General features: G+C 65.0%; 52 protein-coding genes and 3 pseudogenes (1 of these 55 running past the window's edge). 26 read left to right on the forward strand and 29 right to left on the reverse strand.

The window, feature by feature from the left end; translation table 11 throughout:
* Positions 1-647: pseudogene (locus tag M2319_RS13030) on the forward strand (integrase core domain-containing protein); the annotation flags it as partial.
* A gap of 188 nt (positions 648-835) precedes the next feature.
* Here the strand turns inward: M2319_RS13030 and M2319_RS13035 are convergent.
* Positions 836-6,562, reverse strand: a complete 5,727-nt coding sequence (locus M2319_RS13035; RefSeq protein WP_264601902.1) for an apolipoprotein A-IV repeat region-like domain-containing protein — start codon at positions 6,560-6,562, stop codon at positions 836-838.
* Positions 6,563-6,842: 280 nt separating this feature from the next.
* Here M2319_RS13035 and M2319_RS13040 point away from each other — a divergent pair, with 280 nt between their 5' ends.
* From M2319_RS13040 to M2319_RS13050, 3 genes are all read left to right on the forward strand, one after another.
* Positions 6,843-7,133 (forward strand): hypothetical protein, encoded by a 291-nt coding sequence (locus tag M2319_RS13040; protein ID WP_264601903.1) that lies wholly within the window; start codon positions 6,843-6,845, stop codon positions 7,131-7,133.
* Positions 7,134-7,402: 269 nt separating this feature from the next.
* Positions 7,403-7,765 (forward strand): Hpt domain-containing protein, encoded by a 363-nt coding sequence (locus M2319_RS13045; RefSeq protein WP_264601904.1) that lies wholly within the window; start codon positions 7,403-7,405, stop codon positions 7,763-7,765.
* 291 nt (positions 7,766-8,056) lie between these two features.
* Positions 8,057-8,377 (forward strand): (2Fe-2S)-binding protein, encoded by a 321-nt coding sequence (locus tag M2319_RS13050; protein WP_264601905.1) that lies wholly within the window; start codon positions 8,057-8,059, stop codon positions 8,375-8,377.
* Positions 8,378-8,457: 80 nt separating this feature from the next.
* On the opposite strand, the gene M2319_RS13055 is transcribed toward M2319_RS13050, so the two are convergent.
* The gene (locus M2319_RS13055) at positions 8,458-8,928 is read right to left on the reverse strand and encodes a MarR family winged helix-turn-helix transcriptional regulator (RefSeq protein ID WP_264601906.1); all 471 of its coding nucleotides are present in this window, start codon (positions 8,926-8,928) and stop codon (positions 8,458-8,460) included.
* Between the two features lie 155 nt (positions 8,929-9,083).
* Between M2319_RS13055 and M2319_RS13060 the strand changes: the two genes are divergently transcribed.
* The 5 genes from M2319_RS13060 to M2319_RS13080 all read left to right on the forward strand — a co-directional run bounded on the left by M2319_RS13060 (position 9,084) and on the right by M2319_RS13080 (position 12,271).
* Positions 9,084-9,536 carry a hypothetical protein gene (locus M2319_RS13060; protein ID WP_264601907.1) on the forward strand — a complete coding sequence of 151 codons (453 nt, stop codon included), beginning with the start codon at positions 9,084-9,086 and terminating at the stop codon, positions 9,534-9,536.
* Between the two features lie 227 nt (positions 9,537-9,763).
* Positions 9,764-10,789: an NAD(P)/FAD-dependent oxidoreductase gene (locus M2319_RS13065; RefSeq protein WP_264601908.1), complete on the forward strand. Its 1,026-nt coding sequence runs from the start codon at positions 9,764-9,766 to the stop codon at positions 10,787-10,789.
* A gap of 75 nt (positions 10,790-10,864) precedes the next feature.
* The gene (locus tag M2319_RS13070) at positions 10,865-11,068 is read left to right on the forward strand and encodes a hypothetical protein (protein WP_264601909.1); all 204 of its coding nucleotides are present in this window, start codon (positions 10,865-10,867) and stop codon (positions 11,066-11,068) included.
* 111 nt (positions 11,069-11,179) lie between these two features.
* Positions 11,180-11,338, forward strand: coding sequence for a hypothetical protein (locus M2319_RS13075; protein ID WP_264601910.1), 159 nt, complete (start codon positions 11,180-11,182; stop codon positions 11,336-11,338).
* 309 nt (positions 11,339-11,647) lie between these two features.
* Positions 11,648-12,271, forward strand: coding sequence for a class I SAM-dependent methyltransferase (locus M2319_RS13080; protein WP_264601911.1), 624 nt, complete (start codon positions 11,648-11,650; stop codon positions 12,269-12,271).
* A 60-nt stretch (positions 12,272-12,331) separates the two neighbouring features.
* Here the strand turns inward: M2319_RS13080 and M2319_RS13085 are convergent, their stop codons facing one another.
* Entirely contained in the window at positions 12,332-13,561 is a 1,230-nt protein-coding gene (locus tag M2319_RS13085; protein WP_264601912.1) for an MFS transporter, read from the reverse strand.
* A 110-nt stretch (positions 13,562-13,671) separates the two neighbouring features.
* On the opposite strand from M2319_RS13085, the gene M2319_RS13090 reads away from it, so the two are divergent.
* A complete protein-coding gene (locus M2319_RS13090; RefSeq protein WP_264601913.1) occupies positions 13,672-14,451 on the forward strand; it encodes an AraC family transcriptional regulator in 780 nt (259 codons plus the stop codon).
* Between the two features lie 37 nt (positions 14,452-14,488).
* Here M2319_RS13090 and M2319_RS13095 read toward each other — a convergent pair whose 3' ends face one another.
* The 5 genes from M2319_RS13095 to M2319_RS13115 all read right to left on the reverse strand — a co-directional run bounded on the left by M2319_RS13095 (position 14,489) and on the right by M2319_RS13115 (position 19,259).
* On the reverse strand, positions 14,489-15,583 hold the full coding sequence (locus tag M2319_RS13095) for an acyltransferase family protein (RefSeq protein ID WP_264601914.1): 1,095 nt from the start codon (positions 15,581-15,583) through the stop codon (positions 14,489-14,491).
* A 253-nt stretch (positions 15,584-15,836) separates the two neighbouring features.
* Entirely contained in the window at positions 15,837-17,156 is a 1,320-nt protein-coding gene (locus M2319_RS13100; protein WP_264601915.1) for a GNAT family N-acetyltransferase, read from the reverse strand.
* A gap of 219 nt (positions 17,157-17,375) precedes the next feature.
* The gene (locus tag M2319_RS13105; RefSeq protein WP_264601916.1) at positions 17,376-17,546 is read right to left on the reverse strand and encodes a hypothetical protein; all 171 of its coding nucleotides are present in this window, start codon (positions 17,544-17,546) and stop codon (positions 17,376-17,378) included.
* 13 nt (positions 17,547-17,559) lie between these two features.
* Positions 17,560-18,735: a vWA domain-containing protein gene (locus M2319_RS13110; protein ID WP_264601917.1), complete on the reverse strand. Its 1,176-nt coding sequence runs from the start codon at positions 18,733-18,735 to the stop codon at positions 17,560-17,562.
* 32 nt (positions 18,736-18,767) lie between these two features.
* Positions 18,768-19,259: a GNAT family N-acetyltransferase gene (locus M2319_RS13115; RefSeq protein ID WP_264601918.1), complete on the reverse strand. Its 492-nt coding sequence runs from the start codon at positions 19,257-19,259 to the stop codon at positions 18,768-18,770.
* A gap of 240 nt (positions 19,260-19,499) precedes the next feature.
* Here M2319_RS13115 and M2319_RS13120 point away from each other — a divergent pair, with 240 nt between their 5' ends.
* Both M2319_RS13120 and M2319_RS13125 read left to right on the forward strand, forming a co-directional pair.
* Positions 19,500-19,913 (forward strand): hypothetical protein, encoded by a 414-nt coding sequence (locus M2319_RS13120; RefSeq protein ID WP_264601919.1) that lies wholly within the window; start codon positions 19,500-19,502, stop codon positions 19,911-19,913.
* Positions 19,914-19,981: 68 nt separating this feature from the next.
* On the forward strand, positions 19,982-20,488 hold the full coding sequence (locus M2319_RS13125) for a hypothetical protein (protein WP_264601920.1): 507 nt from the start codon (positions 19,982-19,984) through the stop codon (positions 20,486-20,488).
* A gap of 96 nt (positions 20,489-20,584) precedes the next feature.
* Here the strand turns inward: M2319_RS13125 and M2319_RS13130 are convergent, their stop codons facing one another.
* The 4 genes from M2319_RS13130 to M2319_RS13145 form a co-directional block, all read right to left on the reverse strand.
* Entirely contained in the window at positions 20,585-21,637 is a 1,053-nt protein-coding gene (locus M2319_RS13130) for a YcjF family protein (protein ID WP_264601921.1), read from the reverse strand.
* On the reverse strand, positions 21,634-23,199 hold the full coding sequence (locus tag M2319_RS13135; protein ID WP_264601922.1) for a YcjX family GTP-binding protein: 1,566 nt from the start codon (positions 23,197-23,199) through the stop codon (positions 21,634-21,636). The genes M2319_RS13130 and M2319_RS13135 overlap by 4 nt, the downstream gene beginning before the upstream one ends.
* Positions 23,200-23,295: 96 nt before the next feature.
* Entirely contained in the window at positions 23,296-23,832 is a 537-nt protein-coding gene (locus tag M2319_RS13140; protein WP_264601923.1) for a SixA phosphatase family protein, read from the reverse strand.
* Between the two features lie 168 nt (positions 23,833-24,000).
* Positions 24,001-24,324, reverse strand: a complete 324-nt coding sequence (locus M2319_RS13145; RefSeq protein WP_264601924.1) for a heavy metal-binding domain-containing protein — start codon at positions 24,322-24,324, stop codon at positions 24,001-24,003.
* 327 nt (positions 24,325-24,651) lie between these two features.
* Between M2319_RS13145 and M2319_RS13150 the strand changes: the two genes are divergently transcribed.
* Complete coding sequence (locus M2319_RS13150; protein ID WP_264601925.1) at positions 24,652-25,947, forward strand: NAD(P)/FAD-dependent oxidoreductase; 1,296 nt, start codon at positions 24,652-24,654, stop codon at positions 25,945-25,947.
* A 96-nt stretch (positions 25,948-26,043) separates the two neighbouring features.
* Positions 26,044-26,925, forward strand: coding sequence for a hypothetical protein (locus M2319_RS13155; protein ID WP_264601926.1), 882 nt, complete (start codon positions 26,044-26,046; stop codon positions 26,923-26,925).
* On the opposite strand, the gene metA is transcribed toward M2319_RS13155, so the two are convergent.
* Entirely contained in the window at positions 26,916-27,836 is a 921-nt protein-coding gene (metA, locus tag M2319_RS13160) for a homoserine O-acetyltransferase MetA (RefSeq protein WP_264601927.1), read from the reverse strand. The genes M2319_RS13155 and metA overlap by 10 nt on opposite strands.
* Before the next feature lie 124 nt (positions 27,837-27,960).
* A complete protein-coding gene (locus tag M2319_RS13165) occupies positions 27,961-28,827 on the reverse strand; it encodes an ATPase (RefSeq protein ID WP_264601928.1) in 867 nt (288 codons plus the stop codon).
* Between the two features lie 193 nt (positions 28,828-29,020).
* Here M2319_RS13165 and M2319_RS13170 point away from each other — a divergent pair, with 193 nt between their 5' ends.
* Complete coding sequence (locus M2319_RS13170) at positions 29,021-30,262, forward strand: glycosyltransferase family 61 protein (RefSeq protein ID WP_264601929.1); 1,242 nt, start codon at positions 29,021-29,023, stop codon at positions 30,260-30,262.
* Here the strand turns inward: M2319_RS13170 and M2319_RS13175 are convergent.
* A complete protein-coding gene (locus tag M2319_RS13175) occupies positions 30,259-31,104 on the reverse strand; it encodes an AAA family ATPase (protein ID WP_264601930.1) in 846 nt (281 codons plus the stop codon). The two genes, M2319_RS13170 and M2319_RS13175, sit on opposite strands and share 4 nt — an antisense overlap.
* Before the next feature lie 286 nt (positions 31,105-31,390).
* On the opposite strand from M2319_RS13175, the gene M2319_RS13180 reads away from it, so the two are divergent.
* From M2319_RS13180 to M2319_RS13190, 3 genes are all read left to right on the forward strand, one after another.
* On the forward strand, positions 31,391-32,746 hold the full coding sequence (locus M2319_RS13180; protein ID WP_264601931.1) for a flagellar hook protein FlgE: 1,356 nt from the start codon (positions 31,391-31,393) through the stop codon (positions 32,744-32,746).
* A gap of 67 nt (positions 32,747-32,813) precedes the next feature.
* Positions 32,814-34,691 carry a flagellar hook-associated protein FlgK gene (gene flgK, locus M2319_RS13185; RefSeq protein WP_264601932.1) on the forward strand — a complete coding sequence of 626 codons (1,878 nt, stop codon included), beginning with the start codon at positions 32,814-32,816 and terminating at the stop codon, positions 34,689-34,691.
* A 31-nt stretch (positions 34,692-34,722) separates the two neighbouring features.
* Positions 34,723-36,210 carry a hypothetical protein gene (locus tag M2319_RS13190; protein ID WP_264601933.1) on the forward strand — a complete coding sequence of 496 codons (1,488 nt, stop codon included), beginning with the start codon at positions 34,723-34,725 and terminating at the stop codon, positions 36,208-36,210.
* A gap of 144 nt (positions 36,211-36,354) precedes the next feature.
* Here M2319_RS13190 and flaF read toward each other — a convergent pair whose 3' ends face one another.
* The 3 genes from flaF to M2319_RS13205 all read right to left on the reverse strand — a co-directional run bounded on the left by flaF (position 36,355) and on the right by M2319_RS13205 (position 38,910).
* Positions 36,355-36,723, reverse strand: coding sequence for a flagellar biosynthesis regulator FlaF (gene flaF / locus M2319_RS13195; RefSeq protein WP_264601934.1), 369 nt, complete (start codon positions 36,721-36,723; stop codon positions 36,355-36,357).
* Positions 36,611-37,099: a flagellar biosynthesis repressor FlbT gene (locus M2319_RS13200; RefSeq protein WP_264601935.1), complete on the reverse strand. Its 489-nt coding sequence runs from the start codon at positions 37,097-37,099 to the stop codon at positions 36,611-36,613. The genes flaF and M2319_RS13200 overlap by 113 nt, the downstream gene beginning before the upstream one ends.
* Positions 37,100-37,359: 260 nt before the next feature.
* The gene (locus tag M2319_RS13205; protein WP_264601936.1) at positions 37,360-38,910 is read right to left on the reverse strand and encodes a flagellin N-terminal helical domain-containing protein; all 1,551 of its coding nucleotides are present in this window, start codon (positions 38,908-38,910) and stop codon (positions 37,360-37,362) included.
* A gap of 394 nt (positions 38,911-39,304) precedes the next feature.
* Between M2319_RS13205 and M2319_RS23200 the strand changes: the two are divergent.
* Positions 39,305-40,049: pseudogene (locus M2319_RS23200) on the forward strand (IS5 family transposase); the annotation flags it as partial.
* Positions 40,050-40,065: 16 nt separating this feature from the next.
* Here M2319_RS23200 and M2319_RS13210 read toward each other — a convergent pair.
* Positions 40,066-42,006 carry a flagellin N-terminal helical domain-containing protein gene (locus M2319_RS13210; RefSeq protein WP_264601937.1) on the reverse strand — a complete coding sequence of 647 codons (1,941 nt, stop codon included), beginning with the start codon at positions 42,004-42,006 and terminating at the stop codon, positions 40,066-40,068.
* A gap of 281 nt (positions 42,007-42,287) precedes the next feature.
* Between M2319_RS13210 and M2319_RS13215 the strand changes: the two are divergent.
* Positions 42,288-42,383 (forward strand): annotated as a pseudogene (locus M2319_RS13215) (IS5/IS1182 family transposase); the annotation flags it as partial.
* A 79-nt stretch (positions 42,384-42,462) separates the two neighbouring features.
* On the opposite strand, the gene M2319_RS13220 reads toward M2319_RS13215, so the two are convergent.
* Complete coding sequence (locus tag M2319_RS13220; protein ID WP_264601938.1) at positions 42,463-44,379, reverse strand: flagellin N-terminal helical domain-containing protein; 1,917 nt, start codon at positions 44,377-44,379, stop codon at positions 42,463-42,465.
* A gap of 322 nt (positions 44,380-44,701) precedes the next feature.
* Between M2319_RS13220 and M2319_RS13225 the strand changes: the two genes are divergently transcribed.
* Positions 44,702-46,372, forward strand: a complete 1,671-nt coding sequence (locus tag M2319_RS13225; protein WP_264601939.1) for a tetratricopeptide repeat-containing sulfotransferase family protein — start codon at positions 44,702-44,704, stop codon at positions 46,370-46,372.
* Between the two features lie 66 nt (positions 46,373-46,438).
* On the opposite strand, the gene M2319_RS13230 is transcribed toward M2319_RS13225, so the two are convergent.
* The 4 genes from M2319_RS13230 to M2319_RS13245 form a co-directional block, all read right to left on the reverse strand.
* Complete coding sequence (locus tag M2319_RS13230; protein ID WP_264601940.1) at positions 46,439-46,876, reverse strand: hypothetical protein; 438 nt, start codon at positions 46,874-46,876, stop codon at positions 46,439-46,441.
* A gap of 308 nt (positions 46,877-47,184) precedes the next feature.
* On the reverse strand, positions 47,185-47,682 hold the full coding sequence (locus tag M2319_RS13235) for a flagellar protein FlgN (protein WP_264601941.1): 498 nt from the start codon (positions 47,680-47,682) through the stop codon (positions 47,185-47,187).
* A complete protein-coding gene (locus M2319_RS13240; protein WP_264601942.1) occupies positions 47,679-48,014 on the reverse strand; it encodes a rod-binding protein in 336 nt (111 codons plus the stop codon). Before M2319_RS13240 ends, M2319_RS13235 begins: the two co-directional genes overlap by 4 nt.
* On the reverse strand, positions 48,014-49,120 hold the full coding sequence (locus tag M2319_RS13245; protein ID WP_264602143.1) for a flagellar basal body P-ring protein FlgI: 1,107 nt from the start codon (positions 49,118-49,120) through the stop codon (positions 48,014-48,016). The genes M2319_RS13240 and M2319_RS13245 overlap by 1 nt, the downstream gene beginning before the upstream one ends.
* A 249-nt stretch (positions 49,121-49,369) precedes the next feature.
* On the opposite strand from M2319_RS13245, the gene M2319_RS13250 reads away from it, so the two are divergent.
* The 3 genes from M2319_RS13250 (at position 49,370) to M2319_RS13260 (ending at position 51,564) form a co-directional block, all read left to right on the forward strand.
* Positions 49,370-49,795: a flagellar assembly protein FliX gene (locus tag M2319_RS13250; RefSeq protein WP_264601943.1), complete on the forward strand. Its 426-nt coding sequence runs from the start codon at positions 49,370-49,372 to the stop codon at positions 49,793-49,795.
* A gap of 192 nt (positions 49,796-49,987) precedes the next feature.
* Positions 49,988-50,404, forward strand: coding sequence for an RNA polymerase-binding protein DksA (dksA, locus tag M2319_RS13255; RefSeq protein WP_111436539.1), 417 nt, complete (start codon positions 49,988-49,990; stop codon positions 50,402-50,404).
* On the forward strand, positions 50,401-51,564 hold the full coding sequence (locus M2319_RS13260; RefSeq protein WP_264601944.1) for a cytochrome-c peroxidase: 1,164 nt from the start codon (positions 50,401-50,403) through the stop codon (positions 51,562-51,564). Before dksA ends, M2319_RS13260 begins: the two co-directional genes overlap by 4 nt.
* 294 nt (positions 51,565-51,858) lie before the next feature.
* Here M2319_RS13260 and flgH read toward each other — a convergent pair whose 3' ends face one another.
* Genes flgH through flgF form a run of 5 tightly spaced genes read right to left on the reverse strand, consistent with a single transcriptional unit; the run spans position 51,859 to position 55,278 of the window.
* Positions 51,859-52,602 carry a flagellar basal body L-ring protein FlgH gene (gene flgH, locus M2319_RS13265; protein WP_264601945.1) on the reverse strand — a complete coding sequence of 248 codons (744 nt, stop codon included), beginning with the start codon at positions 52,600-52,602 and terminating at the stop codon, positions 51,859-51,861.
* On the reverse strand, positions 52,599-53,603 hold the full coding sequence (flgA, locus tag M2319_RS13270; protein WP_264601946.1) for a flagellar basal body P-ring formation chaperone FlgA: 1,005 nt from the start codon (positions 53,601-53,603) through the stop codon (positions 52,599-52,601). The genes flgH and flgA overlap by 4 nt, the downstream gene beginning before the upstream one ends.
* A gap of 17 nt (positions 53,604-53,620) precedes the next feature.
* On the reverse strand, positions 53,621-54,406 hold the full coding sequence (gene flgG / locus M2319_RS13275; protein ID WP_111436535.1) for a flagellar basal-body rod protein FlgG: 786 nt from the start codon (positions 54,404-54,406) through the stop codon (positions 53,621-53,623).
* Positions 54,403-54,537, reverse strand: coding sequence for a hypothetical protein (locus M2319_RS13280; protein ID WP_264601947.1), 135 nt, complete (start codon positions 54,535-54,537; stop codon positions 54,403-54,405). Before M2319_RS13280 ends, flgG begins: the two co-directional genes overlap by 4 nt.
* A 3-nt stretch (positions 54,538-54,540) precedes the next feature.
* Positions 54,541-55,278 (reverse strand): flagellar basal-body rod protein FlgF, encoded by a 738-nt coding sequence (gene flgF, locus M2319_RS13285; RefSeq protein ID WP_264601948.1) that lies wholly within the window; start codon positions 55,276-55,278, stop codon positions 54,541-54,543.
* 298 nt (positions 55,279-55,576) lie between these two features.
* Between flgF and M2319_RS13290 the strand changes: the two genes are divergently transcribed.
* Positions 55,577-56,074, forward strand: coding sequence for a flagellar basal body-associated FliL family protein (locus tag M2319_RS13290; RefSeq protein ID WP_264601949.1), 498 nt, complete (start codon positions 55,577-55,579; stop codon positions 56,072-56,074).
* Positions 56,075-56,081: 7 nt separating this feature from the next.
* A protein-coding gene (gene fliM / locus M2319_RS13295) for a flagellar motor switch protein FliM (RefSeq protein ID WP_264601950.1) crosses the window boundary here: on the forward strand, positions 56,082-56,222 show its start. Its footprint extends 1,077 nt past the window's final position; only the first 141 of its 1,218 coding nucleotides appear in the window; the start codon lies at positions 56,082-56,084; the stop codon falls past the right edge of the window.

Here is a 56,222-nt window from a genome sequence, read left to right on the forward strand (position 1 = left end):
CTGGAGCGCACGTTCCGTCTCTTCGGCCTGCCTGCGGGGCTCTACGTCGACAACGGCTCGCCCTGGGGTGGCGGCACGCCGGGCCATTGGACGCCACTCGGCGTGTGGCTTTTGAAGCTCGGCGTGCGGGTGATCCACGCCCGCCCCTATCATCCGCAGGGACGCGGCAAGAACGAACGCTTCCACCGCACATTGAAAGCCGAGGTTCTGGCGCTCACAGCGCTGCGCGACTGCGCCCAGGCGCAAGCCGCCTTCGACAGCTGGCGCCCGCTCTACAATGCCGTCCGCCCGCACCAGGCGCTGGGGCTGGCAACCCCGGCCAGCCGCTACCGCCCCTCGCCGCGCCGCTTCCCCGACCGCCTCCAGGAGCCGCATTACGAGCCCGGCGAGATCGTACGGCGGGTCTCCACATCAGGATGTTGCGTCAGCTTCAACGGCCGCCTGTGGAAGCTGCCCAAGGCCTTCCGCGGCGAACCTGTCGCCCTCAGGCCGACAGATCGCGATGGTCGCTATCGCGTCTGCTTCGGCGCAACGCATATCGCAACCATTGACCTCAACCATACCCGAAACAATCATCAATGACTGTCAGCCATCTCCCCGAACACCTGTCAATCATCTCTCCGGGACATACACTTGACCCGGGGTGACGGGGAGTGTTCGGTGCGGATCATTTCGTCGCCTTGCCGGCGTCTGCGATCGGCTCCGGTGTTGCCGTTGGAGAGGGGCGCTCATGGCTATGGACGGCGTGATGGCGAACGGGACAGTGTGACCGTCCCCCCAACGAAAAAAGGGCGCCCGGGGGCGCCCTTTAGTCGGGTTCCGATGACCCGCGCCGTCAGCCGAGGCGGCCGCTGGCGTGGGCGAGCATGGTGTAGACCTTGCCCGTATCGGAGGTCAGATAGGTCTGGCTCAGCATGTTGTCGCGGTCGTTGCGCGACACTTCGGCGAGGAGCTGTTCGAAATCCTCCAGGTACCGGTCGACGGCGGAGCGGAACTCCGGGTCGCGCTGGTACTTGCGGCGGATCTCGTCGAAGGTCTGCTGACCCTGCAGGGTGTAGAGCCGGCGGGTGAAGGCGTTCCGCTCGCCGCGCTGGTAGCGCTGCCAGAGGTCGAGGAAGGCCTCGTGGTCGATCGCCCGGGCGATGTCCACCGACAGCGAGTTCAGCGATTCCACCATGTGCAGCGGCGAGCGCTGCTCGGTGGCCGGGGCAGGGGCCTGGCGGCTGTCGCGGGTTCCCTGGCCACGGGTGTCGTGATCGCGGTCGTCATGCTCGTCCGGGTGCTCGTCGCGCGAGGCCCGGCGCAACAGGTCGGTGACCCAGCCGCGGTCGTCGGCGCCGCCATTGCCGCCCTGGCCACGGCCATGGGTGCCGCGGGCAACGTCGAGCGGGCTGAACTGGGGCCGTGACGGCTCAGGACGCGCCGGCTCGGAGCGGGCCGATTCGGCCGGGCGCTGCGGGGCAGGGGCCGGACGGTAGGATTCCGCCGGACGCTGTGCCGGCGCCGGGGCCGAATAGCCGCCACCGCCACCGGAGGCGGCGCGCTGGGCGCGCGCCTCGCGGCGGTCTCCCTGGACCTCGCGATTGGCCTCGCGGCGCGGCTGCGAGATGTCGAGGGTGTTGGCCTGGCGCGAGACGATTTCCGAGAGCTCGTTGAGCGCGCGGATCTGCTCGGAAACGACCTTGCGCATCGCCGCCGTGCTTTCCTCGGTCTCCTTCGGCAACTCGAAGATGCCCTGCTTCATCTCCGCGCGGGTCGCCTGCAGCTCGCCCTGCATCTCGCGAGCGATGTCGCGCATGCGGGCGGTCGCCTCGGTGAAGCGCTCGGAGGCCTCGGTGACCGAGCGGCCCATCTCGTCGAGCATCTCGGTCTGGATCGAGCGCACCGCCTCCTGGGCCCGCTGGCCTTCCAGGCCCGCGGAGAGCCGCAGCGACTCGAACTGCTCGATGACGCTCTTGGAGGCGTTCTCGGCTGCCTGTGCGAGCAGGCCGGCGACGCTCTGGGATTTCTCCTCGGCATCGGCAAGGGTCGTCGAGATGATGCCGGTGAACGACTTCAGCACCTCGCCGACCGATTCCGACTTGGTGATGAGTTCGTTGGCGATCGCCTCGATGGCCTGGCGGCGCTCGTCGACGGTGAGGTCGACGGTGCGGTTGGCGTCTTCCAGCATGTGGGCGGCCGACGCCAGCGTCTTGCCGTGGTTCTCGAAGCGGTCGGCGATGCGGGCGACGTCGCCCAGCACGTTCTCCGACACCTCGCGCAGCACGCCGACATTTTCCGCGATCAGGTTCGACGACGCCGTGGTGTCTTCCAGCGCGCGGTCGATGGCGGTGCGGAACTCGCCGGCGCGGCGGGCGAGGTTGGTCTCCACCTCGCTGAGGTTGTTGCCGGCAGACGTCAGCACTTCCTGCAGCGTGGCGTTGGAGCCGTTCAGCCGTTCCAGGATCTCCGAGACCTCGTTGCGCAGGCGCTCGTTGGTCTGGCCGAGGACACCGACGGTCTCCTGGCTCTTGGCGTCGATCATGCGCACCAGTTCCTCGCCGCTCTCGGCGATGGCGCGGGTGGCATCGACGCCCTGGCGGGCAATCGCGTCGGCGATGTCGCCGCCCTTGATCGACAGGGCGTTGACGATGGCGTCGCGGACCTCGTTGACCTTGCCGGAGAGATCGCGGCTGCGGTTCTCCAGGGCTTCGACGAGGTCGGTGCCCTGGTGCTCGATGAGGCTCGCCAGTTCGGAGGTGCGGGCACCGAGCAGGTTGTTGAGTTCGCGGGTGCGCGCGTCGAGGTTCTTCGACATCTCGCCGCCGCGGCCGGAGATGACCTCCTCAAGCTCGGCAGCGGACCGGGACATGGCGTCGGTGGCGCCGCCGACGGACTGGATGAGCGAGGCGCTGGCGCGCTCGCCCTCGTCGCGCAGGCGGTTGGCGACCTGGGCGACGGTGGCTTCCAGACGCTGGCGGGCGTCGTCGGCCTCGCCGGTCATGGCCGTCTTCAACTCGTCGAGAGCCCCCATCAGGACCTCGCGGGCCTTCTCGCTCTCCATGGTCAGGCCACCGGAAAGCTGGGCGATGGTGCCGGTGAGGACGTCGCGGACGCGCTCGCTCTCGGTCGACAGCGCCTGGCTGGCGTCGGCCAGCGAGCCGACGACCGCCTGGCGGGCCCGCTCGCTCTCGCTGACCACCTTGGAGGCGGCTTCCGAGAGCGACTGGGACAGCTCGTCGCGGGCGCGGCCGGTCTCGCCGGTGAGCGTTGCCGTGATGTCGCGCATGCGCTCGCCGATGACCTTTTCCAGTTCGGCGCCGCGGCCGTCCAGGGTCTCTGCGACCTCGAACACCTTGGAGCCGAGCGAGACGTTGATCTCGGCAATGCGGTCCGAAAGGATGTCGGTCAGCTCGTTGGCCTGCTTGGTCAGCACCGCGCCGACGACGTTGAGGCGGTCGTCGAGGGCGGTCGCCATCTCGCCGTGGCCGTCGGACATCGCCTTGGCGATATCGCGGGTCCGGTCGATGAGCGTTTCGCTGATCTGGCGGGCACGGGCGTCGAGCGCCTCGTCGATCCGCGCGATGCGGGTGTCCATCGTGCTGACGAGGTAGTCGGACTTGGTCTCCACCGTGTTGGCGACGCGGTCGACCCGCTCGCCGATGGCGTTATCGAAGGTTTCGAGCCGCTCGCTGATGGTCCGCTCGATGCGGTCGGTGCGGTCGGCAAGGGCCTCGCCGATCGCGGTCGCCTTAGTCTCGAAGGTTTTGCCGAGGGCGGCGGAGCGCTCGTCGAACACGGTGCCCAGGGACTCGGTGTGGCCGGTGAGCATGGCGTTGATCGAGGAGAAGCGGTTCTCCAGGAGTTCGGCGATCTCCGTGGTGCGGTTGCCGAGCGAGCCGATGAGATCGGTGCCGCGGATGTTGATGACCTGGTCGAGTTCTTCCAGGCGCTTGTCGAGTTCGCCGGAGAGCGTGCCGGTGTGGGCGTTGATCGCCTCGGAGAAACGGTCGCCCGCCTCGACGATCTTGCCGGTGACCTTGTTGCTCTGGTCGCCGATGAGTTCGGCGATCCTGACGCCGGCGGCGCCGAAGCGCTCGGCCAGCTCGTTGGTGCGCGAGCCGAGGGCCTGGTCGATCTCGTTGGAGGTGAGGGCGAGAACGTCCTTGAAGTTCTGCAGCCGGCCGTCGAGCAGGCCGGCAAGGTTCTCGCCGGCATCGATCAGCTTGCCGTCGAGGGCCTCGCCCTTGACGACGACGGCATCGTGGATGCGATCGCCGGTCGCCTCGATGCGGTTGGCGAGGTCGCCGCCGCGGTCGGTGATGGTCGAGGCGATGCGGGTCGCCGTGTCGTCCATCTTCTCGGTGAGTTCGTTGCCGCGCAGCGACAGGTCGACGAGCAGGGATTCGCCGGTGCCGTGCAGGACGCTGGCGACCTCCTCGGTGCGCTTGGAGATCGCGGTGATGATCTCCTCGCCGCGCTGGCCGAGCATGTCGGCGGCCTCCCGCGTGCGGGCGGCAAACGCTTCGTCGAGGCTGTGGCCAGTCGCCGAGAAGGTCTCGTTGATCTCGCCGCCGCGGTCGACGATGGCGTTGACGATGTATTCGCCGGTCTCCGACAGGCGGGCGTCGAGCTCGCTGGTGCGGGTGATGAGCTGCTCGTTGACGGCGTCGGCGCGTTCCGACAGCGTCTCGATGAGCCGGTTGCTGGTGCCGTCGAGGATTTCCGCGATCGCGGCGGTGCGCTGGTCGAGCGCCTCGTTGATCTCGCCGGCGCGGCCGGTGAGCATGTCGGCGATTTCCAGGCTGGTGGTCGACAGGCCGTCGGAAATCTCGCGGCTGCGGTGCAGCAGGGTCTCGGCGATTTCGTCCTGGCGGGCGCCGAGGTTCTCGTCGAACTGGCGGGCGTAGGACGCAAGGGTCGAGCCGATCTCGTCGGAGCGCGCCGCCAGCGTGCCGGCGATCTCGTCGTGGCGCAGGCCGAGATTCTCATCGAACCGCGAGGCGAAGGAGGCCAGCGTTCCGCCGATCTCGTCGGACCGGGCGTTGAGGGTGTTGGCGATCTCCTCGCTGCGCAGCGCCAGGGTGTTGGCGATTTCGTCGTGGCGCATGCCGAGGCTCTCGTCGACCCGCTGGGTGTAGGTGTAGAGGGTCGAGTTGATCTCGTCAGTGCGGCTGCCGAGCCGCTCGTCGAACTGCCTGGCGTAGGACGCGAGCGTGGAGCTGATGTCCTCGCTGCGGCTGGCAAGGCCTTCGTCGAACTGCTTGGAGTAGGTGGCCAACGTGGTGTTGATCTCGTCGCTGCGGGCGCCGAGGGTGCCGGCGATTTCCTCGCTGCGCGAGGCGAGCAGCTCGGAAAGCTGGCTGGTCGAGATGTCGAGGGTGTCGGCGAGACCGGCCTTCTGGGCGTCGATGGTCTCGGCGATCGCCGAATTGGCGCTGGCGATGGCGTCGGTGACGTTGGCGGAGCGCTGGGCGAGGTCCTCCATGAAGGAGCGGCCACGCTCGTTGAAGCTCTCGATCAACTGGTCGCCGGCATTGCCGAAGGCAGTGGAGAACTGGTGCGACTGGGCGGTGATGGCGTCGGAGAAGCGTTCCGTCGCCGAGCGCACGTCGTTGGACAGCCGGTCGCCGGTGACCTGCAGGTCCTCGGTCAGCATGGCGTGGGCGCCGGTGATGGCCGAGCGCACCTTTTCGGCATTGCTGACGACGGACTCGCGCTGCAGCGCCAGTTCCTCGATCAGGCCGCGGATACGCAGCTCGCTGTCATTGTAGGATCGCTCGAGGGTGGCCACCTCGTTGTGGACCATGACCTCCAGCTCGCTGGCGCGGGCCAGCGCCCGCTCCACGCCGTCGCCCATGGCGGCGACCTCGCGGCGGATGGCCTGGCCGACGCTGACGACGGATTCCTTGGCGATGTCTTCCGGCTCGGCGAGGCGCAGGGCGACCTCGGTCATGGAGCGCGAGACGAGGCGCAGCTCGTGGGAGCGCCAGACCATCAGCGCCATCACCCAGAAGAACATGATCGGGACGACGATGGCGACGGCGGTGCCGATCAGCGGGGCGTTGCGGGCAAGGTCCTGAACGGTCGAGATGGACAGGATTTCCTGGCCGAACGAGACCCAGGCGACGCCGAGACCGACGGCGCCCCAGACGAGCGACATCAGGAGCGCGATCCAGAACGGCGCGGAAGAGGGACGGCGCTGCAGGGCATAGACCAGCGCGCCGATATTGTGGCGGTCGTCATTGGCGGCCATGCGGCCGCGGCGGCGTCCGCGACGCGGCGAGGCGACGTCGCTGGGCGGCGCGTCATCCGTCTCGTCGGCCGGCCGCGATGCCGGCGATGCGGCAAAGGCAGGCCCGGGCGTCACATCCGGTGCGCCGGACGTGTCGGCGTTGGATGCCTTCTTTGCCGCCGGGTCGTCGACCTTGACCTCGACCTTGTCGGACGCGTCCGACGATGCGGTCTCGGATTCGGGTTTCTTTTCCGTGTCGGATGCGCCGAAATCGAGTTTCAGCGCCTCTTCGACGGCACTCAGAGCAACTTCCGCCGGATCGGTCGGTTTCGGTGAATTGCCTGCCATTTTTGTCAATCGCCTCGCGTCCGCACTCATTACTATCCGGCCGCACGTCCGTTGCTCATACGGAGCTCCGGAAACTGGGGACAATACTGTTGGGGAAATCGGAACATCAGCCGTTTGGTTAACGACGGCTGGCGCAACAGTATCGTAGCCTCCCCCGCATCTTGCCGCATCCCATATCGTAATGGCACATTTGTTCAAAAGGAACCGCAAAAACCGCCTGTTGCGATTATTTTAACTAATGGTTAACGGTTTTTCCGGAAGCGGTGGAGGGGCGTTGGAAATGAGCGGACGAGGCGATATCCCGAACGACCCGAAGAGCGGCGCGCGCGCCGCAAAACCGACGGACGTGCAGCGCCGCTACCTGGAGAGCGGGCTCGATCAGCCGGGCGGCAAGCTGCCGCTGTTCGACGCCAACGGGCGCCGCTACTCGGCCAAGACCGTCGAGGCCTGCATCGCCAATGGCTGGGCCGAGCACTGGTTCGCCAATCCGCTGAAGCCCGACTGGCTGGTCTGCAAGCTGACGCCGGCCGGCTACGCCATCGTCGGGGGCAAGGCGCCCGGCGCCAGGTAATTCGGCCGGATGGTACCAGCGTATACGTAAAATGATTCCTAAGGCGCAATGTTACCGCCTGCGGGCGGCGTTAAAGCTTCGTTCAACACATCTCTCAAAAGATTTCTTAAAGTTGAAGCATTCGGAGTGACTTAACCGCCTTTTTGCCTTTTTTTGCGACGCTTCAATCGAGCTGCAAGGCCGGTCCGGCGGGGCCGGCGCGGCAAGACGGAGCGGTCCGTTGCGGACCGTTCGGCAAAAGGATCGGGAAAATGGCATTGGCAGGTGCAATGGAATTCCAAGCGATGGATGCGGCTTTAAAGCCGGACCGTCCGGTCGACCTCGTCCATCTGGCGCGGCACACCCTCGGCAACCGCGACCTGGAGCGGGAAGTGCTGCAGCTTTTCGTCCGCCAGTCGGCGGTCTATCTGGGCCGGCTGCGCAATGCCCGGACCGCGGGCGAGATGCGCGTTGCCGCCCACACCATCAAGGGCTCGGCCCGCGGCATCGGGGCCTGGCGGATCGCTGAGCTTGCCAATCTCTTCGAAGAGGCGGCCGCGGACGGCGCCACCATGGACGATGCGGCGCTCGCCAGCCTTGCCGAGGCGATCGAAGCCGCCAACGACTACATCCGCACCGTCCTCAGCGACTGAGCGGCACACGATTTCGCGCGGCCCGACGGCGGCCGCGACCGGGCCAGTCCGCCCGCATGCATCGCGGCGTCGCCCTTGTCGGGCGGCGCCGCATTTTCGTTTTCATGGCCTCAACCGCGAGCCCGCCCGATCCGCATCGTCCGCGGGTTGGCGGCGCTCCTTTGGCATCCATTCAAAATTGTCAGCGGACGCGGCAATGTGGCAGACTTGTCGCCGCATGGGGGTTGACGTTCCCGCCGCAGCGGTTATGTCCAGAGCCGGTTTTCACCTGTTTCTCATCCGGCGGTCCCCATGCCCAAAATCACCTATTACGATCCCGACGGCACCAAATACGAGGCTGACGCAGCGGTCGGCTCGACCGTGATGGAAAATGCGCTGAAGGCGATGGTTCCGGGCATCGAGGCGGAATGCGGCGGCGCCTGCGCCTGCGCCACCTGCCACGTCTATGTGGACGACGACTGGACCGAGAGGACGGGCGAGCCGTCGGCGATGGAAGAGGACATGCTCGACTTCGCATACGATGTGCGGCCGAACTCGCGGCTGTCCTGCCAGATCCGCGTCACCGACGAACTCGACGGGCTGGTCGTCAGGGTGCCCGAGCGTCAGGCATAAGGGCACCATGCCTAGCCGGCGCCAGTCCTGGCCAACGCCACACGCAGCCTGCCGGCAGCGGCGTCGCGGTTCCCTTTTCGTCAGGGACCCTTCTTGCGCGCGTCGGTCGCCTTGAGGGCGTCGATGGCCCGTGCCATCAGGGCGTTGAACTGATCCCGCTCGGCTTGTGAGAAATCCTTCAAGGCGCTGTCGTTGACGCGCGTTGCGGCGGCCGTCGCCGGCGCTTCCAGCGCGCGCGCCTTTTCCGTCACGTGGATCGACTGGGCACGGCCGTCGTCCGGGTGGGGCCGGCGGCTGACGAGGCCGTCGCGCTCCATGCGGGCGATGGTGTTGGCCATCGTCGCCTGCTCCACATTGAGGCGCTCGACCAGTTGCTTCTGGGTCAGCCCGTCCGTCCGCCACAGCTCCAGCAGGGTCATGAACTGGGCCGGCGCCAGGCCGAGCGGCCGGATCTCCTCGGCAAGGGCGATCGCGAACAGGCGAGCCATGTGGTTGGCGAGGTAGCCCGCCGAGCGGGTCTTGTCGAAGCCGGATGTCTTTGACGGGCGCATGGTCCTTTCTCGCACTTGAATAGCGTGCTATTCAATGATAAATAGCATGCTATGTTAATCAGGCCTGTGCGATCGAGGCCGGCAAGGCGGGGCTTCCGGGCCGGGTTTGGGCGGCCGGGCACCGGCGGGCGGATCGCGTTCAAAGGAGAGTGATAATGGGCGGAAAACTTCACGCTGCTGCCGGCGGTCTGGTGCTGGCGATCATCGCGTCTTTCCTGGTGGCAACCGTGGCGGTCGAGCTTTTCGGCAATGCGGCCGCGGTGGCGCGGGTCAAATGGGCGATCCTGTGGGCGCTCGCCGTGCTGATCCCGTGCCTGGTCGCCGCCGGCGCGAGCGGGACCCGGCTCGGCCGCGGCTGGCGGGGCGGCCTCGTTGCGCTCAAGAGGCGGCGGATGGCGATCATCGCGCCGGTCGGCCTGTTCGTCCTGGTGCCGGCCGCGGCGTTCCTTGCGGTGAGAGCGGGGGACGGGCGGCTGGACACCGGGTTCTATGCCGTGCAGGTCGTCGAACTCGTCGCCGGGGCGGTGAATTTCACGCTGCTGGCCATGAACATGCGCGACGGCCTGGCGATCGTCCGCCGCCGCGCCGTCGGGGCCGCCGCCGGCTGATCGCGCCCCTCGCGGTCCGTGTTGATGCGGGGGAAGGCCGCAAACGGCTCCCCCGCATCGGCGTTCCTGTAAAAATCTATTCCGCGACGGCCGGCAAGACGGCCCGTCCGTTTCTCGCCGTCCCCTTTTGAGTGCAGCAATATGCAGCGCTTCCCCTTGCCGTCGGGGCGCGCTATGCAGGACGCGCACATCTCGGGCGGAAACTCCACAAGCTGCGGACAAGAACAATGACTGACGCGATAGAAACGGATGTTGTCATCATCGGCGCCGGCCCGGTCGGGCTGTTTGCCGTCTTCGAGCTCGGTCTGCTCGATCTCAAATGCCACCTGATCGATATCCTCGACCGGCCGGGCGGGCAGTGCACCGAGCTTTATCCGGAAAAGCCGATCTACGACATTCCGGGCGTGCCGATGGTCACCGGCCAGCAGCTCACCGACCAGCTCATGGAGCAGATCGCGCCGTTCCATCCGGAATTCCATTTCAACGAGATGGTCGAGACCTTGGAGAAGCTGGACGACGGCAGCTTCCGCGTCGTCACCGGCCTCGGCACGACGTTCCATGCCAAGGTGGTGGTGATCGCCGCCGGCGGCGGCTCGTTCCAGGCCAAGCGCCCGCCGATCCAGGGCATCGAGGGCTATGAGGGCAATTCGGTCTTCTATTCGGTCCGCAAGATGGACGACTTCAAGGACCTGGAGCTGATCATCGTCGGCGGCGGCGACTCCGCCCTCGACTGGACGCTCAACCTGCAGCCGCTGGCAAAGCGGGTGACGCTGATCCACCGCCGGCCGGGGTTCCGCGCCTCGCCGGACTCCGTCAACAAGATGAAGGCGCTGGCCGCCGTCGGCGCGCTCGACTTCATCGTCGGCCAGATCACCGAGCTGCACGGCGACAATGGCGTCCTTTCCGGCGCGACTGTGAAGACGGAGGAGGGCACGCAGGAGATTACTGCTACCCGCATCCTGCCGTTCTTCGGCCTGACCATGAAGCTCGGCCCGGTCTCCGAATGGGGCATCGAGCTGCAGGACAACCTGATCCCGGTCGACACTGAGAAATTCGAGACCTCGGTGCCCGGCGTCTTCGCCATCGGCGACATCAACTGGTATCCGGGCAAGCTGAAGCTGATCCTCTCCGGTTTCCACGAGGGTGCGCTGATGGCCCAGGCCGCCAAGAGGATCGTCAGCCCGGACGAGCGGATCATCTTCCAGTACACGACGTCCTCGACGAACCTGCAGAAGAAGCTCGGGGTGAATTGAAGATAGGCTGTTGGTTTGACAGCGGTTGCCGGCAGGCTCACACTCGCTCTTGGTGATGCCTGCCGGAGCTTTATCGTGGAGCCCGATACGGAAAACCTTGTCCTTGAGCATTTGCGCGCGATCCGCGCCACGCAGGATCGTCACAGCGATGACCTGCGCGAGATCAAGGGCAGGCTAGGGCTCCTCGAGGAACAATATGCCGGCCTCAGCCGGCGTATCGACCGGCTCGACGAGCGTGTTGCGCGCATCGAAAAACGCCTAGACCTTCAGGACGCCTAATTACGCGAAAAGACGCTGAACCAACGTCTTTGTGACCGGCGTCACATACCGGCGCCGCGCCTCCGGCTATCCCTTGGCCATCGATTTCGGCCAACAAGGGAGGCCACCGTCATGTCCGCTCTCAAGCACTTGCCGTTCTGGCGCACGTCCAGCATGGGGCTGCGCGCCGTCATCGTCGCGCTGATCCTTCTCGGCGCGGTCAGGGCGGGGTTGCAGGAAGACAATCCGTTGTCTCCCCATCCGCCCGCGCCCGTCGAGCTGTCGAAATGACGGCACATGTCATGTCACTCCCGCTGCCCCGCCCTCTCCCCGTCATCCCGGCCGAAGCGCAGCGGAGAGCCGGGATCCAATGCCCGTCCCGACAGTGTCGCCCGCGTCGGGCCTCGATGTGGTCGATCCCCGGGCGAACGCTTCCTCCTGGCAACCACCGGCATACGGCATGGAGAGGGGCAATAGGCCCCGGCTCGGGGCCCGGGGTGACGATGGGAGCGGCCGGAGCGGGCAACTGGTGATGCCGGGACGGCAAACCTATCTGTTGCGTTAACGGTTCTTCGCAAGAACGGTGGATACTCAAAAGACATGCTGAATTTCTATCGCCAGAAAATTTCGCCGATGATGGTGCACGCCGTTTGCGGCGCGCCGCCGCTAATGCGCGAGCGCGAGCAGATGGTGCCGAAGGCCGAGGGCGTGGTCGTGGAAATCGGCATCGGCACCGGCCGGAACCTGCCCTTTTACGACGAACGCCAGGTGCGCCGGCTGATCGGCGTCAATCCTCCGGACGGGCTCACCGACCTCGTCGACTTCGAGCGCCTGGCGCCGGGGATCGAGGCGGAGATCGTGCCGGAATCGGCGGAGAACATGTCGCTCGACAGCAACCTCGCCGACACCGTCGTCGTCACCTATACGCTGTGCTCGATCCCGGACGTTGAAAAGGCCATCGGCGAGATCCGCCGGGTCCTGAAGCCGGGCGGCCGGCTGCTCTTCGTCGAACACGGCCGCGCCGACTGCGAAAAGACCGCGCGCTGGCAGGACCGGCTGAACCCCTATTGGGGCCTGATCTCCCAAGGCTGCCACATCAACCGCAACCCGACGGAGCTTTTGACGGCAGGTGGCTTCTCGTTCCAGGAGCAAGACCGCTATCCGCTCCGGCGCGTGCCGTCGGTCGTTGGGTTTCACCATGTGGGGGTGGCGGTCGGGAGGTAACCGGAACGGTTTGTTGGTAAGAAAAAAGCGCCGGTTTGCCCCGGCGCTTTTTCTTTTTCGCTACTCCGCCGCCACGGGCGCCGCTTCCGGATTCGGATGCCACACCAGCTCGCGGCCGGGTTCCGGGTGCTCCGGGACCATGCGGGCGAGCAGGAGCGAGGTTGCGGCCATTGCCGCGCCGATGAGGAAGACGGCGGCGGGGGAGACGAGCCAGATGAGGCCGAAGGCGGCAGGGATGACGACGGCGGCGATGTGGTTGATGGTGAAGGCGACGCCCGCCGTCGGCGCGATGTCGCCGGGGTCCGCGATCTTCTGGAAATAGGTCTTCATGGCGATCGCCATGGCGAAGAAGGCGTGGTCGATCACATAGAGCCCGGCGGCGATGTAGGGATTGGCGACGAAGGCGTAGGCGACGAAGACCAGGATCAGGCCGATATATTCCAGCGTCAACGCGCGGCGCTCGCCGACCCGGCCGATGAAGGCGCCGATGCGGTGGGCAAAGAAGATGCTGATGATGCAGTTGATGAGGAAGAGGGCCGAGATGTCGTGGACGTCGTAGCCGAATTTCTCCACCATCATGAAGCCGGCAAAGACCATAAAGATCTGGCGCCGGGCGCCGCCCATGAAGGTCAGCGCGTAATAGAGCCAGTAGCGCTTTCTTAGGACGAGGGTCTTCCTCTGCGGCGTTCCTTCGCGGAACTGCGGGTAGGCGAGCCACAGGAAGATGACGACGGCGATGGTGGTCAGCCCGGCGATCAGGAAGACGATCTCGAAGGACAGCTCATAGGTGCGCCAGCCGAAGAAGATGAGGCCGTAGGCGGCGAGCTGGGCGACGGCGGCGACCGACAGGATCTGGCCCATGCGCTGCGGCGCTTCGGCCTTGTCGAGCCATTGCAGCGACAGGGATTGGGCCATGGTCTCGTAATAGTGAAAGCCGATGGACATCACCATCGTCGTGAAGATCAGGCCCCAGAAGCTTGGCATATAGCCGGTCAGCGCCACGCCGATGCCGAGCATCAGCAGCGAGACCAGCGCCAGGGTCTGCTCGCGCATGGCCAGCAGCAGGAAGACGGCGGCGAAGGACAGGAACCCCGGGATCTCGCGGATCGACTGCTGAATGCCGATTTCCTTGCCGGTGAAGCCGACGACGTCGACGGCGAAGTTGTTGAGCAGCGTCCACCAGGCGGCAAAGGAAAGCTGCATCGCGGCGGCCATCACCATCAGCATGGCCGCGGGCGAGCGCCAGTCGAGGCGGGAATCCGGGAGGCGGAGCGAAAACAGTCGGGCCATCCATGTCTCCGAACGGGAAATCGAAATCGAGCCTTTTGATAATCGTTTTCATGTACGGCGTGTTAGCGCTAAAATGACAAAGAGTATCGATAAGGCGACAAAGGCGTAGGATGTCCCAGATTCATCCGGAAATGTATCAATCGGCGCCGCACCACCTGCCGCAGCGGGTGGTGGCCTATGCCGCCGATCGGATGGGGGATATCATCAACCCGCGCCACACCCATCCGCGCGGCCAGCTCCTCCATATCGTTTCGGGGACGCTCGCGGTGGAGACCGACGGCGGCACCTTCGTGGTGCCGGCCGAGCGGGCCGTCTGGATGCCGCCGGGCGTGCCGCACGGCACCAGGACGCGGGCGCCGACGGCGCTGCGCACCATCTATATCGTTCCGGAAGCGGCCCCGGACCTGCCGGCGGAGCCGACCGTCGTCCGGGTGACGCCGCTGCTGCGCGAGCTGATCCTGACGCTGATGTCCTGGCCGCGGAACTATGACGAGGCGGGGCCGGAGGGACGGCTCGTCTCCGTCCTTATCGACCAGATCGCCGTCTCGCCGGTGGCCCCGTTGCACCTGCCGATGCCGCAGAGCGAACGGCTGCGGGCGCTGGCGCGGGAGCTGCGGGAGCATCCGGCCGACCCGCGCGGGCTCGACGCGCTCGCAGGCGCCGCGGCCGTTTCCGGGCGGACGCTTGAGCGGCGGTTCCGCGACGAGACCGGGCTGACGCTTCGGGCCTGGCGGCGGCAAGCAAAGCTCTTGAAGGCGCTGGAACTGCTCGCCGACCGGCAACCGGTCGGCCTCATCGCTGAACGGCTCGGCTACGAGACCACCAGCGCCTTCATCGCCATGTTCCGCTCCGCCTTCGGCCAGAGCCCGGGGAGATATTTTGAGGGGTGAGGGGCGACCGGGCGGCCGCCCCCAATGTCCGTTTGCCTCACGCGGGCCTGAGGCCGGAGCGGGCATGGATCAGGCCCGGCGCCTTGCCGGCGTAGCCGATGACGTAGCGGCTCTTCTTGCCGAGCAGGATATTGACGCCGATGGCGATCAGGATCGAGGCGGCGAGGATCCCCGTCGTTGCCAGCAGCAGCACCGGCCAGGAGGCATCGAAGCGGATGCCGTTTGCGTCGCGGACGGTATGGATGAGCTTCAACAGCCCCGGATGAATGAAGAAGATGGCAAAGCTCGTGGAGGCGACGAGCGAGAGCGTCTTCGACGAACGGCCCTCGAAGCGGTGGAGAAGCTGCAAGAGGAGCAGGCACATGAAGAGCTTCTGGAACAGCATCAGGTCGAGGCCGCCCCAGGCGAACGGCGCCTTGTGGTAGTTGCTGAAATGGCCGGTGGCGATCTCCGCCACGTCGAAGAAGGCGACGCAAAGGGCCAGGTGCCATTCCTTGCCGGCGAGGCGCGCCCAGACCACTTCCTTGTTCATGGCCACCGTGATGCCGAACAGATAGGCCGGCGTGAAGGCGATGAGGTGCTGCACGGGGTTGAGGTTGCCGTGCGAGCGCTGCACCAGCGCGGCGACGAGAACCAGCGCGGCCGTGATGGCGATCTGGCGGGCGGTGGACAGGCGGATGAAGGCGATGTGCGCCGGCGCCATCAGGAACACCAGCATGATGAAGGGGATGTACCAGTAGGCGGTCGCAAAGCCGCCGGTGAGGACGTACTTCACGTAAGGCACGATCCAGGTATCGACGACGCCCGGGCCGGCCGGATTGAAGAAGGCCTTCTGGGGCTCGCCGCTGGTCATCGACCAGATGATCGGCAGCACGGACAAAATAAGATAGGGCGCGGCAACGTTCTTTAACTTGCCTGTCAGGAAGGTCTTATAGTCATAACGCGCATAAAAGACATGGTAGAACAGAAAACCGGAAATGAAGACGAAGAGCGTCGTGGCGCCGGAAATCAGGTTGCCGACGAATTTCTCCGGCCATGTCTGAAAGGTCATTCCGGCAAACGAGAAACTGTGGCCCATGACAATCAGGATGATTGCGATGGCGCGGAAATTATTGATGGAAGTCAGGTACATGGCGTATCGCACCGTGAAAATGGCGGTGCGGTGACGGCCCTCGGGAGCGACGTGTTACAGGCCGTTCGGCAGACTTTCCGGCAGAACCACTGACACCTTCGGCCCGATGCCGCACGGGGCCGGGCACGCGGAACTCCCGCGCCCTTTCCCTTTCGTCCCAAATCACGTTTTATTTATGGCGACGTAGTATTCGCCGGTGCTTTTTTCTTGGAAGGGTTCCAGGGCGGCGGTGCGGCGCCGGCCGCGTTTCGGCCTATCCGGCGGCGTTTTCGGCCGCGGTTCGGCCGACGAAGCGGGCGAGCAGGTGGCGCAGGGGCGAGGGCAGGCGGTGGAACGTCGCCTTCATCCGCGGCTCGGCAACGCCGAGCCAGAGCCGGGCATAGAGCCAGCCGCGGGGGGAGCGCGACAGGGCGTAATTGGCGACCCGTTCGGTCTCTTCCGCCCAGCCGAGCTTGTAGCGCTGCACCGGCGGCAGGAAGTCGTAGCGCTCGATGCCGTTTTCAAGGCACCAGGAGAGCGTCTCCTCGGTCTGCAGCTCGCCGGGGCTGACGTCGCCATGGGCGGTGTTGATGGTGCCCATGAAGGCATAGTAGCGGCGTCCGGTGACGAAGCCGGCCTCGATAGCGGCGATGTCGCCGCCGACATTGAGGACCGAGATGCGGGCGATCGGGGCGTTCGCGGCCGCTTCGATGAGGCCCTTGCGCACCCATTTCTGGGAAAGGGCGCGGCTAACGAGACCGTTTGCCTCCAGCCAGTCGAGCTTGAAGGCGAGCGCCTGGTGCATCAGGGCGGCGGCACGGGCGCCGGGGCCGACCACCTCGAAGCGGATGTCGCCGCGCTCGGCGAGCCGGCGGCGCTTGCGGCGGCGGTCCTTGCGCTTGCGCCCGCGCTGGCGGGCGACGACGGCGTCAAGATCGGCGCCTTGCGTCAGGTCGACGAAGGGCGCTTCGGAGGTCACCCCGGTGGCGTGGCCGGTACGGGCAAGGAACGGGGCGATCGCCGCGTCCTTGCGGATGTTGCGGAAGTCGAAGACGTCGGCGCGGCCGCCGATGCCGGCGCTGTCGATGGCGGCCTTCAAGGCATCGTCGCCGGGCACGCCGGCGGCGATCACATCGCCATACTGCACGGCGGGACCGGAGAGCCAGCGCGCGACGCGGACGCCGGCATGGGTCTCGATCTCCATCGGCAGGATGAGGAGCGGTTCATCGTCGGCGGCGCGGCGCACGCAGATGACGTGGAGGCGGTAGTCCGGATGGGCCTTGAGCATGGTCTCGGCCATCGCCCGGCAGAATCCGAAGGACTGGAACGGCGTCAGCGGGGCTGCGGCCTCACGTTCCAGCGTCTCCCAGGTCTCCTTCAGCGCATCGAGTCCGTCCAGGCTGTCGGCGACGCAGACCCGGAAAAGACCGTTGCGCGACGGGGCGCAGGTCTCGCCGTCGCGCCCGCACGAAGCGGCATTTGCCGGGGCGAGCGGCCGCGGCGCCACCGGTTCGGCGGACCGGAACTGCGGCATCTGCCCGGCGCGGGCGGGGACTGCGGCATAGGCAAGGTCGCAGGGACGGGACACGGACACCTCGTCGTTTTCCCGGATCCGATCCGGATCCGCGGCGTCAGTCGAAGACGATTACTCAGCAGATAAAATACAGCTTCCGGTCGGGAATTTGAACGCCGACACCCGATTCATCTTCCGTTAGGGTTAATCGGCCGGCGCTTCTGAAGTTAAACTCCGCAATGACGAAGTCTTCGCTCGGGTGTCGGAAATCATTTCGGTTCGTCAGACCAGAAAAAAGCCTTACGAGGCCTGCAGCGCCGCCGTCCCGAGCACGAAGATGCCGACGATAACGAGGGCGAGGAGCGCCAGTTTCCAGGCATCGCGCCGGTGTTCCAGCCCCGGCCAGCCGAGCGGCCGGATCAACTGGATCGCGGCGACGGCGGCAAAGAACACCATGATGAGCTTGGTCACGGGCGGGGCTCCATTAGCGAACGAGTTCGCGCATGGCGCCGTCGAGGCCTTCCAGCGTCAGCGGGAACATGCGGTCCTCGACGATCTCGCGGATCATCTGGATGGAATGGGTGTAGCCCCAGTGCTTTTCCGGCACCGGGTTCAGCCAGACGGTGCGCGGATAGACCGCGAGCAGGCGTTGCAGCCAGACCGTGCCCGGCTCCTCGTTCCAGTGTTCCACCGAGCCGCCCGGATAGGCGATCTCATAGGGGCTCATGGAAGCGTCGCCGACGAAGATGACCTTGTAGTCGGACGGGAACTTGTGCAGCACGTCGAAGGTCGGGACGGTCTCGGCGTGGCGGCGGCGATTGTTCTGCCAGACCCGCTCGTAGAGGCAGTTGTGGAAATAAAAATACTCCATGGTCTTGAATTCCATCCGCGCGGCGGAGAACAGCTCCTCGCAGAGCCGGATGAAGGGGTCCATGGAGCCGCCGACGTCGAAGAACAGGAGCACCTTGACGGCGTTGCGCCGCTCCGGGCGCATCTGGATGTCGAGATAGCCGTGGTGGGCGGTCGACCTGATCGTTCCGTCGAGATCCAGTTCGTCGTGGGCGCCGGTGCGCGCGAAGCGGCGCAGGCGCTTCAGGGCGACCTTGATGTTGCGGGTGCCCAGCTCGACGCTGTCGTCGAGGTCCTTGAATTCGCGCTTGTCCCAGACCTTGACGGCACGGCGGTGGCGGCTCTCGTCCTGGCCGATGCGGATGCCTTCCGGATTGTAACCATAGGCGCCGAAAGGGGAGGTGCCGGCGGTGCCGATCCATTTCGAGCCGCCCTGGTGGCGGCCCTTCTGGTCCTTCAGCCGCTCCTTCAGGGTCTCCATCAGCTTGTCCCAGCCGCCGAGGGCCTCGATCTGGGCCTTTTCCTCTTCGGTCAGGTATTTTTCCGCGAGCTTCCTCAGCCACTCTTCCGGGATCTCCGCCTTAACGGCGTCGGACATCAGGTCGAGGCCCTTGAAGACGGCGCCGAAGACGCGGTCGAACTTGTCGAGGTTCTTTTCGTCCTTCACCAGGGTAGCGCGGGAGAGATAGTAGAAATCCTCCACCCGCTTTTCGGCGAGGTCGACGGACAGGGCCTCCATCAGCGTCAGGTATTCGCGCAGGGAGACCGGCAGGCCGGCGGATTTCAGTTCCTGGAAGAAATTGACGAACATCGGCGCGCGTTTCCCTCGGTCGCGCCTTTGTCTTAACGCGGCGGCCGTTCCATGACCAGAGCGGCAAGGCCGGTCTCCGCCGCAAGGGCTGCCTGGCGGTCGGTCGGCGCAAAGCCGCAATGGGTGAGGAACGACCGGGCGGCGCCGTTGTCAGCCATCACCTCGGCAACGAGGGGCGTGCCGGCGGTGCGCTCGATCAGCGCGTCCATCATCTTGGCGCCGATGCCGAGGCCCTGGCGGTGCAGCGTCACGTGCAGCCGGTCGATGAAAAACCCGCCTTCCACCTTCCGCAAAAATGCCTGGGCGACGATCTCGTCATGGCAGTCACCGACGAGAAAGAGGGTGTCCGGCTCGGCGAGTTGTCGGGTCAGCGTCTCGTCGGAATGGCGGCGGGAGACGATGGCGTCGAGCTTTTCCGCGGCGACCTTGTCGCCAATCGAGCGGCGCCAGTTCTCGTCCGCCATTTCCCGGCAGGCGGCAAGGTCCGAGGCGCGTGCGGGGCGAACGACCACATCCTGAACCATGACTCACTCCGTTGCGGCGGGACCGGCGCGGGATCCGGCCGGCGCCCTCGATCCATCGATCCGCCGCTGTTCAGATTCGAAAACGGACCCTGGGGATTCCGTGGGAAGAATCGACATGACACATATTCGGGCCGGCCGGCAATTACCATTCGCAATGGTGCCAAGGATTACCGTTACCGGTATCCTGGTTGTGGTTTTCTTACTGTGCTATCCGACATTTGCACCCGGGCCGATGGGGCCGTGCCGTCCGTTGTCGCGCCCTATCTCGACGCCGGCGACGTGGCGGTCTCGGAAAACCTTGCCGTCAGCCTTGCGCGCATGGGCCGGGCGCTGGAGGCCCAGGATCTCGGCGGCTTGCTCAAGTTCGTCACCTATCGCTATTTCCGCGAGCAGATGGGCCTTCTGCAGTTGGGCGAGGACCGGCCGAACGGCTATGACGCCGTCGGTCAGTTCACGTGCGGGTTCCTGTCGAGCTGCTCGGTCTCAAAGAGCTACGGCCTTGCCAATATCCGCAAGGCGCGGATCGTGGGGCTTGCTACGGCAGGCCGTGACGTGGATGTGACCCTGGCGATGACGACGGCTAACGGGCTGGCGCTGGAATCGTGCTTCTTTTACGATTCGGCGCTTTTCGGCTTTTACGCCGCCTTCGGCTGACGTCACGCTTGTCGACGGAGGGGGACCTCCAGGACACTGTTTTTGGTTGAGTTGATTGGAGTTGAGAAGTGAATAGCTACGAACGGACGTACCGGGCAGGCAGAGCTGTTTGCGCGTGGGTGGAATTGGTCGCCTGGGTCGGCGTTTTCTTCGGCGCCATTGCGGCCATCAGCGGCTTCATGTCGGACGGGCTGGCGAGCCTTTTTTCCAGCTCGCTGGTCCAGCAGGAAACACCGTTTCTGCTGAGAATAATGTTCGCAGTTCCTGGACTTCTCGTTGTTTGGGGCGGGCTGAGAACGATCATGGATGTGCAGCAGACAAAGGCGTCGATCGATACTGCCGAGATGACGCGGGAAATGCTCACGCTGGCCCGGGCTTTCTCGAAAAATGTCGAACGTCCGCGCGCATCTGTTCCTCCATCGGCGCATCCTCTGCAAATACGGCCTGGAGATCGAATTAAGATCTACAAGGGAAAAGAAATCAAAAAAGAAGCGAACGGTGTCTCTGTAGATGGGGTTGTCTTTCCGAATATTTTGGAAGCGGAAAGATATATTTCAGACCTTCGGTCAAAGTAAGGTCGGGCGCGCGTTTTTGGCTCCGATGTTGCTGAATTTTCGGAATGCCTGCTGCTCTGCGCGTCCCGACCTGTGCGAAAGGGATCGCCCCGGAGTTCAATGCTCTTTCGAATTCTGAGTGCGATCGGCCGGGGCAACCGCCTTCTTCTGGGCCTTCACCAGCTCGTTGAAGACGTTGCCGATCTTCGGGCGGGTTTCGCCGATGAACGGGATCGGCCGGCAGACGTCGACCGCGGCAATGCCGATGCGGGCGGTGAGAAGCCCGTTGACGACGCCCTCGCCGAGGCGGGCGGAGATGCGCGCGGCAAGGCCCTGGCCGACCAGTTCGTGGATCATGGAATCGCCGATGGCGATGGTGCCGGTGACCGCCAGGTGGCCGATGACGTGGCGGGTGAGGCGGAAGAAGCCGATGCCGCCGGGCCGGCCGCCATAGAGCGTGGAGACGCGGCGGATGAGCCGGAGGCTTTCGGCGAACACGAACAGGACATCGATGAGGGCGCGCGGGCTGATCGCGGTGACGACCGAGACCCGCTTTGCCGAATTGGTGATCATCCGCGTCGCCTCAATGTCGAGCGGGCGCATCAGATCGCGTTCGGCAAGGACGATGAGGTCGCGCCCGTCGATGATCTCGCCGTCATGGGCGGCAATGGCGGCGCGGCCGCGGGCGGTGTCGGCGCGGCTCTTGTAGAGCGCGACGACGTCCTTCAGCACGGCCTCGGCGCCGGCCCGGTCGTCGGCTTTCGCCGCGGCCTCCGCTTCGGTTCTGAGGCGATCGATGCGGGCGAGCCGCCACAGGCCGAATAGCTCGCGCAGGGCCATGGCAAGGGCGGCGACGACGACAAGGGAGGCGAGCGCGACGGCGAGCCAGCCGAGCCAGTCGGCCCGGGCGAAGAGGTCGGCGATCAGCCGGTCGATGGCGACGCCGACGGCGAGCGAGATGAGGCCGCCGAGGGCGGAGATGAGGATCGCGCTCCAGCGCCAGCGGCGCTTCGGCAGCTTCGGCCGATAGGGGCTGTCGCGCTCGGCTTCTTCCGCGACGACGACGGCGAGATCGGCATGCTCCGGAGCGCTCTCGGCCGGCGCCTCGTTGAGGACGACGTCGGCTTCGTCGAGCCGGAACGCCTTCGGCCTGCGGCTGGGATCGGTCATGCCAGCTTGTCTCCGATGAGGAACTGCAGCGCCCGGTCGAGGCGGATATGGGGCAGCGTCAGGCTGAGGCCGTCCGGCGAGCGCTCCAGTTTCGGCGGCCGGAAGCGGACGTAGCGCACATCGGTGCCGGCGCGGGAAAGTTCAAGTTTCGATTCAGGTTGAAGAGGTTGATGCTTCGATTCCGATTCAACTTTTGCGACGGCTTCTTCAAGTTCCGATTCAGATTCAAGGTGTGCGAAAAGTGATTCAGGGTCTTTCGGCAAGTCCCCGGGAAACATGGCGATTTCCGTCTTCCCGTCGAACCGCTCGCCGTCGACGATCTCGCCCGTCATCGGCGTTCCGATGATCGTCGGCAGGGCGTTGCCGCCGCGCCTGACCGTGCCTTCACGCGTTGCGCGAACCGCGGCAAGAGCGAGAATATCGATGTCGGCGCCGGCGAATTCGGCCTTCTTGATGGCCCGCTTGACGAGCCGCTTCAGCACCCGCTGCAGCCGGTCGTGGTCGGTGTGGTGGAGGTGGTCGGCCTTGGTCGCGGCAAAGAGGATGCGGTCGATGCGCCGGGTCAGGATCGAGGCGAGCCAGCTCGTGCGGCCGGGCCGGAAGCAGGAGAGGATGTCGGCGAGCGCATTCTCCAGGTCGCGCATGGCATGGGGTCCGGCATTGAGCGCAGAGAGCGCGTCGACGAGGACGATCTGGCGGTCGAGCCGGGCGAAGTGGTCGCGGAAGAAGGGGCGCACGACATGGGTCTTGTAGGCCTCGAAGCGGCGCTCCATCATCGCCCTCATCGAGGTCCGCGGCACCACCCGGTCGTCCTCCAGGACCAGCGGCGAGAAGGTGAGGGCGGGCGAGCCGTCGAGGTCGCCCGGCATCAGGAAGCGGCCCGGCGGCAGCATGGAGAGCGCGTGCTCGTCGGCGCGGCAGGCGGCGAGATAGCCGGTGAAGGCATCGGCAAGGCCGCGGGCCGTCGCCTCGTCTTCTTCGGCGGCCGGGTCGGCGGCCTCAAGACGCCGGTGCCAGTCGCCGGCAAGCCGGGCCCGGTTCGGCAGCCGCGACAGGGCGACCGCCTCGCGCGACCACGTCGCGTAGTCCTTGGTCAGCAGCGGCAGGTCGAGCAGCCATTCGCCCGGATAGTCGACGATGTCGATATGGAGCTTGCCGCTGCCGAGGGTGCGCGAGAAATAGGAGGCGGATTCGTAGGCGACCGTCAGCCGCAATTCGCTGATCCGGCGGGTGGAGCTCGGCCAGACCCGCTCGTCGACCATGTCGGCGACATGGGCTTCGTAGTCGAAGCGCGGCACGGCGTCGTCCGGCTGCGGCTGCAGGGAGGCACGGGCGAGCCGGCCGGTCGCCATCGGCTCGAACAGGGGCATCCGCCCGCCCTTGATCAGATTGTGGACGAGGGCGGTGATGAAGACGGTCTTGCCGGCGCGCGACAGTCCGGTGACGCCGAGGCGCACGGACGGGGTGACCAGTCCGGTGGCGAAGTCGGCGACGTTGTTGAGCGCAAGCCAGGCGTCGTCGGTGAGTGTCGTCAGGTTCAAGGCATTTTCTCCGCGTCCCATGTAGGCCTTCGGGCCGCGCGGTAAAAGGGTGCGCACTGCAACGACAGGAGGAAACGGGACGGGGAACGGGTCGTGCGCGGGCAATCGGGCGGCCGTTCAGAGCCCCGGATCGTCCTCCATCTGCAGGTCGCGCGGCCGCATGAAGGCCTTGATGCGGCCGCTCATCGGCAGGATGTCGGCCCAGCCCGGCACGTCGAAATCGATCACCGCCAGCGACGCCGTCGGGTATTTCTCGTCGATGCGGGCGCGCAGGTCCCTGGAGCCGGCGGCGATCAGCGAGCGGGCGGTCTCGCGGGTCGCCGGATTGTGGCCGACGACGAGGAGGCTGTCGGCGTTGCCGCCATGCTCGCGGATGATCTCCAGATAGGTGTCCTCGGAGCTGTCATAGAGGTCGTCGCGGAAGGCGACCGTCTCCTCGCCCTTGAAATGCGGCATGACGCAGGCGAGCGTCTCGCGGGTGCGGCGCGAGGAGGAGCACAGCACATGGTCCGGCCTGAAGCCTTCCCGGGCCATGTACATGCCCATCACCGGTGCGGCGGCGCGGCCGCGATCGTTCAGCGGGCGATCGAAATCGTCGAGGGACGGGTTCAGCCAGGAGGACTTGGCGTGGCGCAGCAGCAGCAGGCGGGGCATCGGCACACTCCGGGGGCTTTGCCGGGGGACGTGTTCCCGGGGGAGGGTTCTCCGGGGGACTCTTCCGGAACCGACTATAGCCGCAGCCCGACGGCTGTCAGTACCGAATTTCCCGTTTCAGGCCCAAGGGGTTAAAGGCTGTGGACAAGCCATGGGAAGAGCCCGTGGTCAGCGGGTGAGGCGGACCGCGGTGCCGTTGACGGAGACCATCAGCATCGAGCCGTTCTGGCCGACCGCCTCGTAGTCGATGTCGACCCCGACGATGGCGTCCGCGCCGAGCGCCCTGGCTTCCTCGGTCATGTCCTGCAGGGCCATGTGGCGGCCGTCCCTCAGCACGTTCTGGTAGCCGCCGGCGCGCCCGCCGATGAAGTCGCGGATGCCGGCGAAGATGTCGCGAAAGACGTTGGCGCCGAGGACGGCCTCGCCGGCGACGACGCCGAGGATCTCGGCTGTCTCGCGGTGCGGGACGGTGTGGGTGGTGGTGACGATCATACGGGATCCTTCCGGGCGCTTCGGCGTTGGTGCCGCCGCCCCGCGCGGAAGTGGCGGTGCGGTTCTTCCCATGTAGGCAGTGCGCCGGGTTTGTCATCGTGCGGCCCGTTCGATTTGTCGCAGGGGGCGTTTTTTGTGCACTGCGGCAAGATTGCTTGCGCAGCGCTTTTCCTTGGGTCTAATAGGAACCGGCATCGACCTGGGACGCGCGGAGCCGCCGGGAAGATTTCATCTTCCTTATCCTTGCCGCGATCTTGGCCGAAGGTCATCGATGCCCCTTGGACGCAAGAAGCGAACAGAAGACACCTTTCGGAGACCCGGACGTCGATGGCACTCAACGGACATGTGGACAGCTACTATGCGCGGCGGAACGCCCATGAGGTGATGTTCCGGCGCCTTGCAGGCACGGAAAAGGCGGCGGTCTGCGTCATCGGCGGCGGGCTCGCCGGCCTGACGACGGCGCGCGAACTGGCCAGCGCCGGCACCGACGTGGTGCTGCTGGAGGCCGAACGCGTCGGCTGGGGTGCCTCGGGCCGCAATGGCGGCTTCGTCTCGGCCGGCTATGCGGCCGGGCTCGCCGACCTGGAAGCCCGGCTCGGGGTGGAGCGCACCAAGGCGCTCTACGAGCTGTCGCGCATGGGCGTCGCCTACGTTCGCGAGACCATCGAGACGGCCGGGGCCGGCGACATCATCGGCGGCCATGGCTGGCTGAAGGTGATCCGCCACGACGATGCGGAGGCGATGAAGCGCCGGCGCGACCTGATGGCCGGCACCTACGGTGCCAGCGTTGAGTTCTGGGAGACCGAGCGGGTCCGCGCGACCCTGAAGACCGAGACCTATTTCCAGGCGCTGCACGACGCCAGTCCGTTCCACATCGACCCGCTCGCCTATGCAAGACTGCTGGCCGCGCGGGCGCGCGATGCCGGCGCGCGCATCTTCGAGGAGAGCGCAGCCACCGGGCTTGCCCGCCACGGCGCTGGCTGGCGGGTGGAGACGGCCTGCGGTGCCATCGAGGCGGAGATGGTGGTGCTTGCCGGCAGCGCCTACCAGGCGCTTTCGGGTCTGTGGCCGTCGCTCGACCGGGCGATCGTGCCGGTTGCCACCTATGTGGTGACCAGCAATGCGCTCGGCTCGGCGGTGACGGATTCCATCCGCTTTTCCGGCTGCATCGCCGATACGCGGCGGGCCGGCGACTATTACCGGGTCATCGAAGGCGACCGGCTGCTCTGGGGTGGGCGGATCACCACGCGGCGGTCCGAGCCGGCCGACCTCGCCGGGCTCCTCAAGGCCGACATCGCGGCCATCTATCCGCAGCTCTCGCATTTGGAAGTGGAGACGGCCTGGTCCGGCCTGATGGCCTATGCGGTCCACAAGATGCCGATCATCCGGCCGCTGGAGGAGGGTCTTTGGTCGGTCACCGCGTTCGGCGGCCACGGCGTTGCCCAGACCGCGACGGGCGGCGTCCTCGTCGCCTCGGCGATCACCTCGGGCGACGACCGCTGGCGGCAGTTCGAGGCGTTTGGCCCACGCTTTGCCGGCGGCCCGGTCGGGCGCATGGGCACGCAGCTCCTCTACTGGGGCATGCAGTTCCGCGACCGGCGCGAGGAACGGGCGGCGCGATAGGGGGCTGCCCGACGCGCCGGGACCGGTAACGGACGGATTGAGGGCGGCGGCGTTTTCGTCTAACCCTGCCGGGCCAACCGACAGGGACTGATCCCCGTGCCCCAGAACCGCGACACCATGCAAGAAGAGACGCCGACGCCGAAGGCCGAGCGCCCCGGCCCGATGACGCGCTTTCTCGTCCGCCACGCCCCGCAATTCGTCGGCAAGGCGCGGCTGCTCGACTTCAGGCCCAAGCCGCTGATCGATCCGGAGCACCGCATCCTGGTGGTCTGGTCGCCGAAGTCGGCCTGCACGGCGGCGACCATCTGGTTCTTCAAGATCATCGGCAAATATGAGGAAGCGCGGGCCTACAACGCCTGGCCGCACCATTACCGGCGCAAGGTCTATTATCCCTCGGACCTGCATCACAGGGGCATGACCGACGATTTTTCCGGCTACCGCGTCATAAGGGTGATCCGCGATCCGGGTCACCGGGCGGTCAGCTCCTACCGCCATGCGCTGCGCACCGGCTATTTCAACAAGCGGGCCGCACATGTCCTGAAGCGGCCGGTCGACGAGACGGCGGGCTATTCGTTCCGGGAGTACCTTGACAGCATCGGCCTCAAGGACCTGTCGCCGATCATGAGCAATCCCCATCACGGGGTGCAGAGCCATCCGATCGAGCAGCTGGTGCCGCCAACCGACGTCATCAACGTGACGCGGGACGACCTCTTTGCCCGGCTCAACGGCATCGAGGCCGACCTCGGCCTGGAGCGCACGGACTTCTCCAGCCTCGCCTGGTTCCATTCCAGCGAGAGCGGGCCGCGCAAGCGCAAGGTCGGGGTCTATGAGGACGACGTCACCGACGAGCGCTTCGACCGGCGCGTCGCCGCGCAGGGACCGTGGCCCGAGGTCGAGAAGTTCCTGACCCCGGAGATGAAGGACAGGGTCCGCCGGCTCTATGCCATCGACTACGACCGCTACGGGTCCTATTTCTGACGGATCTTTTCGATGTCGAAGGGCGTCGTCTGGTAGACCTCGTTGATCCAGTTGCCGAACAACAGATGGGCATGACTGCGCCAGCGGTTTTCCGGCGTCAGGTGCGGATTGTCCTTCGGGAAATAGTTGTGCGGCACGTGGATCTCCACGTTCGCTTCCACGTCGCGCCAGTATTCCTCGGCAAGGGACGAGGAATCGTACTCGATGTGGTTGAACATGTAGAGATTGCCGTGGCGGGGATCGTGGATCAGGCAGGGGCCGGTCTCGTCGGACTCCATCAGCATCTCAAGGCCGCTGTCCTCCGGGATGTCGCTGGCGCGGACCTCCGTCCAGCGTGAGACCGGAATGGAGAAGTCGTCGGAAAAGCCGCGCAGGAACGGCGAGGCCGGATTGAGATTGCGGTGGCGGAAGACGCCGAAGGCCTTTTTCGGCAGGGCGTATTTCGGCACGCCGTGGAAATGGTTCAGCATCGCCTGGGCACCCCAGCAGATGGCGAAGGTCGAGTGCACGTTGGTCTCGGTCCACTCGAAGATCGCGCCGAGTTCCTCCCAGTAGGTGACGTCCGGGAAGTCGAGCAGCTCGATCGGCGCGCCGGTGACGATGAGGCCGTCGAACTTGCGGTCCCGGATCGCCTCCCAGTCCTCGTAGAAGGCGAGCATGTGGGCGGCCGCCGTGTTCTTCGGCGTATGCGAGGCGACCTTGACCAGCGACAGCTCGACCTGCAGCGGCGTTGCGCCGACGAGGCGGGCGATCTGCGTCTCGGTGCGGATCTTGTTCGGCATCAGGTTGAGGAGCGCGATCTGCAACGGCCTTATGTCCTGGCGCGCCGCATCGTCCGCCGTCATCACCATCACGCCTTCCTGCTCCAGCGTGGTGCGGGCGGGCAGGTCGGTGGGGATCTTGATCGGCATTGCGGCAGCTTTCCGGGGTTTTCGGTCGTTATGGTGCGCCTCGGCGCGCCCGGTACGGGGCGTCAAGTCAGGGTGACTTAAGGCCTCGCCATCGGTATCGCAAGTGTGGAGGGTCTTTTGCCGCTCAGGCCGGCGTGCGCTCGATGGCGCGGCCGATGAGGTCGACGAAATCGTCGGCGGACTTGACCTCTTCGATCTCCGCGGCGGTCACCGTGTAGCCGTGGCGGTCGGCGATCGCCTTGTAGATCGGCAGGCGGTGGGCGATCAGGCGTTCAAAGCCCCAGACGGCAAAGGCGTCCGGGTCGACGGCGTCGTCGGAGGCAACGCCGGTCTCGGCCTTGTAGGCGGCCCAGTTCTTCTCCAGGAACTCTTCCTGGTAGTAGATCGGCTTGGGGTCGGCGCGGAAGCGCTTGATCAGCTCCGCGGCGTGGTCCGGCGGGCCCTCGATATAGAGCAGCACCGTCTTGTCGCCGAGGACGGAGAGCACCGGATCGTTGTCGTCGTCAGGGTCGACGATCTCGCAGATGCTGCCGCCGGAATCGCAGATGAAATGGTCGTAGCCGTAGATCTCCCGCGACTTGTCGATGAAGTCGGCGACGTCGCGCAGCGCGCAGATTTCCGCGTCGTGGTGCTGGGCCTGACGGTGGCGGTATTCCTGGAAGGAGATGCCGCCCTTGTCCGGGTTGCCCGGCTTGCCGAGATAGGTGGAGAGCGGCGACAGGTTGTCGAACGAGATGTTGGACGAGATGTAGATCGAGTCCGTCATCAAGAGCTTGCGCAGGAACGGGATCTTCATCGCCTCGCGCTTGACGTTGTCGACGATGTGCTCGCCCATGTAGCGGGTGCCGATGCGGTAGTCGACGGAGTAGTGGAACCAGCCGTCGCGCCGGACCCGCATGGCGACCGTGGTCTTGCCGACGCCGGACATGCCGAGGACGGTGACGGCCTTGCGGGGCAGGGCGCGGAATTCGTCGGCGGAGGAAAAGCGCATGCGGGTGGGCTCCGGCAAGGGCGGTCTGCGTGACCCTAGATCACGAATCGCGCATTTGAAACCGCAAGGGCGACGCGCCGCGTTGCCGCAAGGGGCCCCGGCATTGAAAGCGGGCCGGGCGCCTGATACTGGAACCGCCGGTGCCGCGCAAGCGCTTCGCAGCGCGGCCGCTTTCGGAGCAGTTGAGAGGGATATGGGCGAGGTCGTCATCGTCAGCGGCAGCGGCCGCGAGGTCGTCGGACCGGACCACCTGCCGCTCGACCGTCCGCTCGCCGTGGAGCGGATTGCCGGCGGCATTATCCCGCCGGCGACCGGCGGCCGCGGCGGACCCGGCAACAGGGACGCGGTGCTCGGCGGCGTCTACCGGCCGGACGGGACCCAGGTCGATCTCTCGGTCCTGAAGAAGGCCACCAAGCACGTCACCACCTATCCCTATGACGCCGCGGCGGTGCGTGACGCGGATATCGCCACGGACGACCGGGAGGTCGTCTATTGCGGCTACATCCAGCGCCATTTCGGCCATGTGCTGGTGGAGGTGACGTCGCGGCTGTGGTGGGCGCTCCAGGAAGGTTTTGGCGGGCCGCTGATGTTCCAGTCGATCAGCCCCGGAATCCTCGATGTCTCCTATATCCGCGCGCTGTTCGACCTCATCGGCATCGCCGACCGGGTGATGATCGCCGACGCCTGGACGCGCTATGCCGGCGTCGTCGTGCCGGAGGCATCGCACCGCTTCAACGCTCATATCGCGCCGGAATTCCTGCTGCCGTTCGAGCGCGCGCGTGAGGCCGCCTTGAAGGCCGCGCCCGGGCCGAGCCCGGAAAAGCTGTACCTCTCGCGCAGCCGGCTCGATGCCGGGCGGATCATCGGCGAGGAGGTGGTGGAGGAGATGTTCGCCGCCGAAGGCTACGACATCGTCCACCCGCAGGAACTCGGCCTTGCCGAGCAGGTCGCGCTTTTTGCGAGGGCGAAGAAGGTTGCGGGCTTCAACGGCTCGGCCATGCACGGGCTGGTGTTCTCGCCGGGCGGGGTGGAGGCGACCCACATCGCCCGGGACGAGCATATCGGCAAGAGCTTCTTCCTGATCGACCAACTGCTGGGCAATGACGCGCGCTATATCGTCGGCACGTTCGCGTCGCGGCTCGGCACCCTCGGGCGGCACGAGCCGTTCCTCGTTGATATCGACGGTGTCGGCGACATGTTGAGGGCCGAAGGGGTGATTTCGCCCTCCAACCGGCCGAGCGTGCGTCAGGCGGCGCTCAAGGCCGACTTCAACGCGGAATGCGCACTGCAACTGGCATCGAGCCGGCGCAGCCCGCTGAAGGGCCTGAGGCGGCTGTCACCGCTCTTTGGCGCGCTCCTCAAAAGGCCGACCGACGGCCGTCTCTGGGCCGCGCTGCCGGGCGTTGCTGCCCGGGCCGTTCGCGAACTCTTCTAGCGTCCCTCGCGCCTTGCCATGAAGGCGAGGCGTTCGAACAGCATCACGTCCTGCTCGTTTTTCAACAGCGCGCCGTGCAGTGGCGGGATGCTCTTGGTCGGGTCGCGCTGGCGCAGGGTCGCCGCGTCGATGTCCTCGTTGACGAGGAGCTTGATCCAGTCGAGCAGTTCCGAGGTCGACGGCTTCTTCTTCAGGCCCGGCACGTCGCGCACGTCGTAGAAGATGGAGAGCGCCTCGGAGAGGAGCTGCTTCTTCAGGCCGGGGAAATGCACCTCGACGATTTCCGTCATCGTTTCGGCGTCCGGAAACTTGATGTAGTGGAAGAAGCAGCGGCGCAGGAACGCGTCCGGCAGCTCCTTTTCGTTGTTCGACGTGATGATAACAACAGGGCGCCGGAGCGCCGTCACGGTCTCACCGGTCTCGTAGACGAAGAACTCCATGCGGTCGAGTTCCTGCAACAGATCGTTGGGGAACTCGATGTCGGCCTTGTCGATCTCGTCGATCAGGAGCACCGGGCGCACGTCCGCCTGAAAGGCTTCCCAGAGCTTGCCGCGCTTGATGTAGTTGGCGATGTCCTTGACCCGGCCGTCACCGAGCTGGCTGTCGCGCAGGCGCGTCACCGCGTCGTATTCGTAGAGGCCCTGCATCGCCTTGGTCGTCGACTTGATGTGCCATTCGATGAGCGGGGCTTCGATCGAGCGCGCGATCTCGGCGGCAAGCACCGTCTTGCCGGTGCCGGGCTCGCCCTTGACCAGCAGCGGGCGTTCCAGGGTGATGGCCGCATTGACGGCGATCCGCAAGTCTTCCGTGGCAACATAGTCGGCGGTGCCGGTAAAGCGCATGCGCGTCCTCCGAGGATGGAAAATCGAGCCCGAAGGCTAGGCGCTGGCACACCCGAGATCAACACGCCTTTCGGCGGCAGGATGGCACGTCGGCGGCGGGCGCCGCGCGGCAAAACTTGCCGCATTGCCGGTGCGAAACTGCCGGGGCGGCGCCGTCCGGCCCGCGCCATTCCGCCAAGGCCATTGAAAAACAAAGGATATTTCCCGGATGTCATTTGGCCCGGCGCTTGCAGAAAACGGGGTGCCGACGTGTTGTCACGTTCAAGGATCGGAGGAGTTCGGCAGAATGGGTATCTACAGTGCGATCGCCACATCGGTCAGCGGCCTCAGGGCGCAATCGACCGCGCTTGAGCACATTTCCGGCAACATCGCGAACTCGCAGACGACCGGTTACAAACGGACCGAGACGAACTTCGCCGACCTCGTCGCCGACGGTCCGCCGGACACCCAGTCCGCGACCGGCGTGCTGGCGTCGAGCCGCTCCACCAACAGCGTGCAGGGCGATATCCTCGGCTCCGACATCGAGACCTACATCGCCATCGACGGCGAGGGCTTCTTCATCGTCTCCGAGAAGCTCGGCGAGGTCGACAACAACCTGACCTTCTCCGACACGGACCTCTATACCCGTCGCGGCGACTTCACCACCGACAAGTACGGCTATCTGGTGAACGGCGCCGGCTACTATCTGCAGGGTCTGGCAGTCGATGCGAACACCGGCAACATCTCCGGCAGCGTGCCGGAGCCGATCCGGATCTCCGGCGACTTCCTGGAAGCCGAGGCGACGACGGAAATCGTCTACCGGGCGAACCTGGCGAAATATCCGCTGACCGCCAATGCCGACGAAGACGTGCCGGGCAGCGAATTCCTCGACCCCGCCGATTTCACCAATGACCCGACCGCGAGCGGCGACGGCTTCGTGCAGGGCCAGGACGAAACGGCGTTCATCAACAGCACGATCTCCGGCGGCGCCATCACCGCCTACGATTCCTCGGGCTCCACGGTCAACGTCCAGATCCGCTGGGCCATGCTCGACGACGACACCTACAACATGTTCTATCTTGAGGATTCGGGCGCCACGGGCACCGATCCCATGTGGCGCAATGTCGGCGTCGACTACGACTTCAACGCCAGCCGCCAGCTCGACCCCGACTTCGGGTCGGTGACGATTTCCGGCATGACCGTCGACGGCGTCTCGCTCGGCGACATCACCATCCAGCACGGCTCGGCCGGCATCACCAGCTTCTCCGACGCCAACGGCACGGCGAAGGTCACCGAACTCAGCCAGAACGGCTACCCGGCCGGCGAACTGGAATCGGTCGCGATTTCCGACTCCGGCCGCGTCACGGCGTTCTACACCAATGGCGAGCAGCTCGAGATCGCGGAAGTGGGCATTGCCACCTTCAATGCGCCGGACGAGCTGCGCAAGGTCGACGGCGGCGCGTTCCTGGCGACCACCGAGTCCGGCACGCCGATCATCGGCGGCTCCGGCAACATCATCGGTTCGGCGCTGGAAGCCTCCAACACCGACATCGCCGACGAGTTCTCCAAGCTGATCATCACCCAGCAGGCCTATACGGCGAACTCGCGCATCATCACCACCTCGGACGAGATGCTGCAGGAGGCCCTGAATATCGTCCGCTAGTCTTTTGTGTGCGTCGGCCGGCGGGCACCCTGGGTGCCGCGCCGGCATTTGAAACGGATCGACCGTCATGGGTATCACCGCAGCCGTCAACATATCGCTTAGCGGCCTGGCAATCACGCAGCGCGAACTCGACATCGTCGCGTCGAACATCGCCAATGCGGACACCCCCGGCTATACCCGCAAGAGCCTGATCACCAAGAACCTTGCGGATCGCGACGGTTCGTCACTCGGTGTGCGCGAGGTTACGATCCAGCGCAACTACGACAGCTACGTGTCGGCCCAGTACCGCAACAGCGTCATCGACGGCAGCTATCTCGACGTCATGGCGAGCTTCCAGTCCCGGCTCGACGCCATGTACGGCACGCCGGGCGACGTCAACGCCCTCGATACGATCTACAACGACTTTACGTCCGCCATCGAGGCGCTGGCGACCTCGCCGAGCGACTACACGGCTCAGCGCCAGGTCGTCACCAACGCGCAAACGCTGACCTCGCAGCTCAACAACCTGTCGGACGAGATCCAGTCGATGCGCGCGGAATCGGAGCGCGTCATCTCCGACTATGTGTCGCGGGCAAACCAGCTCCTCGGCGACCTTGAGGACATCAACCGCCAGGTGGTCTCGTTCTCGTCCACCGGCGCGATGCCCGTCGACCTGCTCGACAACCGGGATTCCATCATTCTGGAACTGTCCCAGATGATGGACATCAAGGTGTCGGAAGCGGACAACAATTCGGTCCGGCTGTTCACCTCGAACGGCACGCTCCTGTTCGACGACAGGGCCGCGACGCTGTCGTTCGATCCTGCGGCCTCGGTCGATGCCAATGCCACGTGGAGTGCGGATCCGGCCGAGAGTGGCCTCGGCTCCATCTACCTGACCTCGGACAACGGCTACAAGGTCGACCTGATCGCCGACAAGGCGATCCAGTCCGGCGAGATCGCGGCCTATATCGACCTGCGCGACGACGTGCTGGTCGAGGCCCAGGCGCAGCTCGACGAGTTCGCCTCGAACCTGTCGCTGGCGCTGTCGAACCGGACCGAGGAGGGGACTGCGGTCACCGTCGGCACGTCGGACGGTTTCGACATCGACCTCAACGATCTGCAACAGGGCAATCAGATCACCTTCGAATATGTCGACGTCGGCAGCGGCAATACGGAGACCTTCACCTTCGTTCGGGTCGACGACCCCACCATGCTGCCGCTCGGCGACGATGCGACGGCCCGGGCCGACGACACGGTCGTGGGTATCGACTTCTCCGGCGGTCTTACCGCTGCGGCCGCCGATATCAGCGCCGCACTCGGCGTGGGCTTCACCGTCAGCGACGAGGGCGGCGGCGTGCTCAGGATCCTCGACGACGGCGGTACCACGACCACGGTGTCGTCGCTCTCGGCCTCGGTCACCAATACGGCCCTGACCGACGAGGGCGTGGAGTTTCCGCTTTTCGTCGACGGCGGCTCCGGCGCCAGTCCCTATACCGGCGATTTCGAGGGAACCTCCCAAAAGGTCGGCTTCGCCGGCCGGATCGGCATCAACAAGCAGCTCGTCAACGACCCGTCGCTGCTGGTGACCTACGAGACGACGCCGGCGGAGACGTCGGCCGGCGATCCGACCCGGCCGCTGGCGATGATCGATGCCCTCAGCGAGGCCACCTACACGTTCTCCGCCGATACCGGCCTCGGCTCGGAGCGGGTGCCCTATGCGGGAACCGTGTCGGGCTTCCTCGCCTCCGTCGTGAACTACCGCGGCTCGGAGATGTCGTCGGCAACCCAGGCGGCCGATTCCCGGCAAATGGTCACCCAATCGCTGAACGAGCGCCTCAGCGAGATCAGTGCCGTCGATGTCGACCAGGAACTGAGTGCCCTGATCGAGCTGCAGTCGGCCTACACCGCGAACGCCCGCGTCATGCAGGCGGCACGCGAGATGATCGACACGTTGATGGGCATCTAGCCCGCACTTACGCGTATCCAGGAGAGGACTGATGGTTTCCTCGCTTTACGATCTCCAGACCCCGATGGTCGCCCGGCTGACCTCGCTACGAGCGCAGTATGACGGACTGGCCAGGCAGCTTGCGACCGAAAAGGTGTCCGACACCTATGGCGGGCTGGGAAATTCGCGCGGGCTGGATATCGCGCTGCGCGCCAGATCCTCTGAAATCGAAGCCTGGCAGACCACCGTCACCAATGTCGATCTGCGCCTGAAGCTGATGGACACGTCGCTGTCGCGCATCGCCGAAATCGGCGACGATGTGAAGACTGCCGCCGATCCGAACGTCTACACCCTGAACACCAAGGGTCAGACCAACGCCCAGTCGATCGCCAGGACCTCGTTTGCCGAAATGGTCGGCCTGCTCAACACCGATGCTGCGGGCCGTTACCTGTTCTCCGGCAAGGACGTCGACGTCAAGCCGGTGGAAAGCGTGGACAAGATCCTCGACGGCACCGGCACGCTTGCCGGGTTCAAGCAGGTCGCCTCCGAACGGCTGCAGGCCGACCTCGGCGACGACGACCTCGGCCGGCTCGACCTGTCGTCCGCCGGCACCACGGTGACGCTCGCCGAAGACGGCGACCACCCCTTCGGCTTCAAGCTGACGGGCATCGTTTCGAACCTGTCCAACGCGACGATCACCCAGCCCACCGGTACGCCGGCGACGAGTTCGGTGGAGTTCACCGACGTGCCCGCGAATGGCGAGACGATCACCATCCACGCCGAACTGCCCGACGGGACGACAACCTCGATCGAACTGGTCGTCAGCGACGACCCGGATCAGAAAAACGGTTTTGCGGCCGGTGCGACGGCCGCCGACACCACCGCCAATTTTGAGGCGGCGCTGCAGGACGCGATCGAAGAAGAGGCGGCGACGACGCTGAGCGCGGCCTCGTCGATGCAGGCGGCGGCGGATTTCTTCGACACCTCCAATGGCGGCACGCCGCAGCGGGTCGACGGCCCGCCATTCGATACGGCGACGGCGTTGCGTGACGGCAGCACGGATACCGTGACCTGGTATGTGGGCGACAACGGCACCGACGACGCCCGCTCCACGGCATCGGCCCGGATCGACGACACGCTAACGGTCGAATACGGGTCGCGGGCCAACGAGGAAGGCTTCCAGCAGGTCATCCAGAGCCTGGCGGTGATGACGATCTCGACCTTTGACTCGGCGGTCGACACTGATCGCGACCGCTATGCCGCCATGGCCTCGCGGGCCAACACCAAGCTCAACGAACAGCCGGGCGTGAACCGCGTCGAAACCATCCAGGTCGAACTCTCCACGACGCACTATTCGGTGAAAAAAGCGAGCGAGCGCCACACCGCCACATCCGGCACCCTGACGACGCTTGTGGAAGGGATCGAGGCGGTGGACCTCGACGAGGTCGCGGTCAAGATGCTGACGCTGAAGACGCGGCTGGAGGCCTCCTACCAGGCCTCGGCGCTGCTCAGCCAGATGTCGCTCGGCGACTATATCTAGCAATCCGGCGGGTTTCCCGAACCGGCTCGCGGCGAGGTCGCGGGCCGGTTTTTTCGTGCGCGCTCCAGCCGCAAGAATGCAAACGGCGCCGCGGTCCATCGGACCCGGGCGCCGTTTGAAGCGTGCGGTTCGGCGAAGGGCGCGTCAGGCGGTGCCGCGCAGACCCTCGGCCATGACCTTGTTGATCTGGATCAGCGAGTTGAGGCGGGTCGGCTCGGACCGGCGGCTGATGCTCAGCGTATGGCGGAAGATGAAGACGGCGAGGTTGCCGATGTTCTGCTTGATCTCGCGCGGCAGCGGGCTTTCCGGCGCGGTGGCCGACGTCGCCAGAATCGACCAAAGGCGGCGGTTGAAGTCCAGCGCCTCATTGAGGCCGGAATTGTCCTCGGTCCAGCTCTCCTTAACCGCCTGAAGCTTTCTTGCGGCCTTCAGCAGGAGGCTGGCCTCCAGTTCCCGCGGGTTCGCCGTCGACTGGGTCGTCTTCTGGTAGGTTGCCGTCGCTTGATTGTACATGACTGATGAGAGCCTCTTCGTACCGGATCAGCTTCTTTGCTTCTTTGAGTGCTTTGTATGGCTTATTATTTAAGATATTATTGCTGATATTGGTCACAAACGGAATAGTGCTCGGCGCAGCCGCAATTAATTCATTGATTAATTCGAAATACTTTTGATGAAATTTTTCCGGAGTCTTGGAAAGATACATCAGCTGCACCGCAAAATAGATGTTTCGCGCGGGCGAAATGGCGTCTTCGACGGACATGATGTCTTTCTGTCGAAGTATCGGGGCGTCGCCTTCGATGAAAAAGCGGGTGCGGTGCGGTCCGTTGGTGATCGAGCTCTCGCCGATGATGATCTTCTCGCCCGGCTTCAACTCGACCTTGAGGGACATGACGCTTCCTTCCGCGAAACGGTGAACCGGCGGGGCGCTGTTGCCGCGGTCCGCGACGGTGCCGGCGCTGGCGCGGCCGGATCTCTGCCGGTCCGGGCTGCCGAGCCGCGGAGGGCATCATGGACCGAACATGCTTACCGGCTGGTTAACGGCGGCCTGTTGAAGCGCCGCCGGGCGGCAAAGAAAAAGCGGCGGAACCGCGATGGTTCCGCCGCCCTTGATGTCGTGGTTGCGGCCGGATGGCCGCCGTGTGCCGTGCCTTAGAAGAGGCGCAGGACCGCCTGGTCGGCCTGGGAGGCCAGCGACAGGGCCGTCGAGGACAGCTGCTGACGGGTCTGCAGGGCGAGCATGTTGGCCGCTTCTTCGTTGGTGTCGGCAAGAACCAGATCGTCAGCGCCGGTTTCCAGCGTGTTGATCATGTTCTTGGTGAAATCCTCGCGGTTCTCGACCATGGACAGGTTCGAACCGAAGGTGGAGGCCTGCGAGCGGATGGTGCCGAGGGCCGACTTCACCGTGCTGATCAGCGTGTCGATATCGGTGTCGGAATCCAGGGCATCAGCGTCGATGGTGCTGAGGCCGAGATAGGCCGAGTTGATGGTCTCGCCGTCTTCCGACTGGATGTCGAGGGTCGAGGTGCTGGTCTCGTTGAAGGTAATCGTCAGCAGGTCGCCCTGCAGCAGGTTGATACCGTTAAACGAGGAGTCGTCGGACAGCTTGTCGAGCTGGTCGCGCAGGTCGTTGAACTGCGTGGCCAGGTCGCTGCGGACCTCGTTACCACCGATGGTGTCGGTGCCGGTGCCGCCGTCGATGGTACCGGAGGTGACGCCGGTGACGGTGAGGTCGTTGGTCGACTGGTTCTCGATGCGCAGGCTGCCGTTGTCGTTGGACGCGCGGACCTTGTCATCGAGGCTGGAGCTCGCATTGATCTCCGAAACCAGGGTGTCGACGGTCTTCGCCGTCACATTGGTCAGGCTTTCGGCACCGCCGGCGAGACCGGAGTCACTCGCACCGGCCAGCGTTTCAGCAACGTTGGAAACGGCAACCGAAGCGACGTCGGAGCTCGAAGCAGTGTCGGCGGTGAGGACGAGTTCGCCGCCGTCGGTGCTGGCAGTGATGGCCACCGATTCGGCATCGAACAGGGCGTTCACGGCGTCGGCAAGCTCGTCGGCGGTGACAGCTTCGACGTCGGCGACGTCGAACGTTACCGCAGAACCACCATCGAGCGTCAGGCTCAGCGTGTCGGCGTCCGAGGCGGTGATCGCCACGGATTGAGCCGTCGCGCCATCGAGCGAGACGTCGAAGTCGAGCGTGCCGGCATAGCTGTCGTCGGCGTTGCTGTCGAAGTCGAGGGCGGAGAAGCCGCTGCCCGTGAAGGTGCCGGTGGATTCGGTCAGCGCGATATCGACCGCGGTGGAACCGATGGCGCCGTCGGAGAGCGACAGGGTCTCGGTGCCGGCCGGGCTGGTGCCGACGTCGACCGTGAAGGAGGTCTTTTCAAAAGACTTGTCCTGGCGGGCCTGACGCAGGGTCGACTGCATGGATTCCAGCGTGTTGGTCATGCTGGTGAGGCCGTTGTCGGCGGCTTCGAGGGTCTTCATGCCGTTCGACATGGAGTCCAACAGGCTCGACAGGTCGCTGGCGCGGTTGTTGAGCGACTGCGACGTGAAGAAGTTGGTCGGGTTGTCGAGGGCGGAGTTGACCTTCTTGCCGGTGGCCAGACGGCTCTGCGTCGTCGCCATCATGTCGGCGGTGTTCTGCAGAGAGAGGAGGTTCTGGCGAACGCCGGCGGAGAGGGTGATTTCAGATGACATTTCGTGGATCCTTCCTGGTCCAAAGCTACATGAAACAACGCCTCCTTCTGAGACGTTGGCGCCACTTAGACACAGAAGATCCTAAGTCTTAGTAAAAGCAAATCTTACAATTGTCCGGTATGTCAGAGTCTTTGCAATTTTTTTATGCGGATTTATTTAAACCGTAGTAATGGTGGATTGTTTATATCGTAGTAATCGATCTTGCATTACTTAGTAGGAAACGTTTTATACATGGCCTACAATGGTTCGCCTGCATGGACGACGCGGTCGGACCGCTCTTGCGGCGTTCCCCAAGGAGGCGGCGCTGGCGCAGGCCGGCGGATCATGCCTCTGTCGGGGGGCGCCGGGTACCCAGAGCGCGTTCCCAGGGACGGGGGCATCGAAGCGGCGTGATCTGGTTCAGTCTCCTGGAAAGGAGCGTGCCACGCGTCGCCACGAGTTGACGGATCGGGAATGGGTGGTCATCGGGCCGTTGCTGCCGCGAAGCGGCCGCGGCGTCGCCCGTGGCGATCACCGGCGGGCGATCAACGGCATTCGCTGACGCTTGCGCACCGGCTCGTCCTGGCGGGATGGTCCCGAGCGCCATGGTCCACGCACGGCGCTCCAGGATCGCTTCTCTCGTGAGGGGGGGTGTGAGGGACCGCCTTCCGGCGCGGTCTCTGGGGCCTATGACGGCGATGTCGTGACGATCGACAGGTTCTGCGTCCGTGTCCACCGGCAGGGTGCCGGCGCCAGAAAGGGGGCTTCCGATCCTTGTATGGGCATTCCCGCGGCGGCCTGACCGCCAGGATCCATGCCCTCGTCGATTCTAAAGGACGTCCGGTGCGTCTCGACCTGACGGCCGGGCAGGCCGGCGATGCGCCGATGGCGGCGCGACCGCTCGATGACGTCGCTCCTGGCGCCGCCGGTATCGCCGATCGGGTTTGTGGCACCGACGGCATCCGCTCCTTCGCCGCCCGCCGCGATGCCCGGGCGAAGAGCCCGCCGCGGTCGATCCGCAAGGGCACATTCGCGTCCAGCTGCAGGTCTGCCGTCAGCCCAACATGGCCGAACGCGTCTTCGATCGCATCAAGCAAAAGAAAAAGCGGCGGAACCGTTCTGGTTCCGCCGCCTTTGGTGTCGTCGTTGCGACCGGATGGCCGCGTGTGCCGTGCCTTAGAAGAGGCGCAGGACCGCCTGGTCGGCCTGGGAGGCCAGCGACAGGGCCGTCGAGGACAGCTGCTGACGGGTCTGCAGGGCGAGCATGTTGGCCGCTTCTTCGTTGGTGTCGGCAAGAACCAGATCGTCGGCGCCGGTTTCCAGCGTGTTGATCATGTTCTTGGTGAAGTCCTCGCGGTTCTCGACCATGGACAGGTTGGAACCGAAGGTGGAGGCCTGCGACCGGATGGTGCCGAGCGCCGACTTCACCGTGCTGATCAGCGCGTCGATGTCGGTGTCGGCATCCAGGGCGTCAGCTTCGATGGTGCTGAGGCCGAGAAAGGCCGAGTTGAGCGTCTCGCCGTTCTCCGACTGGATGTCGAGGGTCGAGGTGCTGGTCTCGTTGAAGGTCATCGTCAGCAGGTCGCCCTGCAGGAGGTTGATGCCGTTGAACGAGGAGTCGTCGGACAGCTTGTCGAGCTGGTCGCGCAGGTCGTTGAACTGCGTGGCCAGGTCGCTGCGGACCTCGTTGCCGCCGATGGTATCGGTGCCGGTGGTGCCGTCGATGGTGCCGGTAGAGGCGGTGACGCCGGTGACGGTGAGGTCGTTGGTCGACTGGTTCTCGATGCGCAGCTTGCCGTTGTCGTTGGACGCCCGGATCTTGCCCTCGAGGTTGCTGTTGGAGTTGATCTCCGCAACCAACGTGTCGACCGACTTGGCGACGAAGGCAGGTTCACCGGTGCCCGGCGTGGAGACGATGGAGTCAAGGCCATACAACCCTTCGTCGGTGCCGTCGCCGTCGGCGTCAGCCTCGATGGACGACAGAACGACGCTCGAAGAGGTGCCCTGGCTGTCGGAGGTGAAGGTGATGTAGGTGCCGTCATTGGAGACGGTGACACCGGTCACACCCGCCTCCGTCAGACCGGCCTCGATGGCCTCCTGGAGCTCATCGATGGTGCCGATCGCGAGGTCGTGGTTGCCAATGCTTTGGACGATTGAATGACCGATGGTGACGGTAGTCGGAGAGCCGGTGCCGTCGACATCGATGCCGAAACTGATCGCCTCCTCATCAAGGCCGGTGGCGGCACTGTCGGCAAGGCCGGAGGTGTTCGATATCGTGTTGCCGCCGCCGCCGTCGACAACGCCGACGCCGGAAATGGCGATGCTTGCGGAGGCCCCGCTGCTGGCGGACTGAATCCAGACTTCGCCCATGAATGAGGTCACGGTCAGGTCGGTGCCGACAGAGAAGGTGCCTTCGGCGTTGATGGCGGCGGTGATGGCCTCAGCCAGCTCGGTGTCGTCGGCAATGACGTTGTCGCCGTTGCCGATACCGGAAACAATGGACTGGTCGATCGTGATGCTGGCCGGAGAACCGGTGCCGTCGACGTCGATTTCGAAGTTCAACTGGTCGCCGCCGTCGTCGAAGGTGAGGGACGAGAAGAACGTGGCGGAGACGGCGCCGGAGGTCGCCGCGGCAAAGGCGGAGCTGCTGGTGGCGTAGGTCGCGGTGGCCGTGCCGGAGGTGCCGGGGCCGCCGCTCGTGGTCAGGTCGATCGCCTCTGCGGCACCGAGGGCGCCACCGGAGAACGTGAGCTGCTCGGTGCCGGCAGGGTTCGAGCCGACGTCGACGCTATAGGACGTCTTTTCGAAAGACTTGTCCTGGCGGGCCTGACGCAGGGTCGACTGCATCGATTCCAGCGTCTTGGTCATGCTGGTGAGGCCGTTGTCGGCGGCTTCGAGGGTCTTCATGCCGTTCGACATGGAATCCAACAGGCTCGACAGGTCGCTGGCGCGGTTGTTGAGCGACTGCGACGTGAAGAAGTTGGTCGGGTTGTCGAGGGCGGAGTTGACTTTCTTGCCGGTGGCCAGACGGCTCTGCGTGGTCGCCATCATGTCGGCGGTATTCTGCAGAGAGAGGAGGTTCTGGCGAACGCCGGCGGAGAGGGTGATATCAGACATTGGCTGGATCCTTCCTGGTCCAGGCTACTAAAATAACGCCTCTTTCTGAGACGCAGACGCTACTAGAGCGCTAAACTTCTAAGTATTAGTAAACCAGTGTATAAAATATATCCGCTTTCTCCGCTATCGACGGTGGGGTTAACAAAGTATTGATGGGGGGGCGGTAAAATCGTCGCGGAAGCGTGCGGAAGCAACGGGCGTTCGGGGCGACAGGGTGTCCGGCCATGGGCACCTGGTCGGTGCTGTCCGAGCTCGGTTAACGCAGTGTTACTTGCGGTCGGCCGCCGCGCTCGGTCCGCAAAGGCGCCTTTGCTTTCGGCCGCCGGGTTTCCCGCCAGCGCGATCTGGTCGAGCGCTTCTGCAATCCCTTCAAGCAAAAGAAAAAGCGGCGGAACCGCTCGGGTTCCGCCGCCTTTGGTGTCGTCGTTGCGGCCGGATGGCCGCGTGTGCCGAGCCTTAGAAGAGGCGCAGGACCGCCTGGTCGGCCTGCGAGGCCAGCGACAGGGCCGTCGAGGACAGCTGCTGGCGGGTCTGCAGGGCGAGCATGTTGGCCGCTTCTTCGTTGGTGTCGGCAAGAACCAGATCGTCGGCGCCGGTTTCCAGCGTGTTGATCATGTTCTTGGTGAAATCCTCGCGGTTCTCGACCATGGACAGGTTCGAACCGAAGGTGGAGGCCTGCGAGCGGATGGTGCCGAGGGCCGATTTCACCGTGCTGATCAGCGAGTCGATGTCGGTGTCGGCATCCAGGGCATCAGCGTCGATGGTGCTGAGGCCGAGATAGGACGAGTTGATGGTCTCGCCGTCTTCCGACTGGATGTCGAGGGTCGACGTGCTGGTCTCGTTGAAGGTCATCGTCAGCAGGTCGCCCTGCAGCAGGTTGATACCGTTGAACGAGGAGTCGTCGGACAGCTTGTCGAGCTGGTCGCGCAGGTCGTTGAACTGCGTGGCCAGGTCGCTGCGGACCTTGTTGCCGTCGATGGTGTCGGTGCCGGTGCTGCCGTCGACGGTGCCGGTTGAGGCAGTGACGCCGGTGACGGTGAGGTCGTTGGTCGACTGGTTCTCGATGCGCAGGCTGCCGTTGTCGTTCGACGCCCGGACCTTGCCTTCGAGGTCGCTGTTGGCGTTGATCTCCGCAACCAGGGCATCGACCGTCTTGGCGACGAGGGCGCCTTCACCGGTACCTGCCGTGGAGGTGGCGGAAGCGAGGCCATACAGCGAGTTGGTGTTGTTACCGCTGTCCGCATCGGTGTCGAAGTTGGACAGGGTCACGCTCGAGTCTTCGCCCTGGCTGTCCGAGGTGAAGGTGACGTTGGTGCCGTCATTGGCGACAGAGACACCTGTCACGCCCGCATCGGTCAAGGCCTGGTCGAGCACAGACGTCAACTCAGTGATGTCGTCGATGGTGGTCCCGACGGACGCATCGGCGAGGGTCTGTGCATCGATAGTCACCGACGTGGAGGTGCCGTCGACATCGATGTCGAAGGTGACCGCGTCCCCATCTGCACCGTTGGCCGTCGTCAGCGAGAAGCCCGTTGCATCGGCCAGGGTGTCGGAGCCGCCGTTGTTGGTGGCGGTCACGGCCGAGATGTCGAGCTGCGCATCGGCGCCCGTAGAGTCGGTGGTGAAGGTGACGTCATCGCCGGAAGCACTGACGGTGACACCGGTCACGCCGGCATCCGCCAGACCTTGCGTGATCGCGGCCGCGAGGTCGGCGCCCGAGTCGATGATGGTGGTGCCGAGGGACGCGTCAGTGAGGGTCTGCGCATCGATCGTGATCGTGGTCGGCGAGCCCGAGCCGTCGACATCGATGGTGAACTCCAGTTTGTCACCAGCGTCGTCGAAGGCCATGTCGCCTGTCCGCGTAAAGGTGGCCTCGGCGGCAGTTGACGCGGTAAAGGCCGTGGCGTCGGCGGTATAGGCAGCGGTGGCCGAACCGGCGGTGCCGGTGCCGGCCGTGGTCAGGTCGATGTCAACGCCGGCGGCGAGGGCGCCACCGGACAGCGACAACTGCTCGGTACCGGCCGGGGTATCGCCGAGATCGACGGAGTAGGAGGTCTTTTCGAAAGACTTGTCCTGGCGGGCCTGACGCAGGGTCGACTGCATCGATTCCAGCGTCTTGGTCATGCTGGTGAGGCCGTTGTCGGCGGCTTCAAGGGTCTTCATGCCGTTCGACATGGAATCCAACAGGCTCGACAGGTCGCTGGCGCGGTTGTTGAGCGACTGCGACGTGAAGAAGTTGGTCGGATTGTCGAGGGCGGAGTTGACCTTCTTGCCGGTGGCCAGACGGCTCTGCGTGGTCGCCATCATGTCGGCGGTATTCTGCAGAGAGAGGAGATTCTGGCGAACGCCGGCGGAGAGGGTGATATCAGACATTTGGTGGATCCTTCCTGGTCCAAGTTACTAAAACAACGCCTCTTTCTGAGACGCAGACGCGACTAGAGCGCTAAACTCCTAAGTATTCGTAAACCAATGTATAAAAACTATCCGTTTTCTCCGCTATCGACGGTGGGGTTAACAAAGTATTGATGAGAAGTGTGAAAATCGCCGCGGAAGCAAAGGGCGTTCGGGGCGGCAGTGTGCCCGGCCATAAGCATGTGATCGGTGCATTCCGAACTTGGTTAACGCAGTGTTAACTGCGGTCGGGTGTTAGATGGAGGCGAGCAGATTCCGGCGATCCGTCCGTAGCGAGAGAGCAATGGCGATACCGAAAAAAAGCCGCGCGCAGCGACGGCGCGACGAGAAACTTGCGAAAACGCACAAGAAGGCCGACGCCAAGCAGATCGATGCCCTAATCAAAGCGCGGCTCAACGCGATCCAGCAGCTTCGGCGGGCCGGGGAACTCACTGCCGCGTTGCAGGCCTGCCAACAACTTCACTCCGCACACCCCAACTGCCTCGACGTCACCTTTGCCCTCGGCACGGTGCACCTCGATATGGAGCAGTTTGACCAGGCCCACGGCTTGATAAAGCGGGCGGTCGACCAGGCACCCGAGCGGGGAGGGTTCTGGTTGGGTTTTGGGCTCTGTCTCCTCGCGATGGACCAGAGCGAGGCAGCACGGGCCGCGGCAAAGAAGGCGGTGGAGCGACTGCCGGAAAACCTGGTGGCGCTCGATCTGCTTGGGACCACCTGTCGCGACTGCGACGACGGGGACGCTGCATTGCAGGTCTTTGAGAGGATTCTCTCCCTCAGCCCCTCAGATGCCAAGGCAATGTATGGCAAGGCAAGGACCTTGCTGGTCCTCGGCAGGATCGAGGAGGCGGAAGCCTGGTTTCTCAAGGCACTGGAACAGGCCCCTGATTATTTCAACTGTTACCAGTTCTTGATCCAGATAAAATCCGATAAGCTCGACGTCGATTCTCTAAAAGAAGTTGTCGAGAATTATTTATCCAATGCGTCGTTCGATGAAAAAAATGTCTCTACTGCATACTATGCGCTTGGAGGAGTCGAAGATAGGGAAAAAAATTTCGACAAGGCGTTTGAATACTACATCCTAGCGAACGAAAGTCGCTCCAGGAGAAGGCCGTTCGACAAGGATCAGTTTCGTCGCGATATCGACGACCTGATCGCGTCCTTCACGGGGGACGTCGTAGCGTCGCTTTCGGAAGTCGGATGCGATAGCCGAACGCCGGTTTTCGTCGTCGGCCTGCCCCGGTCAGGCACGACCCTGACGGAGCAGATCCTGTCGAGCCATTCCAAGGTGCACGGTGCCGGAGAGTTGCGCAGAATTCCGATCATCGTCAATGCCATGAACGCGTTGGAGCTGCCGGGTATTGCCTATCCGAGGGATGTCGAACGCATTGTCCGCAGCACGCTCAGGAACCACGGCGAACAATACCTGAAGATTGCCCGGAAACGTGCGCCGGAGGGTGCCGAGCGGGTGGTCGACAAGATGCCGAGCAACATCCTGCATCTTGGCCTGATCGGCGCGATGTTCCCGAATGCGACGCTGATCCACTGCATGCGCGACCCGATGGACACGGCCGTCTCCTGCTTCATGCAGAATTTCAAGGAAACCCTAAGCTTCACCACCGATCTCGGCGCGCTTGGCCTCTATTACCGGGAGACGATGCGCCTGATGGAGCACTGGAAGGCGATCTTCCCGGGCCGCATCCTGGAGGTCCAGTACGAAGAGACCATCGCCGATCCGGAAGCCATGAGCCGCAAGCTCATCGCCCATGCCGGGCTGGAATGGGAGGATCAGTGCCTGGAGTTCCACAAGACGGACAGGTCGGTCCAGACCGCGAGCCAGTGGCAGGTGCGCCAGCCGATCTACAAGACGTCGGTGGAGAAATGGCGGCGCTACGAGAAGCACCTGGGCCCGCTGATCGCGGCGCTCAACGGCGAGGAGCCCGAGGCGGTGTCCTGACCGGGTCGGGCGGCAAATCCTGATACAAATGTCGCGGCGCGGCGGGCGTGTGGCTCGCCGCGGCCATCATGCGGTCTTCAGGTCGAAGGTTTCCGGATGCGCGTGCTGCGCGGCGTCCTGATAGAGCTTGCGCAGGCGCAGGATGCTCTCCTCCGGGATCTGGCTGACGACCTCACCGGTCTCCGCGTTGATCGTGCGGAACACCATGGCGTCGTTTTCCCGGTCCTGATAGGCCTTGCGCACGGTTTCCTGCTTGGGAACCACGTCCTGGGTGCGGTTCTCATCGGGCGCAGGAGGTTCGGGGGCCACAGAGGCCGCGGGCTCCTGGCGGGCCGGCCGCTCGGTGGCGTGCTCGGTGGCCTTGCTTGCTTCCTGTTTGCCGGTCGGCTCGACGGTCTGTTCCGTCGGCAGGTCGGTCTTCTGCTCCGCAACGTGCGTGTCGTTCCTGCGCAGGACGGTAAAGTCGGCCGTCGGCGCGGGCGGTTTCGTTACTCCATACTCCATCGGTTCTCTCCGTGAACGAGGGGCATGTATTCGTTGTATGTACAGCGAATGCAGCTCGTTTACGGTGCCGATTGTAGGGGGTCGGAATAAAGGCCGGTTTAAGAGTCTCGTTACAATTGGCGCAAAACCGGTCACCTAACGGCGAATCCGATCAATTCTTGAATCCTGGTTAATTTTCGCAAGCGCGGCGAAAGAAAAGTGTGCAAAACCCGGAAATTGGCCGTTTTTCGGCGGTCGGCCGGGCTGACTGGCCCGTTGTCCCCGGGGCTTTCCGGGGCATTCGAAGGTTAATTCGGCAAATTGGCGCGTTAAAGATTGCAGTCGACCGCGATGCCGCGCTCGCCGATGATCTTGTCCTTGGACATGGTGCCCGAGCGGCCGTAGGTCGTCGTCGCCGGACCGGCGCTGGTCTTCCTGGCGACGTTCTTGATGATGTCCTGGGAGACCTCGCGGGCGGTCGCCAAAACGGCCAGGTTGATCTGCAGGAGCGAGCGGAATTCCTCGTGGCGCGCCTTCAGCGCGGCGATCGAGGCCGGGGCGAGGCGGCTCAGCGCCAGGGCGTTGCGCTTGAACTGCTCGATATCGGCGACATAGACCTTGGCCAGCTCCGACTTGTTGGGCTGGATGTCGGAGGCTTCGATCAGCTTGCCGGCACGCACGAGCTTGGTTTCCGTATCGATGGCGGAGAGCAGCTCGTCCATGGTGGCGTTGAGCCGGCCGCACAGCTCTTCGGCGGCCTCGGCCGAGCCGATCAGCGGTTCCTCACCGGACTGGATGGCGACGGGATTGAACAACGGGGGTGTCACCGGGACGCTCCTTGCTGGATCTCGATCAACTGACTGTAGATGGCATCGGCGAGGCCGACGCCGCCCGTGGCGGCGATCTGCTTGGCGACTTCTTCGTTTTCCAGGCCGCGCCAGGTTTCTTCGGCATTGCCGCCGCCGAACGGGGCCTCGGCCTCCAGCCCGGCGGACATGGAATTCAGCATTGTGGCGATGAAAACGGACTCGAACTCCTCCGCCGCCTTGCGGGCCGGGTCGGCCTTGCCGCCGGTCGGCTGGGGCAGGTGCGGCCGCGCCGCGGCCGTGGTCGAGGTCAGGCCGCCGAGGCTGTCGGCGGAGAATGCGTCGAGTGCCATCACATCACCTCGATTTCTGCCTGGAGGGCGCCGGAGGCCTTGATCGCCTGCAGGATAGCGATGAGGTCGCGCGGGCCGATGCCGAGGGCGTTGAGGCCGTCGACCACTTCCTTCAGGGTGACGCCGCTGCGCATCAGGGCGACCTTCTTGCCCTTGTCGTCCTCGACCTCAAGTGCGGTGCGGGGCACGATCACCGTGGCGCCGAGGGTCGCCGGGTTCGGCTGGCTGACCTGCGGGGTCTCTGAAATCATCACCGTCAGGTTGCCCTGGGCGACCGCGACGGTGGAGACGCGCACGCCCTGGCCCATGACGATGATGCCGGACTGCTCGTCGATGACCACCTTGGCCGGCATGTCGGGCTCCACGAAGAGCTGCTCGATGTCGGTGAGAAGATCGACGACGTTGCCGTCGAACTGCTTCGGCACGGTGACGCGCACGGTCGCAAGGTCCGCGGGGATCGCCACCGGCTGGCCGATCAGCTCGTTGATGGCAAGCGCGACGCGGCGGGCGGTGGTGAAATCGGGATTGCGCAGGGCGAGCCGCACGGTGGAGAGCGAGGCGAGGCGGAAGTCGATCTCGCGCTCGACCACCGCGCCGTTGGCGATGCGGCCCGACGTCGGCACGCCGCGGGTGATCTTGGCGGCATCGCCCTCGGCCGAAAAGCCGCCGATGGCGACGGGCCCTTGTGCGATCGCATAGACCTCGCCGTCGGCGCCGAGGAGCGGGGTGACCAGAAGCGTGCCGCCCTGCAGGCTGTCGGCATCGCCGAGCGCGCTGACGGAGACGTCGATGCGGGTGCCCTGGGTGGTGAAGGGCGGCAGGTTGGCGGTGACCATGACGGCGGCGACGTTGTCGGTGCGCAGGTTGACGCCGCGCACGTTGACTCCGAGGCGCTCCAGCATGGCCTGCAGACTTTGCCGGGTGAAGGGGGCGTTGTTGAGCGAATCGCCCGTGCCCTGCAGGCCTACGACGAGGCCATAGCCGATGAGTTGGTTGTCGCGGACGCCCTCGATGTCGGCGATGTCCTTGATTCGCGAGGCGGAATGCGCCGCTGCGGTGGCCGCCACGAGGACGAGGGCGGCAGCAAGACAGCGAAGGAGGCGCATGGCGGACATGGAACTACCCGGGTTGAACAAGGACGTCGGCAAAAGCCGTTGCGAAATGCATGCCAGATTGATGGCCGTTGCGGCGGTCTCGTAACCTCTTGGAAATGCGCCAAAATCGACTGAGCGCGACCTGTGGTGGCAGGCGGTCACGGGTTGCCGCCCGGCAACAATTGCCGACCCGTTAACGCTTCGTTTACCGTTCGGGAAAATTCTGTCACCAGACGCAATCGGGGCTCTAGATTCGACGCCATGTATGTCAACGGACCCGGACGGACCAATCAGGTAAAGACCGCCAAGGGCGGCGGCGGGCGCCGCGCGTCCGGCGGCGGCTTTTCGCTGTCGTCGTCCAGCGGTACGCCGCAGGCGCCGTCAACGGCGGCCGGGCAGTCGATCCAGGGCATCGAGGCGATTCTGGCGCTGCAGGGGGTGGAGGATCCGACCGCGGAGCGCAAGCGCGCCGTCAGCCACTCCCACGCCATGCTCGACACGCTGGAAGAGCTGAAAATCGCGCTCTTTTCCGGCGATATCAGCGATGCCCAGCTCGACCGGCTGAGCCACATGGTGGAGCGGCGGATTACAACCGATGATCCCGATCTGAACGGGGTGCTCGGCGAAATCGAGCTTCGGGTGCGCGTCGAACTAGCCAAGCGCAATCGCTTTCCGGCCGGGGCGTGACCGCACTCCGGTCAGCGCGAAGGCCCAGCAAACAGTTCTCCGGCGAAGCTGATTTCCCAAGTCATCACGGCAGGTTAGCTGATCCGTGCATGCTCCTGAAATGCCGGATGAAATTTCTCGTGAGGTTGATTGTATCCGCGTCCGGCCGCCGTTATATTCCGCGCGGCTGGTAGCCGCTCGTTGAGAGGTTGTATGGTGGAGACTAGTGTTAAGACCTACCGTCCTTCGGACGACGAGCCGTTCATGAACGAACGGCAACGTGAATACTTCAAGGCAAAACTCCTTGCCTGGAAGGAAGACATCCTCCGGGAAAGCAAGGAAACGCTCGCCAATCTTCAGGAAGAAAACCAGAACCATCCCGATCTTGCGGACCGTGCCTCGTCGGAAACCGACAGGGCGATCGAACTGAGGGCCCGCGACCGGCAGCGCAAACTGATCGCAAAGATCGACGCGGCGCTCGGGCGGATCGAGGACGGCACCTACGGCTATTGCGAAGACACAGGGGAACCGATTTCGCTGAAGCGTCTCGACGCGCGACCGATCGCAACGCTGTCGATCGAAGCCCAGGAGCGCCACGAGCGGCGCGAACGGGTCTATCGGGACGATTGAGCACACCCATCGTGACATGCGATGCCAAGAAAAAGGCGCCTTCGCGGCGCCTTTTTTGTATCCGGCCGGTGGCGGCGGGCGCTTATAGTCGACGAATGGCCGCCGGACCTTTCTTCCTCAACGGTTTTTCTCTTCGGCTTGCCGCTCTGGCAGGGGGCTTTTTTGCGGTGCTGTCGGGTGCGGCTGACGCGGACCCCGGCCCGGGTGATGCGGCCTTCGGGCTGCCGCCGCTTGCGGTAGAATCGGCAGCCACCGAAGGGCAGGTCGCGCTCGGCAAGAAACTCTTTTTCGACGCGCGGCTATCGGAAGGCAGGCAAATGGCATGCGCCACGTGCCATGTGCCCGCCGAAGGTTTTTCTCAGACCGACCGGGCGCGGCCCGACGGCAATGACGGGCGGCCGTTGCGGCGCAATGCGCCGACGCTGCTGAACGTTGCCTGGCATGGCCCGTTCTTCCATGACGGTCGGTCGGCAACGCTGGAGGCCCAGGCGCTGGTGCCGATGACCGAGCCGCGCGAGTTCGGGGCGCCGTCGCTCGATGCGGTCGTTGCCAGAGTTTCAGGCCTTGAGGACTATCGGGGCCGGTTCGAGGCGGCGTTCGGGAGGTCCGTTTCGGCCGAAACGCTCGGCGCGGCGCTCGCCGCCTATGAGCGCTCGCTCGTCGCCGCCGACAGTCCGTTCGACCGCTGGTTCTTCGGCAAGGACGAGGATGCGCTGCCGCCGGCGGCAGTGCGCGGGTTCCGGCTCTTTCGCGGCAAGGCGGAGTGCGCCGCCTGCCACCGCATCGGCGCGACCTCGGCGCCATTCACCGATGGCAAGTTCCACGACACCGGCATTGCCTGGCGCAACGCGCAAAAGGCGGTGCCGGACGAGATCGATCGCGGCCGGGAGGAGGCGACGGGGCGGGCCTTCGATCGCTACCGGATCAAGACCCCGTCCTTGCGCAACGTCGCGCTGATGGCGCCCTACATGCATGACGGCTCGGTGAAAACGCTAGGCGAGGCGGTGCGCTTCTACGCCGACGGCGGCGTGCCCCACAAAACCCTGTCGCCGCTGATCGGGCCCATCGATCTTTCTAACAAGGAGATCGCCGATCTCGTCGCGTTCCTTAAAAGCCTGACGTCGCCGCATGCAGCGGCCTTGGGCCGGGTGAAGCCCTGACACTTGTCTTCTAAAAATGGAGGCGCGGCTGATGGGGACGGGGCTGCCCACGGCCTTTCAGAAAAGGGGAGGCGCGGCCCCCTTGGGGGAGGGGCCGCCCAAGGTCTTCCAGGAAAGAGGAGGCGCGGCCCCTTGGGGGAGGGGCCGCCCAAGGTCTTCCAGGAAAGAGGAGGCGCGGCCCCTTGGGGGAGGGGCCGCGCCGGCCGTTCGGCTTGGGGGAGCACGGTGAACGGCTTGGGGAGCTTTTTGAATTCCTCCGTTGTGGTTGGAACGGGCGGATCAGATCTGCCGTGATCAGAACGGCATGACGATGTCGTAGACCTGCTGGCCGTAGCGCGGCTGCTGGACGTCGGTGATCTGGCCGCGGCCGCCATAGGCGATGCGCGCTTCGGCGATCTTGGAGGACTCGATGGTGTTGTCGGAAGCGATGTCCTCGGGCCGCACCACGCCGGCGACGACCAGTTCGCGAACCTCGAAATTGACCCGGACCTCCTGGCGGCCCTCGATCACCATGTTGCCGTTCGGCAGCAGTTGGGTGACGACGGCCGCGACGTTGGTCTCCAGTTCTTCCGACCGGTTCACCGAGCCCTCGCCCTTGTGGGACGATTCCGTGGTCATGTTGACGGCGGCCGAGGAGTCGACGCCCTTCGGCAGGAACACCTTGCTGAGCACCGAACCGACGACGCCGCCGGCGCCGAAATCCTCGCCGGCCGAGCGCGTGCGCTCGGTGGCGTTGTCGAACTCGGCCTTGTCGGTGATCGCGACCTTGACGGTCAGGATGTCGCCGACGTTCTGCGCCCGCTGGTCCTTGAAGAAGTTGCGGTTGCCCGAGCGCCACAGCGAGTTGGAATTGTAGTGCACCGGGATCGGCTGCGGCATCGGCATCTGCACCGGCCGGTAGCCGGGCATCGCCTGGGGGTTCTCGATCGGCGAGAGCGCGGGCTCCTTGCCGACATTCTTCAGCTTGTCCGCGGTACCGCAGCCGCCGAGGCCGAGGGCGCCGACGAGCGCGACGAGAAGGAACGGCCGGATCGTCATTGCTGGGCCTCCGAAAGCTTGATGATTTTTGGCTGGGCAGTGGTCACGGAGACCTTGCCGCGGCCGATGACCCGGGTGCGCACGATGCGCCGGGACTGGGTGTTGCTGACATTGACCATGTCGTTCTCGGCGCCGGATTCCTGCGCCTGGCCGCGGGCGGTGAGCAGCAGGCCAGGGGCCTCGTAGACGATGGTGACGGTCTCGCCGCGGCGCACCAGCATCGGCGGCGCGAAGTCGCTGGCGGCGAGCGGACGGCGGGCCGGCAGGTTGCGGCGGGCGGCAAGGCCGGCGATCTTTTCCGGATCGACGACATAGCGCGCATTGGTCTGAACGGCCGGCACCTTCTCCACCAGGATGTCGTTGCGCGAGACGATCTCGTCGCGGTCGTAGGAGCGGGCCAGAACCGCCACCGCGATCATCTCCTGGGCCGATCCGTTGAGGCGGATGCGCTTCTTGCGCTCGGCCTGGTCGATGACGAAATCGGCGGTGAAGCGACCGGTGTTGCGCGACCAGTTGAGCGAGACCAGCCGCAGCGGCTCGACCGATGTCGGGCTCGCGGAGATGTCGTCCGGGGCGTTCGTCAGGGTCACGTTCAGGGAATCGCGCGAGGCGATGCGGGCGCGGTCCGCGATGGTGTCGGTGATCACCTTTACGAGATCGTCGCGGGTGAGGGTGAGCGCGGTGCGGGCGACGGTGACCTCGTCGAGGCCGCCGGTGGAGATGACGTGGAGGCCGACGCTGCGGGCGGCATCGACGACCTGCCAGGCTGCCACGTTGCCGACCTCGCCGAGGTCCGGTGCCCGGAACAGCGGCTCGCGGGCAAGGGGGCCCGCATTGTCGAAGAAATCGCCGACGGTGACGATCGGGTCCGCGACGGCGACATGGGCCTTCAGGCGCGGTTCGCCGTCGGCGTGCGCCGGAGCCGTCAGCACCGCGGCGGCGGTGAGCAGCAGGCCGGCGACGAAGGTGAGCCGAAGCATCATGGAGATGGTGGCGATCATGGTCGTTGTCCTTGCGGCTAGCGCAGGTTCGCCGTCGTCGACAGCATTTCGTCGGCACCCTTGATGACGCGGGCGTTCATCTCGTAGGCGCGCTGGGCGGCGATCAGGTCGGCAATCTCGGTGACGGCGTTGACGTTGGACATTTCCAGGTGGGCCTGCAAAAGGTTGCCGTAGCCCTCGGCGCCCGGATTGTCGGTCTGTTCCGGGCCGCTGGAGACGGTCTCCAGGAACATGTTGTCGCCGATCGCCTGCAGGCCGCCCTTGTTGGCGAAGCGGGCGAGCTCGATCTGGCCGAGGTTCTGCGGCGCGGTCTGGCCGCCGATGGTCGCCTCGACCTGGCCGAACTGGTTGATGGTGATGGAGGTGGTGTCGTCGGGAATGGTGATGCCCGGCTCCAGGATATAGCCGTCGGAAGTCACGAGCTGGCCCTCCGCGTCGCGCTCGAAGGAGCCGTCGCGGGTGTAGGCGGTGGTGCCGTCGGGCAGGCGGATGCGGAAGAAGCCGTCGCCGCGGATGGCGACGTCCAGTTCCTTCTCGGTCGGCGAGATGGAGCCCTGGGACAAGACGCGCGGGGTCGCCACGGTGCGCACGCCGGAGCCGATCTGCACGCCGCTCGGCACCATGGTGCCGGTCTCCGACGTCGTCGCGCCGACCCGGCGCAGATCCGAATAGAGCAGGTCCTGGAACTCGGCACGCTGGCGCTTGAAGCCGGTGGTGCGCATGTTGGCCACGTTGTTCGAGGTGATCTCGACGTTGAGCTCCTGGGCGAGCATGCCCGTGGCGGCGGAATAGAGCGCTCTCATTGCATCGGCTCCTTCATCTCATGGGTGGTGCCGGTGGTGCCGGTGGTGCCGGTGGGGGTGGTGCCGGTGGGGGTGGTGTCGGTGGGGACGGCTCGGGTCGCGTCGGGCATTGCAGAGGGGGAGGAGGTCATCGCTCAGGCCTCCAGCCGGCCGAGGGCGTTGATCGCGTCCTTGCGCAGATCGTCGGTCTGCTTGGCGATGTTGGAGACGGTCTGGTAGGTGCGGGTGACGTCGATCATCCGGGTCATCTCCACGACGCCGCGCACATTGGAGCGCTCGATCATGCCCTGGGTGACCCGGGCGCCGGCGTTCGGGCCGGGGTTCTCGCCGGAAAACAGATTGTCGCCGATGGGCTTCAGGATCCCTTCGTCGGCAAAGCTGACGATGCGCAGCTTGCCGCGAACGCCCTGGCTCGTCGAAATCGTGCCGTCGGAGGCGATCAGGATGCCGGTGTCGTCCGGGCTGAAGACGATCGGGCCGCCTTCGCCGAGCACCGGATTGCCGTCCTGGGTGACGAGCTGGCTGTTGGCGTTGATGCCGAACGAGCCGTTGCGGGTGTAGCGCTCGCCCTCGGCGGTCTGGACCGCGAACCAGCCCTTGCCGTTGATCGCGGCATCCAGCGGGTTGCCGGTCGGCACCGTCGGGCCGGCCGAGAAATCGTAGCTCGAGGTGTAGTCGGCCACATAGGACAGCGGCTTGTCGCCGGGGCGGAAGGAATTCTCCCGCGCCACCGGCATGACGAACTCCTCGACGGCCAGTTGCTGGGCCTTGTAGCCGGTCGTGTTGATGTTCGCCACGTTGTTGGCGATGACGTCGAGCTGGCGCCGAAGCACCACCTGACGGGACAGATTAATGAGTTGTGCGTTTTCCATCGCAGCAAACTCCCCCAAATGCTCCCCAATGCGACGCCCCAGTCTCCCCAGACCGGACGTCGCCAATCGGATTGCATGGGGCGTGCCAATTTGAAACGCCTTCAAAAACAAGCATTTAGGAATTTTGCAATTTGCAAGCTGGCAGAAACTGCCGGGAATTCCTGCCGTCCGGCAAGGTTTGCCGGGTCGGATTAAGGATCACGAAACCATTCGTTAACCAGTCGCTTACTAAGAATGGAGACGTTCGATTTGGCGCTTGCCAGGCGGGCGGACCACGTTTCCTGCGGGACCCTTTGGAATGGCCGAAGACGACGCACAGACAGACGAGCTTGAGGAAGGCGCGGAAGGGAAACCGTCCGGCAAGCGCAAGCTCATCCTTTTCGGCGCAATCGGGTTCCTGGTCCTCGGTGGCGGCGCCGCCGCGTTCCTGCTCGGCCTGTTCGACAGCGGGCCGCCGGAGGCCGACACGGCCCAGCAGGAAGTGCAGCAGGAGGTCTATTTCTATGATCTGCCGGAGCTGACGGTGAACCTGTCGACGATCGACAACCGCAACGCCTATCTGAAGATGCGCATCTCGCTGGAAGTCGACGACCAGTCGGTCGCCAACAAGATCGAGCCGTACCTGCCGCGCATCCTCGACACCTTCCAGGTCTACCTGCGCGAACTGCGCTCCACGGACCTGCGCGGCTCCTCGGGCCTGTTCCGCCTGAAGGAGGAACTCCACCGCCGGATCAACATCGCGATCTATCCGGCGAAGGTCAACGACGTGCTGTTCAAGCAGCTCATCATCCAGTAGGCGCGTCATGGCGGACGATCCCGAACTCGATCAGGAAATGGACCAGGACTGGTCGGAACCGGAGGCCGGCGGCGAGGACTTCGAGGAAGACGATCTCGCGGCCGCATGGGGTGCTGCCCTCGAAGAGCAGGGCGCCGGCAACGCCGAG

Source organism: Rhodobium gokarnense (assembly GCF_025961475.1).
GTDB lineage: Bacteria > Pseudomonadota > Alphaproteobacteria > Rhizobiales > Rhodobiaceae > Rhodobium > Rhodobium gokarnense.

Bases quoted from the DNA above. Each gene is read 5' to 3' on its own strand.
- M2319_RS13190 (WP_264601933.1), top strand. From the start codon at position 34,723: ATGGTTTCCTCGCTTTACGATCTCCAGACCCCGATGGTCGCCCGGCTG.
- M2319_RS13090 (WP_264601913.1), top strand. From the start codon at position 13,672: ATGTCCCAGATTCATCCGGAAATGTATCAATCGGCGCCGCACCACCTG.
- flgA (WP_264601946.1), bottom strand. From the start codon at position 53,603: ATGATCGCCACCATCTCCATGATGCTTCGGCTCACCTTCGTCGCCGGC.
- M2319_RS13210 (WP_264601937.1), bottom strand. From the start codon at position 42,006: ATGTCTGATATCACCCTCTCCGCCGGCGTTCGCCAGAACCTCCTCTCT.
- M2319_RS13165 (WP_264601928.1), bottom strand. From the start codon at position 28,827: ATGCGCTTTTCCTCCGCCGACGAATTCCGCGCCCTGCCCCGCAAGGCC.
- flgH (WP_264601945.1), bottom strand. From the start codon at position 52,602: ATGACGATCCGGCCGTTCCTTCTCGTCGCGCTCGTCGGCGCCCTCGGC.
- M2319_RS13250 (WP_264601943.1), top strand. From the start codon at position 49,370: ATGTATGTCAACGGACCCGGACGGACCAATCAGGTAAAGACCGCCAAG.
- M2319_RS13050 (WP_264601905.1), top strand. From the start codon at position 8,057: ATGCCCAAAATCACCTATTACGATCCCGACGGCACCAAATACGAGGCT.
- M2319_RS13145 (WP_264601924.1), bottom strand. From the start codon at position 24,324: ATGATCGTCACCACCACCCACACCGTCCCGCACCGCGAGACAGCCGAG.
- M2319_RS13230 (WP_264601940.1), bottom strand. From the start codon at position 46,876: ATGGAGTATGGAGTAACGAAACCGCCCGCGCCGACGGCCGACTTTACC.
- M2319_RS13035 (WP_264601902.1), bottom strand. From the start codon at position 6,562: ATGGCAGGCAATTCACCGAAACCGACCGATCCGGCGGAAGTTGCTCTG.
- metA (WP_264601927.1), bottom strand. From the start codon at position 27,836: ATGCCGATCAAGATCCCCACCGACCTGCCCGCCCGCACCACGCTGGAG.
- M2319_RS13200 (WP_264601935.1), bottom strand. From the start codon at position 37,099: ATGTCCCTCAAGGTCGAGTTGAAGCCGGGCGAGAAGATCATCATCGGC.
- M2319_RS13205 (WP_264601936.1), bottom strand. From the start codon at position 38,910: ATGTCATCTGAAATCACCCTCTCCGCCGGCGTTCGCCAGAACCTCCTC.
- M2319_RS13060 (WP_264601907.1), top strand. From the start codon at position 9,084: ATGGGCGGAAAACTTCACGCTGCTGCCGGCGGTCTGGTGCTGGCGATC.
- flgG (WP_111436535.1), bottom strand. From the start codon at position 54,406: ATGAGAGCGCTCTATTCCGCCGCCACGGGCATGCTCGCCCAGGAGCTC.
- M2319_RS13175 (WP_264601930.1), bottom strand. From the start codon at position 31,104: ATGCGCTTTACCGGCACCGCCGACTATGTTGCCACGGAAGACTTGCGG.
- M2319_RS13245 (WP_264602143.1), bottom strand. From the start codon at position 49,120: ATGCGCCTCCTTCGCTGTCTTGCTGCCGCCCTCGTCCTCGTGGCGGCC.
- M2319_RS13170 (WP_264601929.1), top strand. From the start codon at position 29,021: ATGGGCGAGGTCGTCATCGTCAGCGGCAGCGGCCGCGAGGTCGTCGGA.
- M2319_RS13080 (WP_264601911.1), top strand. From the start codon at position 11,648: ATGCTGAATTTCTATCGCCAGAAAATTTCGCCGATGATGGTGCACGCC.
- M2319_RS13065 (WP_264601908.1), top strand. From the start codon at position 9,764: ATGACTGACGCGATAGAAACGGATGTTGTCATCATCGGCGCCGGCCCG.
- M2319_RS13095 (WP_264601914.1), bottom strand. From the start codon at position 15,583: ATGTACCTGACTTCCATCAATAATTTCCGCGCCATCGCAATCATCCTG.
- M2319_RS13075 (WP_264601910.1), top strand. From the start codon at position 11,180: ATGTCCGCTCTCAAGCACTTGCCGTTCTGGCGCACGTCCAGCATGGGG.
- flgF (WP_264601948.1), bottom strand. From the start codon at position 55,278: ATGGAAAACGCACAACTCATTAATCTGTCCCGTCAGGTGGTGCTTCGG.
- M2319_RS13290 (WP_264601949.1), top strand. From the start codon at position 55,577: ATGGCCGAAGACGACGCACAGACAGACGAGCTTGAGGAAGGCGCGGAA.
- flaF (WP_264601934.1), bottom strand. From the start codon at position 36,723: ATGTACAATCAAGCGACGGCAACCTACCAGAAGACGACCCAGTCGACG.
- M2319_RS13115 (WP_264601918.1), bottom strand. From the start codon at position 19,259: ATGGTTCAGGATGTGGTCGTTCGCCCCGCACGCGCCTCGGACCTTGCC.
- M2319_RS13140 (WP_264601923.1), bottom strand. From the start codon at position 23,832: ATGCCCCGCCTGCTGCTGCTGCGCCACGCCAAGTCCTCCTGGCTGAAC.
- M2319_RS13220 (WP_264601938.1), bottom strand. From the start codon at position 44,379: ATGTCTGATATCACCCTCTCCGCCGGCGTTCGCCAGAATCTCCTCTCT.
- M2319_RS13055 (WP_264601906.1), bottom strand. From the start codon at position 8,928: ATGCGCCCGTCAAAGACATCCGGCTTCGACAAGACCCGCTCGGCGGGC.
- M2319_RS13150 (WP_264601925.1), top strand. From the start codon at position 24,652: ATGGCACTCAACGGACATGTGGACAGCTACTATGCGCGGCGGAACGCC.
- M2319_RS13045 (WP_264601904.1), top strand. From the start codon at position 7,403: ATGGAATTCCAAGCGATGGATGCGGCTTTAAAGCCGGACCGTCCGGTC.
- M2319_RS13240 (WP_264601942.1), bottom strand. From the start codon at position 48,014: ATGGCACTCGACGCATTCTCCGCCGACAGCCTCGGCGGCCTGACCTCG.
- M2319_RS13180 (WP_264601931.1), top strand. From the start codon at position 31,391: ATGGGTATCTACAGTGCGATCGCCACATCGGTCAGCGGCCTCAGGGCG.
- M2319_RS13135 (WP_264601922.1), bottom strand. From the start codon at position 23,199: ATGGGACGCGGAGAAAATGCCTTGAACCTGACGACACTCACCGACGAC.
- M2319_RS13225 (WP_264601939.1), top strand. From the start codon at position 44,702: ATGGCGATACCGAAAAAAAGCCGCGCGCAGCGACGGCGCGACGAGAAA.
- M2319_RS13130 (WP_264601921.1), bottom strand. From the start codon at position 21,637: ATGACCGATCCCAGCCGCAGGCCGAAGGCGTTCCGGCTCGACGAAGCC.
- M2319_RS13280 (WP_264601947.1), bottom strand. From the start codon at position 54,537: ATGACCTCCTCCCCCTCTGCAATGCCCGACGCGACCCGAGCCGTCCCC.
- dksA (WP_111436539.1), top strand. From the start codon at position 49,988: ATGGTGGAGACTAGTGTTAAGACCTACCGTCCTTCGGACGACGAGCCG.
- M2319_RS13040 (WP_264601903.1), top strand. From the start codon at position 6,843: ATGAGCGGACGAGGCGATATCCCGAACGACCCGAAGAGCGGCGCGCGC.
- flgK (WP_264601932.1), top strand. From the start codon at position 32,814: ATGGGTATCACCGCAGCCGTCAACATATCGCTTAGCGGCCTGGCAATC.
- M2319_RS13085 (WP_264601912.1), bottom strand. From the start codon at position 13,561: ATGGCCCGACTGTTTTCGCTCCGCCTCCCGGATTCCCGCCTCGACTGG.
- M2319_RS13110 (WP_264601917.1), bottom strand. From the start codon at position 18,735: ATGTTCGTCAATTTCTTCCAGGAACTGAAATCCGCCGGCCTGCCGGTC.